This window comes from Leifsonia poae (assembly GCF_020009625.1).
Classification (GTDB): domain Bacteria; phylum Actinomycetota; class Actinomycetes; order Actinomycetales; family Microbacteriaceae; genus Leifsonia; species Leifsonia poae_A.
In genome coordinates, this window is sequence record NZ_JAIHLP010000002.1 from 171009 (window position 1) to 228013 (window position 57005).

50 protein-coding genes, 2 tRNA genes, 1 pseudogene and 1 riboswitch (1 of these 54 only partly in view) are annotated in these 57005 nt (G+C 67.8%); of the genes and pseudogenes, 34 read left to right on the forward strand and 19 right to left on the reverse strand.

The annotated features are described in order from the left end of the window. A protein-coding gene (locus K5L49_RS01510; RefSeq protein WP_223690276.1) for a hypothetical protein crosses the window boundary here: on the reverse strand, nt 1-2286 show its 5' portion. Its footprint begins 354 nt before the window's first position; only the first 2286 of its 2640 coding nucleotides appear in the window; its start codon is at nt 2284-2286; its stop codon lies beyond the left edge, outside the window. A gap of 195 nt (nt 2287-2481) precedes the next feature. On the opposite strand from K5L49_RS01510, the gene K5L49_RS01515 reads away from it, so the two are divergent. The 3 genes from K5L49_RS01515 (at nt 2482) to K5L49_RS01525 (ending at nt 6215) form a co-directional block, all read left to right on the forward strand. After that, nucleotides 2482-4386: a hypothetical protein gene (locus K5L49_RS01515; protein WP_223690277.1), complete on the forward strand. Its 1905-nt coding sequence runs from the start codon at nt 2482-2484 to the stop codon at nt 4384-4386. Further along, on the forward strand, nt 4383-5363 hold the full coding sequence (locus tag K5L49_RS01520) for a tetratricopeptide repeat protein (protein WP_223690278.1): 981 nt from the start codon (nt 4383-4385) through the stop codon (nt 5361-5363). Before K5L49_RS01515 ends, K5L49_RS01520 begins: the two co-directional genes overlap by 4 nt. 63 nt (nt 5364-5426) lie before the next feature. After that, nucleotides 5427-6215: an SDR family oxidoreductase gene (locus K5L49_RS01525; protein ID WP_223690279.1), complete on the forward strand. Its 789-nt coding sequence runs from the start codon at nt 5427-5429 to the stop codon at nt 6213-6215. On the opposite strand, the gene glgB is transcribed toward K5L49_RS01525, so the two are convergent. Both glgB and K5L49_RS01535 read right to left on the reverse strand, forming a co-directional pair. Next, nucleotides 6196-8406 carry a 1,4-alpha-glucan branching protein GlgB gene (glgB, locus tag K5L49_RS01530; protein WP_223690280.1) on the reverse strand — a complete coding sequence of 737 codons (2211 nt, stop codon included), beginning with the start codon at nt 8404-8406 and terminating at the stop codon, nt 6196-6198. The two genes, K5L49_RS01525 and glgB, sit on opposite strands and share 20 nt — an antisense overlap. Next, nucleotides 8407-10392, reverse strand: coding sequence for an alpha-1,4-glucan--maltose-1-phosphate maltosyltransferase (locus K5L49_RS01535; protein ID WP_223695214.1), 1986 nt, complete (start codon nt 10390-10392; stop codon nt 8407-8409). Nucleotides 10393-10538: 146 nt separating this feature from the next. Between K5L49_RS01535 and glgP the strand changes: the two genes are divergently transcribed. Both glgP and K5L49_RS01545 read left to right on the forward strand, forming a co-directional pair. After that, the gene (gene glgP, locus K5L49_RS01540) at nt 10539-13112 is read left to right on the forward strand and encodes an alpha-glucan family phosphorylase (protein ID WP_223690281.1); all 2574 of its coding nucleotides are present in this window, start codon (nt 10539-10541) and stop codon (nt 13110-13112) included. A 41-nt stretch (nt 13113-13153) separates the two neighbouring features. Further along, the gene (locus K5L49_RS01545) at nt 13154-14047 is read left to right on the forward strand and encodes a S66 family peptidase (protein WP_308116498.1); all 894 of its coding nucleotides are present in this window, start codon (nt 13154-13156) and stop codon (nt 14045-14047) included. 12 nt (nt 14048-14059) lie between these two features. Here K5L49_RS01545 and ybaK read toward each other — a convergent pair whose 3' ends face one another. Beyond that, entirely contained in the window at nt 14060-14554 is a 495-nt protein-coding gene (gene ybaK / locus K5L49_RS01550; RefSeq protein WP_223690283.1) for a Cys-tRNA(Pro) deacylase, read from the reverse strand. Nucleotides 14555-14565: 11 nt separating this feature from the next. Further along, nucleotides 14566-16674 carry a glycogen debranching protein GlgX gene (gene glgX / locus K5L49_RS01555; protein WP_223690284.1) on the reverse strand — a complete coding sequence of 703 codons (2109 nt, stop codon included), beginning with the start codon at nt 16672-16674 and terminating at the stop codon, nt 14566-14568. Nucleotides 16675-16723: 49 nt separating this feature from the next. On the opposite strand from glgX, the gene K5L49_RS01560 reads away from it, so the two are divergent. The 10 genes from K5L49_RS01560 to K5L49_RS01605 all read left to right on the forward strand — a co-directional run bounded on the left by K5L49_RS01560 (nt 16724) and on the right by K5L49_RS01605 (nt 30530). Beyond that, nucleotides 16724-17932, forward strand: a complete 1209-nt coding sequence (locus K5L49_RS01560) for a cysteine desulfurase family protein (RefSeq protein ID WP_223690285.1) — start codon at nt 16724-16726, stop codon at nt 17930-17932. A gap of 75 nt (nt 17933-18007) precedes the next feature. Next, nucleotides 18008-19126 (forward strand): tRNA 2-thiouridine(34) synthase MnmA, encoded by a 1119-nt coding sequence (gene mnmA, locus K5L49_RS01565; RefSeq protein WP_308116499.1) that lies wholly within the window; start codon nt 18008-18010, stop codon nt 19124-19126. 46 nt (nt 19127-19172) lie between these two features. Further along, nucleotides 19173-21422, forward strand: coding sequence for an NAD-dependent DNA ligase LigA (gene ligA / locus K5L49_RS01570; RefSeq protein ID WP_223690286.1), 2250 nt, complete (start codon nt 19173-19175; stop codon nt 21420-21422). A gap of 205 nt (nt 21423-21627) precedes the next feature. Continuing rightward, complete coding sequence (locus K5L49_RS01575; RefSeq protein ID WP_223690287.1) at nt 21628-22908, forward strand: alpha/beta hydrolase; 1281 nt, start codon at nt 21628-21630, stop codon at nt 22906-22908. A 32-nt stretch (nt 22909-22940) separates the two neighbouring features. Further along, nucleotides 22941-24698, forward strand: a complete 1758-nt coding sequence (locus K5L49_RS01580; protein ID WP_223690288.1) for an alkaline phosphatase family protein — start codon at nt 22941-22943, stop codon at nt 24696-24698. A 39-nt stretch (nt 24699-24737) separates the two neighbouring features. Further along, the gene (gene gatC, locus K5L49_RS01585; RefSeq protein WP_223690289.1) at nt 24738-25034 is read left to right on the forward strand and encodes an Asp-tRNA(Asn)/Glu-tRNA(Gln) amidotransferase subunit GatC; all 297 of its coding nucleotides are present in this window, start codon (nt 24738-24740) and stop codon (nt 25032-25034) included. A gap of 12 nt (nt 25035-25046) precedes the next feature. Further along, nucleotides 25047-26594, forward strand: a complete 1548-nt coding sequence (gene gatA / locus K5L49_RS01590) for an Asp-tRNA(Asn)/Glu-tRNA(Gln) amidotransferase subunit GatA (protein WP_223690290.1) — start codon at nt 25047-25049, stop codon at nt 26592-26594. Next, nucleotides 26594-28099, forward strand: a complete 1506-nt coding sequence (gene gatB / locus K5L49_RS01595; protein WP_223690291.1) for an Asp-tRNA(Asn)/Glu-tRNA(Gln) amidotransferase subunit GatB — start codon at nt 26594-26596, stop codon at nt 28097-28099. The genes gatA and gatB overlap by 1 nt, the downstream gene beginning before the upstream one ends. Nucleotides 28100-28290: 191 nt before the next feature. After that, nucleotides 28291-30042 carry an APC family permease gene (locus tag K5L49_RS01600; RefSeq protein WP_223690292.1) on the forward strand — a complete coding sequence of 584 codons (1752 nt, stop codon included), beginning with the start codon at nt 28291-28293 and terminating at the stop codon, nt 30040-30042. A 53-nt stretch (nt 30043-30095) separates the two neighbouring features. Beyond that, the gene (locus tag K5L49_RS01605) at nt 30096-30530 is read left to right on the forward strand and encodes a PaaI family thioesterase (protein WP_223695216.1); all 435 of its coding nucleotides are present in this window, start codon (nt 30096-30098) and stop codon (nt 30528-30530) included. On the opposite strand, the gene K5L49_RS01610 is transcribed toward K5L49_RS01605, so the two are convergent. Next, nucleotides 30527-32227, reverse strand: a complete 1701-nt coding sequence (locus tag K5L49_RS01610; RefSeq protein ID WP_223690293.1) for a long-chain-fatty-acid--CoA ligase — start codon at nt 32225-32227, stop codon at nt 30527-30529. The genes K5L49_RS01605 and K5L49_RS01610 overlap by 4 nt on opposite strands. 10 nt (nt 32228-32237) lie before the next feature. Beyond that, nucleotides 32238-32903 carry an SDR family oxidoreductase gene (locus K5L49_RS01615; RefSeq protein ID WP_223690294.1) on the reverse strand — a complete coding sequence of 222 codons (666 nt, stop codon included), beginning with the start codon at nt 32901-32903 and terminating at the stop codon, nt 32238-32240. An 85-nt stretch (nt 32904-32988) separates the two neighbouring features. On the opposite strand from K5L49_RS01615, the gene K5L49_RS01620 reads away from it, so the two are divergent. From K5L49_RS01620 to K5L49_RS01650, 7 genes are all read left to right on the forward strand, one after another. Beyond that, nucleotides 32989-33294: a DUF6412 domain-containing protein gene (locus tag K5L49_RS01620; RefSeq protein WP_223690295.1), complete on the forward strand. Its 306-nt coding sequence runs from the start codon at nt 32989-32991 to the stop codon at nt 33292-33294. A gap of 71 nt (nt 33295-33365) precedes the next feature. Next, the gene (locus K5L49_RS01625; protein ID WP_223690296.1) at nt 33366-34142 is read left to right on the forward strand and encodes a YidC/Oxa1 family membrane protein insertase; all 777 of its coding nucleotides are present in this window, start codon (nt 33366-33368) and stop codon (nt 34140-34142) included. 33 nt (nt 34143-34175) lie between these two features. Then, entirely contained in the window at nt 34176-34469 is a 294-nt protein-coding gene (locus K5L49_RS01630) for a hypothetical protein (protein WP_223690297.1), read from the forward strand. Beyond that, nucleotides 34462-35007, forward strand: a complete 546-nt coding sequence (locus K5L49_RS01635) for a DUF1697 domain-containing protein (protein WP_223690298.1) — start codon at nt 34462-34464, stop codon at nt 35005-35007. Before K5L49_RS01630 ends, K5L49_RS01635 begins: the two co-directional genes overlap by 8 nt. Nucleotides 35008-35080: 73 nt before the next feature. After that, nucleotides 35081-35710, forward strand: coding sequence for a TetR/AcrR family transcriptional regulator (locus K5L49_RS01640; RefSeq protein ID WP_223690299.1), 630 nt, complete (start codon nt 35081-35083; stop codon nt 35708-35710). Continuing rightward, nucleotides 35710-37434 carry an MDR family MFS transporter gene (locus K5L49_RS01645; protein WP_223690300.1) on the forward strand — a complete coding sequence of 575 codons (1725 nt, stop codon included), beginning with the start codon at nt 35710-35712 and terminating at the stop codon, nt 37432-37434. The genes K5L49_RS01640 and K5L49_RS01645 overlap by 1 nt, the downstream gene beginning before the upstream one ends. Before the next feature lie 105 nt (nt 37435-37539). Next, nucleotides 37540-38223: a hypothetical protein gene (locus K5L49_RS01650; RefSeq protein WP_223690301.1), complete on the forward strand. Its 684-nt coding sequence runs from the start codon at nt 37540-37542 to the stop codon at nt 38221-38223. Nucleotides 38224-38227: 4 nt separating this feature from the next. On the opposite strand, the pseudogene K5L49_RS01655 reads toward K5L49_RS01650, so the two are convergent. Beyond that, a pseudogene (locus K5L49_RS01655) lies at nt 38228-39231 on the reverse strand (aldo/keto reductase family protein). A gap of 69 nt (nt 39232-39300) precedes the next feature. Here K5L49_RS01655 and dinB point away from each other — a divergent pair. Next, the gene (gene dinB, locus K5L49_RS01660; RefSeq protein WP_223690302.1) at nt 39301-40569 is read left to right on the forward strand and encodes a DNA polymerase IV; all 1269 of its coding nucleotides are present in this window, start codon (nt 39301-39303) and stop codon (nt 40567-40569) included. Here the strand turns inward: dinB and K5L49_RS01665 are convergent. After that, complete coding sequence (locus tag K5L49_RS01665) at nt 40559-42220, reverse strand: 2-isopropylmalate synthase (protein ID WP_223690303.1); 1662 nt, start codon at nt 42218-42220, stop codon at nt 40559-40561. The genes dinB and K5L49_RS01665 overlap by 11 nt on opposite strands. Before the next feature lie 170 nt (nt 42221-42390). Between K5L49_RS01665 and K5L49_RS01670 the strand changes: the two genes are divergently transcribed. Next, nucleotides 42391-43104 (forward strand): FadR/GntR family transcriptional regulator, encoded by a 714-nt coding sequence (locus tag K5L49_RS01670; protein ID WP_223690304.1) that lies wholly within the window; start codon nt 42391-42393, stop codon nt 43102-43104. Nucleotides 43105-43149: 45 nt separating this feature from the next. Here K5L49_RS01670 and K5L49_RS01675 read toward each other — a convergent pair whose 3' ends face one another. After that, on the reverse strand, nt 43150-44067 hold the full coding sequence (locus tag K5L49_RS01675; protein ID WP_223690305.1) for an endonuclease/exonuclease/phosphatase family protein: 918 nt from the start codon (nt 44065-44067) through the stop codon (nt 43150-43152). 104 nt (nt 44068-44171) lie between these two features. On the opposite strand from K5L49_RS01675, the gene K5L49_RS01680 reads away from it, so the two are divergent. The 6 genes from K5L49_RS01680 (at nt 44172) to K5L49_RS01705 (ending at nt 48480) form a co-directional block, all read left to right on the forward strand. Continuing rightward, nucleotides 44172-44501 carry a spore germination protein GerW family protein gene (locus tag K5L49_RS01680; protein WP_223690306.1) on the forward strand — a complete coding sequence of 110 codons (330 nt, stop codon included), beginning with the start codon at nt 44172-44174 and terminating at the stop codon, nt 44499-44501. 15 nt (nt 44502-44516) lie between these two features. Next, nucleotides 44517-44626: riboswitch (TPP riboswitch) on the forward strand. A 33-nt stretch (nt 44627-44659) separates the two neighbouring features. Further along, entirely contained in the window at nt 44660-45280 is a 621-nt protein-coding gene (locus tag K5L49_RS01685) for an ECF transporter S component (protein ID WP_223690307.1), read from the forward strand. A 2-nt stretch (nt 45281-45282) separates the two neighbouring features. After that, nucleotides 45283-46833 (forward strand): ABC transporter ATP-binding protein, encoded by a 1551-nt coding sequence (locus tag K5L49_RS01690; protein WP_223695217.1) that lies wholly within the window; start codon nt 45283-45285, stop codon nt 46831-46833. Further along, nucleotides 46830-47612, forward strand: a complete 783-nt coding sequence (locus K5L49_RS01695; protein WP_223690308.1) for an energy-coupling factor transporter transmembrane component T family protein — start codon at nt 46830-46832, stop codon at nt 47610-47612. Before K5L49_RS01690 ends, K5L49_RS01695 begins: the two co-directional genes overlap by 4 nt. After that, nucleotides 47593-48204: an ATP-binding protein gene (locus K5L49_RS01700; protein ID WP_223690309.1), complete on the forward strand. Its 612-nt coding sequence runs from the start codon at nt 47593-47595 to the stop codon at nt 48202-48204. Before K5L49_RS01695 ends, K5L49_RS01700 begins: the two co-directional genes overlap by 20 nt. 9 nt (nt 48205-48213) lie before the next feature. Beyond that, on the forward strand, nt 48214-48480 hold the full coding sequence (locus K5L49_RS01705; protein ID WP_223690310.1) for a hypothetical protein: 267 nt from the start codon (nt 48214-48216) through the stop codon (nt 48478-48480). 27 nt (nt 48481-48507) lie between these two features. Here K5L49_RS01705 and K5L49_RS01710 read toward each other — a convergent pair whose 3' ends face one another. From K5L49_RS01710 to K5L49_RS01720, 3 genes are all read right to left on the reverse strand, one after another. Next, complete coding sequence (locus tag K5L49_RS01710; RefSeq protein ID WP_263298956.1) at nt 48508-48789, reverse strand: metallopeptidase family protein; 282 nt, start codon at nt 48787-48789, stop codon at nt 48508-48510. Nucleotides 48790-48863: 74 nt separating this feature from the next. Further along, the gene (locus K5L49_RS01715) at nt 48864-49922 is read right to left on the reverse strand and encodes a hypothetical protein (RefSeq protein WP_223690311.1); all 1059 of its coding nucleotides are present in this window, start codon (nt 49920-49922) and stop codon (nt 48864-48866) included. A 20-nt stretch (nt 49923-49942) separates the two neighbouring features. Beyond that, nucleotides 49943-50686 carry a hypothetical protein gene (locus K5L49_RS01720; protein WP_223690312.1) on the reverse strand — a complete coding sequence of 248 codons (744 nt, stop codon included), beginning with the start codon at nt 50684-50686 and terminating at the stop codon, nt 49943-49945. Between the two features lie 377 nt (nt 50687-51063). On the opposite strand from K5L49_RS01720, the gene K5L49_RS01725 reads away from it, so the two are divergent. Beyond that, the gene (locus K5L49_RS01725) at nt 51064-51627 is read left to right on the forward strand and encodes a DoxX family protein (RefSeq protein ID WP_223690313.1); all 564 of its coding nucleotides are present in this window, start codon (nt 51064-51066) and stop codon (nt 51625-51627) included. 22 nt (nt 51628-51649) lie between these two features. On the opposite strand, the gene K5L49_RS01730 is transcribed toward K5L49_RS01725, so the two are convergent. The 3 genes from K5L49_RS01730 to K5L49_RS01740 form a co-directional block, all read right to left on the reverse strand. Next, nucleotides 51650-51725, reverse strand: a tRNA-His gene (locus K5L49_RS01730). A gap of 49 nt (nt 51726-51774) precedes the next feature. Further along, nucleotides 51775-52395 carry an oligoribonuclease gene (gene orn, locus K5L49_RS01735; protein WP_223690314.1) on the reverse strand — a complete coding sequence of 207 codons (621 nt, stop codon included), beginning with the start codon at nt 52393-52395 and terminating at the stop codon, nt 51775-51777. A gap of 9 nt (nt 52396-52404) precedes the next feature. Next, on the reverse strand, nt 52405-53193 hold the full coding sequence (locus tag K5L49_RS01740; protein WP_223690315.1) for an SGNH/GDSL hydrolase family protein: 789 nt from the start codon (nt 53191-53193) through the stop codon (nt 52405-52407). A gap of 157 nt (nt 53194-53350) precedes the next feature. On the opposite strand from K5L49_RS01740, the gene K5L49_RS01745 reads away from it, so the two are divergent. The 3 genes from K5L49_RS01745 to K5L49_RS01755 all read left to right on the forward strand — a co-directional run bounded on the left by K5L49_RS01745 (nt 53351) and on the right by K5L49_RS01755 (nt 54906). Continuing rightward, nucleotides 53351-53611, forward strand: coding sequence for a thioredoxin domain-containing protein (locus K5L49_RS01745; protein WP_223690316.1), 261 nt, complete (start codon nt 53351-53353; stop codon nt 53609-53611). A gap of 98 nt (nt 53612-53709) precedes the next feature. Next, the gene (locus K5L49_RS01750; RefSeq protein ID WP_223690317.1) at nt 53710-53970 is read left to right on the forward strand and encodes a LapA family protein; all 261 of its coding nucleotides are present in this window, start codon (nt 53710-53712) and stop codon (nt 53968-53970) included. Nucleotides 53971-54039: 69 nt separating this feature from the next. Then, nucleotides 54040-54906, forward strand: coding sequence for a DMT family transporter (locus tag K5L49_RS01755; RefSeq protein WP_223690318.1), 867 nt, complete (start codon nt 54040-54042; stop codon nt 54904-54906). A 51-nt stretch (nt 54907-54957) separates the two neighbouring features. Here K5L49_RS01755 and K5L49_RS01760 read toward each other — a convergent pair. The 3 genes from K5L49_RS01760 to K5L49_RS01770 all read right to left on the reverse strand — a co-directional run bounded on the left by K5L49_RS01760 (nt 54958) and on the right by K5L49_RS01770 (nt 56877). After that, nucleotides 54958-55030, reverse strand: a tRNA-Arg gene (locus K5L49_RS01760). Between the two features lie 37 nt (nt 55031-55067). Then, nucleotides 55068-55553, reverse strand: a complete 486-nt coding sequence (locus tag K5L49_RS01765; protein ID WP_223690319.1) for a YdeI/OmpD-associated family protein — start codon at nt 55551-55553, stop codon at nt 55068-55070. Between the two features lie 19 nt (nt 55554-55572). Next, nucleotides 55573-56877, reverse strand: coding sequence for an MFS transporter (locus tag K5L49_RS01770; RefSeq protein WP_223695219.1), 1305 nt, complete (start codon nt 56875-56877; stop codon nt 55573-55575). Nucleotides 56878-57005: the final 128 nt, after the last annotated feature.

Consider the following 57005-nt stretch of genomic DNA (forward strand, 5'->3'; position numbering starts at 1 on the left):
AGCCTCCTGGTGGCGTCCGAGGTAGTCTTTCTCGGCCTCGTCCCGACGGGCTTTGAGTTCGACGTCGAGATCGATGCGGGCCTGTTCGATCTCGCGGGCCTTCGCATCGACGCTCTCGAGAACCTGCGTGCGGATTGCGACGAGTTCGGTGTCGAGCGCACTTCGTGCCTGCACGCTCTCCTGATCGAACCGGCTTCGGCGTTCGGCGAGTTCGGCCTCGACTGCCGTCCGCGCCTCAGCGACCTCGCGGGCGAGCTCGGCGCGGGCCTCGGCGGTCTCGTTCCGGAGGGCGACCCTGGCCTGTTCTGTCTCGTCGGCGAGAGTGATCCTCGTCTCCTCGGACTCCTTCTCCAGGGCGATCCGCTGCTGTTCGACGTCGTTCGCCAAGGTATTGGCGGTGGATTCCCGCGAGTCCGCCAGCTCGACGGCCGTGCGACGCACATCTTCGGCCAGCGTGCCGCGGGTGCGCTCCGTCTCTTCGGCGAGGGCGGACTTCGTCTGCTCCGATTCGGCGGTGAGGGCGGATTTGGTCTGTTCGACTTCGGCGGCGAGGGCGGATTTGGTCTGTTCGACTTCGGCGGCGAGGGCGGATTTGGTCTGTTCGACTTCGGCGGCGAGGGCGGATTTGGTCTGTTCGACTTCGGCGGCGAGGGCGGATTTGGTCTGTTCGACTTCGGCGGCGAGGGCGGATTTGGTCTGCTCCACCTCGGCGGTGAGGCCGGCGCGTGTGGTCGTGACCTCGGCCGCGAGTTCCGCCCGGGTGTTCTCGGCCTCCGCGGCGACCGCACTGCGCTCCCGCATCACCTCGTCAGTGAGGGCGCTCCTGGCCTTGTCGACCTCAGCGGCGAGTTCCGCCCGCAGCTCGGTCGCCTCGGCGTCGAGCTCGCGCCGACGACGGTCGGTCTCGGCGGCGAGTTCGGCGCGGGTCTGCTCGGCCTCGGCCGCGAGGCTGCTTGCGGACTGCTCCCGATCGGCGGCCAGCGTGGCGGCCGTGGTGCTGCGGTCCGCAGCGAGTTGCGCCCGTGTCCGGGTGACGTCTGCTTCAAGTGCTGTCTTCGTCGACACCACTTCGTCGGCGAGTTCGCTCTTCGTGCGCTCGACCTCCTCGGCGAGTTCGCTCGTTGTGCGGGTGACTTCGTCGGCGAGTTCGCTCTTCGTGCGCTCGACCTCGTCGGCGAGTTTACTCGTTGTGCGGGTGACTTCGTCGGTCAGCGCGCTTGTGGTGCGCGTGACCTCGTCGGCGAGAGCGCTCCGGGTCTGCTCGACGTCGGCCGCCAGAGCGGACTTCGTCTGCTCCACCTCCAGGGCGAGGGCCTTCCGGGTCTGCTCGACCACGGTCTGCAGTTCGAGGCGAGTCGTGGCGGACTCGTTGTCGAGGTCGGCGCGGGTCTGGGCGGCGTCGGAAACGAGCGCTGACCGCTGCTGCTCGACCTCGTTCGCCAACTCGGCACGAGCCTGGGCCGCCTCGGCCGCGAGTTCGTTCCTGGTCCTCGTCTGTTCGGCCTGCAGCGAATCGCTGGTCTCGGCGACCTGCTTGGCGAGATCGAGCCGGATCTGCTCCGACTCGCGCTCGAACGCGGCGCGGTCCTCCGCGAAGGCGTTGGTGAGTTCGGTGCGTCGGGTCTCGATCTCCCGATCGAGCTGGGCGGCCTCGGCGCGGGCGGCCTCGGCCTCCCGTGTGGCGACGGCCTTGAGCTCTGCCGCTTCGCGATCGGCCTCGGCACGCACGGCCGCGGACTCCCGCTTGCTCGTCGCACGAAGCTCGGCGGCCTCGGTGGCCACGGCGCCGCGGATGGCCGCGGCTTCGCGCAGCGCATCCGTGACGAGGGTCTCTTTGTCGGCGTTCGCCTTGGCGAGGGTCTCGGCCGATTCGATCTGTGCGTCCTCCAGCGCTGTGGTGGCCCGGGCGCGAGCATCGGCGAGGATGCGCTCGGCCTGCTGGGACGCACTGGTCTTGACCTTGTCGATCTCGGCCGCAACGCCGTTGCGGAGCTTTTCCGCGTCGATGTCGGCCTGGGCGATGAGGCGGGTCGACTGCTCCTCGGCCACCCGAAGCGTGTTCTCGAGCTTGGTGCCGAGCCCTGAGAACGTCGGGCTGCCGACCTCTTCGATCTCGGCGTTCAACTCGTCGACGCGCGCCTGGAGCCGTTTGATCTCTTTGGCGGAGTCGGCCGCCTGGGTGTTCGATTTGATGAGTTCGCGGCGGATGTCCTGGAGGGACTTGTCGACCTCGTCTTTGTCGTACCCGCGGAAGACCTGGGTGAAGTTCGAATCGTCGGTGGCCACTGTTGTCTCTCCTGAAAGTCTGAGGGGCGTGCAGGCTCGCTGACGCACCCGCACAATCCTACATTTCGCGGCTGCAAGCCGCATCGGGATGCGGTGCATCCGTTGAGCCAACGGTTAGGCGGCTCCCAGGGTGGTCCACTATCGTTGAATGACTGTGCCCGCCCGTCGCCCGGGGGCAACACAGAAGGAGCTTGTTTGCGTTTCGTACTCGCCATCGTCGCGTTCGTCGCGGCGGCCGTCATGATCGCTGTCGGCATCGCCCAGCGCACCGTGTTCGCACCCCCGTCGCAGGTAGCGGTGTCGACCACGGTCAAAGGCGACCCCCGATACATCGTCATCGACAGCACGGTTCTCAACTCGCATCCCGGTCAGCAGACTCTCGCGGTCTCAGGCGCCGCGGATGTGAAGACCCAGGTCGTCGCCTACGGCCGCACAGCGGACGTCACGTCCTGGCTGGGCGACGAGACCTACACCAGCATCGGCTACGACGATGCCACGAGCGTGCTGACGACGAAGACCGTCAAGCCCAAAGCGGCAGACTCCGACGGTGGGTCCAAGCCCACCGACTCGTCGACGACGTCGCCCACAGCGTCGCCAACGGCCACTCCCACCGCGACCCCGACGCCGAGCGCGAGCTCACCCGCGACCGCCGACGGCAAGACCGCCGAAAAGGCCGGTCCGAACCCGGCCGGCTCCGACCTCTGGCTCGAAGAGTTCGACGGGGCTGACGCGACCCTCACCAGGATGAACGTACCCGACGGCATCAGCGTGATCATCTCCTCCGACGGCGCCCACGCCGCACCGAACGAGGTGCGGCTGGTCTGGCCGCTCGACACGAGCACGCCATGGTCGACGCCCCTCATCTACGGCGGTCTCGGACTGCTCGTCGTCGGGCTCGCCCTCTATCTCTGGGGGCTCTACAAGCTGCGCAAGTCACGCGGCCCCCGTCGGAAGGGCGGACCAAAGATGCCCAAGCTGCCCAAGGCGCCGAAGTACAAACCGTCGAAGGCGGTCGAGACGACTCCGAAGGGGCGCCGGTCGACCCGTCGCGCGATGGTGGCCGTTCCGGTCGTGCTCGTCGGCGCCCTTGCGCTCTCCGGATGCACGACGAACCTGCTCGCCGACCCGAAGCCGACCCTCACCAAAACGGCGACCCCGATCGCCACCGATCTGCCGAAGGCCAAGGATGTGCTCCCGCCCGCGGTGACGGTGTCGCAGCTCGAGCTCATCATGAAAAGGATCTCTACCGTCGCCACCGCCGCCGACGCGAAGTCTGACTCAAAGCTCCTCGCCACCCGCTTCACCGGACCGGCCCTGCAGCTTCGCGAGGCCAACTACGCCATCCGCGCCAAGAAAAGCGATCAGGCCGCGCTTCCCGCCATCCTGGCCTCGCCGTTGAAGGTCGCGCTGCCTCAGGCGACCAGCACCTGGCCGCGCGTGGTGACGACGGTGGTCGTGCCGTCCGACACCAAGCTGGCGCCGATCGCTCTGGCGTTGGTGCAGGAGACCCCGCGCGACAACTACCTCGTGAACTACGCGGTGTCCTTGGAGCCGAAGGCCAAGGTGCCCGATCTCGCGCCCGCCAGCATCGGAGCGCCGATCGTGCGACCGGATTCGAAACTGCTGACGCTCCCGCCTCAAGACGTGGCCGCCGCATATGGGGACATCCTGATGAACGGCGATAAAAGCAAATATGCCGACCTCTTCGAGACCGACGGCGACACGCTGCGCACCCAGGTCGGTGCGGACTACAAAGCGAAGATGAAGGCGGCGATGCCGGCGACGGCCTCGCTCACCTACGCCAGTCAGGCCGGGCCCGCCGACCCGATCGCGATGGCGACGAACGACTCCGGCGCCCTCGTGTGGGCGAATCTGACGGAGACAGACACCACGAAAGTCGTCGAAGCCGGCGCCGAGGTCAACCTCACCGACGCCAACGGTCCCGCCGCTGCGCTGCTCGGTGCGGCGTCGAGCAAGACGGGCATCCAGACGACGTACGGCTACCAATTGGCGTTCTACGTGCCACCGGCCGGGTCGGATGCGAAGATCACCCTACTGGGCTTCGCCCAGGGCCTTGTCGCAGCGAAGGAAGTGCAATGACCGATCTGCCCCCGAACCCCACCAGCCTGCGCGGGGCCGTCGACCTCAGCTCGCTCGTGAACCGAGCAATGACGGCGGGCCAGACGCCTGCGGGGGGTGCGCTGGCGGGGGAGGCCGCGGGCGCCGTTCCGCTGCCGAGCCTCTACTTCGAAGGCACCGACGCTAACTTCAACGACTTCCTCGATCTGTCGATGACGGTCCCCGTCGTCGTCGATCTCCGAGCCGAGTGGAGCGAACCGAGCAAGCAGCTCTCCACCGTGCTCGACCGGGTGATCAAAGACTTCGACGGTCGCCTCGTCCTCGTGCGGGTGGACGTCGAGTCGAACCCCCAACTCGCACAGGCCTTCCAAGCGCAGTCGGTGCCGGCCATCGCAGCCGTGATCGGAGGGCGCCCCGTGCAGCTTTTCGCGGGTGCGATCCCGGAGCAGCAGGTGCGCGATGTGTTCGAGCAGCTGTTGGAACTCGCCGCGCAGAACGCTGTCACCGGGCGCGCCCTGGTCGAAAGCCAGGAGGGTGCGGAGGACGCCGCGGACGCCGAAGCCGCCGAGCCGGCCCCGGCCCCGTTGCCGCCACACCACGCCGAGGCATACGAGGCCATCGAACGCGGTGACTACGCGGCGGCGATCGCCGAATACAAGCTGGCCATCGCCCAGGACCCGCGCGACACGATGGCCGTCGCCGGCCTCGCCCAGGTGAGCCTGCTCGACCGGCTCGACGGCGAATCGATGGATGAGATCCGTTCGGGCGCGGCTGCCGCCCCGGACGACGTCGCTGCCCAGCTGCTGGTGGGCGACCTCGATGTCTCCGGCGGTCATGTCGATGACGCCTTCGACCGGTTGCTCACCCTGTTCCCGAAGCTGGACCCGGCGGGCAAGGAAGCGGTGCGAGGACGCATCCTCGACTATTTCGAAATCATCGGTGTGGACGACCCGCGCGTCGTCAAGGCGCGGGCTAGGCTGACGTCGCTGCTCTACTGAGCCGGATGACGGTCTACCGGGGCGCAGAGAACCCACAGAATCGACGAGCCGGGAGGCCCTGACATGCCGCGCATCCTCGTCGTCGGCGGCACCGGCCTGGCCGGTCGGGCGATCACGGCCGAGGCTGTCGCGCGCGGACACGATGTCGTCGTGGCCAGTCGCCGCGTTCCCGACGACGACTCGCCGGCTTTCGTTCCCGGCGCCGACTATCGCACGGTCGACATCGTCATCGGCGACGGGCTCGAAGAGGCGCTGGAGGGCGTCGATGTGCTCGTCGACGCCTCGAACGGCGTCGGGCGTGCGTCGAGCCATGTGTTCGCGTCCGGCTCACAGAATCTGTTGCACACGGCCGCCCGATTCGGCGTGCACCGGGCGGTGCTGCTATCCATCGTGAACGTCGACCTTTCGGCGTACCCGTACTATCGCGCCAAGGCCCTGCAGGAGCGGAGCTACCAGGAATCGCCGCTGGAGACGCGTATCGTGCGGACCACGCAGTTCCACGACTTCGTCGGCGGGCTGCTGCGGCGAGGATCCCGTCTCGGCTTCGTTCCGGCGCCGACCGGCATCAGCTTCCAACCGATCGCCGTGAGTGATGTCGCCGACGCACTCGTCGACGCCGCCGAGGGCAGCGGGACGGCCGACTCGACGCGCACGATCGGAGGACCCGAGGTGCTGACCGCTCGCGAGCTGGCCGAGCAGTGGAAGTCGGCGACGGGCGCCCGGCGCCCGATCATCGGCATCCGGATGCCCGGCCCGCTCGGCGCTGCGTGGCGTGCTGGTGAGAACCTGGTTCCAGAGGGTGCGATCGACGGGCTCGGTTTCGCCGATTGGCTCACACTCCCCGCGGTCTGAGCCAGAGCGCACCGAGCGGCGGCAGGTTCAGCGTCGCCGACGCGGGGCGTCCCGCCCATGGTTCGTCGACAGCCGTGACCACACCGAGGTTGCCCACTCCGGAACCGCCGTAGGTCTCGGCGTCCGTATTGACGACTTCCTCCCACTCCCCGGCGAACGGCAGCCCGATGCGGTAGTCGTGGTGCGGATTGCCGGAGAAGTTCAGCAGTACGGCCAACGCCTCCCCAGCGCGATCGCGGCGGAGGAAGGCGACCACGTTGCCTGCGGCATCGGAGCCGTCGAGCCATTCGAAGCCCGCCGCCTCGTTGTCGAGCTCCCACAGTGCCGGCTGCTCGCGGTAGACAGCGTTCAGCCGCGCAACGAGATCCCAGAGTCCACGGTGACTCGGCTGGTCGAGGATCCACCAGTCGAGCCCTCGCTCCTCGCTCCACTCCGAGGGCTGGCCGAACTCCTGCCCCATGAACAGCAGCTTCTTGCCCGGATGCGCCCACATGAACGCGAGGTAGGCTCGCATATTCGCCAGCTGCTGCCAATGATCGCCGGGCATCTTGCCCAGCAGAGAGCCTTTGCCGTGCACGACCTCGTCGTGGCTGATCGGCAGCAGGAAGTTCTCGCTGAACGCGTAGACGAACGAGAAGGTGATCCCGCTGTGGTGGTAGCTGCGGTACATCGGGTCTTCGGCGATGTACTGCAGGGAGTCGTGCATCCAGCCCATGTTCCATTTGAGCCCGAACCCGAGGCCGCCGCTGGAGGTGGGGGCGGTCACGCCGGGCCAGCTCGTCGACTCCTCGGCGATCATCACGGTGCCGGGATTGCGCTTGTATGCGGTGGCGGTGACCTCCTGCAGGAACGAGATCGCCTCAAGGTTCTCGCGCCCGCCGTGGATGTTCGGCAGCCATTCACCGTCGGCGCGGGAGTAGTCGAGGTAGAGGATCGAGGCGACGGCGTCCACTCGGAGGCCGTCGACGTGGAACTCCTCCAGCCAGTAGAGCGCGTTGGCCACCAGGAAGTTGCGCACCTGCGAGTTGCCGAAGTCGAAGACCAGAGTTCCCCAGTCTTTCTGCTCACCTCGCCGGGGGTCGCCGTGCTCGTAGAGCGGTTGGCCGTCGAACTGCGCCAGGGCCCACTCGTCTTTCGGGAAGTGCCCGGGAACCCAGTCCATGATCACCCCGATGCCGGCCTGGTGGAGCCGGTCGATCAGGTAGCGCAGGTCGTCCGGTGAGCCGAAGCGGCTCGTCGGGGCGAAGTATCCGGTCACCTGGTAGCCCCAGGATCCGCCGAACGGATGCTCGGCGAGCGGCAGGAACTCGATATGCGTGTAACCGAGCGCGCCGACATAGTCGATGAGCTGATCTGCCGCATCCCGGTAGCCGAGCCCCGGGCGCCAGCTGCCGAAGTGCAGTTCGTAGGTGCTCATAGGCCCGGTGTGCGGGTCGCGGGAACCGCGCTCCCGCATCCATTCGCCGTCCTGCCAGTGGTGAGCGCTCTCGGTCACCACGGAGGCCGTGGCGGGGGGAGTCTCGGCGGCTTGCGCCATCGGGTCGGCCTTGCGCACCCAGTCGTCGTTCTGTCCGAGCAGGTCGAACTTGTAGACGGTTCCCGCACCGAGGCCGGGGACGAAGATCTCCCAGACGCCGGCGGGGCCGAGGGAGCGCAGGGCGTGCCGGGTGCCGTCCCAATCGTTGAAGTCGCCGACCACGCGAACGGCCCGCGCGTGCGGGGCCCAGACCGAGAACGCGGTTCCGGGAACGCCGTCGATCTCTCGCAGGTGCGCGCCCAGCGCCATCCAGAGCTGTTCGTGACGACCTTCGCCGATCAGGTGCAGGTCGAGTTCGCCGACCGTTGGCGCGAAGCGGTAGGGGTCGTCGGCCGTCCAGGTTGTTCCGTCCGCATAGCGCGCCTCGACGGTGTACCGGTCGGCCCCGACGATGTCGACACCCTGCCAGATCCCGTGCGCGAGATGGGCGAGCTCGATGCGCGCGCCGGTCGAGAGCACTGCTGCCACCTCGGTGGCGAGCGGACGTAGCGCTCGGATGACCGTGATCGGGTCGGCGATTCCGGTCGCGCTGACGGCGTGCTGTCCGAGCACCGAATGCGGGTCGTGGTGGCGGCCGGTGGCGACGGCGAAGAGCTGCCCGTCGTCCAGCTCGGGGAGGTCGAGCGCCGCGGCGCCTTCGGGGATCGGGGACATTCAGCCGCCCACTTTCACGCTCAGGATGTGCACGGGTTCGGTGAAGGCGTCTAGACGCACATAGTCGTCTGCACCCCAGGTCCATTTCGCGCCGGTGACGATGTCTTTCACTTCGAACCGGGCGCCGGGCTGGATGCCGAACCGGGCAACATCCAAGTGCACGATCGTTTCGCGCACGGAGTGCGGGTCGACGTTCGCCACGACGATCACTGCGTCGGGCTTGCCGCTGCGGGTGAACTCGCCGGCGAGGTACTTGGAGTAGACGAGGATGGCCTCGTCATCGCTCTCGTGCACGTGGAGGTTGCGCAGCTGGCGCAGCGAGGCGTGCTCGTTGCGGGCGCGGTTGAGCATCGTGAGGTACGGCGCGAGCGAACGACCGGCCGTCTGCGCTTTCGCGTAGTCGCGAGGGCGGTATTCGTACTTCTCGTTGTCGATGTACTCCTCCGCACCCGCGCGAGCGACGTTCTCGAACAGCTCGAAACCGGAGTAGACACCCCAGACGGGCGAAGCGGTGGCGGCGAGCGCGGCGCGGATCTTGAACGCGGCCGGCCCGCCGAACTGCAGGTACTCAGTGAGGATGTCCGGCGTGTTCACGAACAGGTTCGGTCGCAGGAAGTCGGCGGTCTCGGTGGCGAGCCCGGTCAAGAACTCGGCGAGCTCCTCTTTCGTGTTGCGCCAAGTGAAGTAGGTGTACGACTGCTGGAACCCGACCTTGGCGAGGGTGTGCAGAATGGCAGGCCGGGTGAACGCTTCCGCGAGGAAGACGACGTCCGGGTCTTCGGCGGTCACGGTGTGGATCAGCCACTCCCAGAAGTCGAGCGGCTTGGTGTGCGGGTTGTCGACGCGGAAGATCCGCACGCCGAGCCCCATCCAATGCCGAACGATGCGCAGGATCTCGGTGCGCAGGCCGATCGGATCGTTGTCGAAATTGATCGGATAGATGTCTTGATACTTCTTCGGCGGGTTCTCGGCATAAGCGATCGTGCCGTCGGGCAGGGTCGTGAACCACTCGGGATGCTCGCTGACCCAGGGGTGGTCGGGCGATGCCTGCAGAGCGAGGTCGAGGGCGACCTCGAGGCCTGACTGCTTGGCCTTGCCGACGAAGTAGACGAAGTCCTTCTCGGTGCCGAGGTCGGGGTGGATGGCGTCGTGGCCGCCGTCGGGCGAGCCGATCGCCCACGGCGATCCCGGATCGTGGGGGCCGGCTTCGAGCGTATTGTTCGGGCCTTTGCGGTAGGAGCGGCCGATCGGGTGGATGGGCGGCAGGTAGACGACGTCGAAACCCATCGCCGCGATCTCGGGCAGGCGTTTCGCGGCCGAACGGAACGTGCCCGATTTCCAGGACCCGTCGGCGAGACGCTTCGCCCCCTCCGAACGGGGAAAGAATTCGTACCAGCTGCCGACACCGGCGCGGGTGCGCTCCGCCAGCACGCTCCGCGTTTCGGAGAGGGTGGGCAGGCTCACCACCGGTCGCGCCGTCAGGATGGAGACGATCCGGTCGTCGGTGGCCGCAGCGAGACGCTCCGCGGCGGGGCGCTCCGAGCTGGCGACGACCTTGGCGGTCTCGGAGAGGTGGCGACGCTCCGCGGTGCTGCGGCGTTTGTCGGCGGCGGCCCGTGCGAGCAGGTCGCGACCGATGACGAAGGTCAGATCGACGTCGACACCGGCCGGCACTTTCAGCTCGGCGTTGTGCCGCCAGGTGGCGTACTCGTCGGCGTACGCCTGCACCCGGTAGCGCCACAGACCCTCGGCCTCCAGCTGCACCTGCGCCTCCCAGCGGTCTGTGCCAGGGGCGATCGGGCGCATCCGATGCTCAGTCTGTTCTCCCGCCGGGTCGAGCAGCAGCAGATCGACGCCGATCAGGTCGTGGCCCTCGCGAAAGGCGGTGGCGCGGAACGGCACGACTTCGCCGTTGAACGCGGTGGCGGGCCAGCGGCCGTCGTCCACCTGCGGGGTGAGGTCGAGGATCGGGATGCGGCCGATCATCGGGGCGAATTCGGGCTCGGCCGCGTGCTGTTCGGCGGGTGTTTGGCTGCTCGTTGCGCTCTTTGACACACCCCGACCGTACACGCCCACCGACCGTTCAGGGGTGGTGCGCTTAGTGGACACACGGCTCCCGTAGGCTGATTCCCGTGAAGGCCATCCGTAGATTCACCGTCCGTGCCGTCCTCCCCGAGAATCTCGGAGCGCTGGAGGAACTCGCAGGCAATCTGCGCTGGTCGTGGCACGAGCCGACGCGGCAGCTTTTCGCCCGGATCTCATCGGAGCTCTGGCAGCAGGTCGGGCATGATCCGATCGCGCTCCTCGGCGCTGTTGACCCGGCCCGCCTGGCCGAGCTCGCCGCTGATCCCGGCTACGTCGACTGGGCGAATCACCTGCGCGACGATCTGCGTTCGTACCTGACCGAGCCTCGCTGGTATCAGTCGCTTGACGATTCCGCGCCGCGCTCGATCGCATACTTCTCGCCGGAGTTCGGGATCGCCGCCGCGCTTCCGCAGTACTCCGGCGGTCTCGGCATCCTGGCGGGCGACCATTTGAAGGCCGCGAGCGACCTCGGCGTGCCGCTTGTCGGCGTGGGCCTCTTCTACCGGTCCGGCTATTTCTCGCAGGCGATCACCCCGGACGGCTGGCAGCTGGAAAGCTACCCCGTGCTCGACCCGGACGGCCTGCCGCTCTCTGTCCTGCGCAACCCGGACGGGACGGCCGTCCAGATCACGCTCGCCCTCCCGAACGGAGTGCTCCACGCGCGGGTGTGGCAGGCGGCCGTCGGACGCGTTCGACTGCTGCTGCTCGACACCGATGTCCCCGAGAACGAGGAGCGCCTGCGCTCGGTGACAGACCGGCTGTACGGCGGCGGCGGTGAGCACCGGCTGCTGCAGGAGCTGCTGCTCGGGATCGGCGGCGTTCGCGCCATCAAAGCCTGGGCCGAGCTGAACGACGCCCCGGCGGCCGAAGTCTTCCACACCAATGAGGGGCATGCCGGGTTCCTCGGCCTGGAGCGGATCTCCGACCTCATCGGCGAGGGGCTCACCTTCGACGAGGCACTGCAGGTGGTGCGCGCCGGAACGGTGTTCACGACGCACACGCCGGTCCCGGCAGGGATCGACCGCTTCGATCGAGCGCTGGTGGAGCAGTACTTCTCGACCGATCTGCTGCCCGGGGTCGCCCCCCAGGATGTGCTCGCGCTCGGCGCCGAGGACTACCCGGGAGGCGCTCCCGAGATGTTCAACATGGCCGTGATGGGGCTGCGGCTCGGCCAGCACGCCAACGGTGTCTCGCGGCTGCACGGAGACGTGAGCCGGCACATGTTCAACGGCCTGTACCCGGGGTTCGACCCCGACGAGGTGCCGATCGATTCGGTGACGAACGGTGTGCACGCGCCCACCTGGACCGATCCGATGCTCCGCGCGCTGGCCGAAGAGCGGCTCGGTACCGATGACACGACGACCGCCGATTGGGCGAACGGGTCGGCGGTGAGCGACCTCGACCTGTGGTCCGTGCGCACCAGGATGCGCGAGCAGCTGGTCGGCGACGCCCGGCGACGTCTGCAGGCGGCTTGGGAGAATCAGAACCCGGGCGGCATCGCCCCGGCGTGGATGAACGACCTGCTCGACCCGGCCGTTCTGACGATCGGCTTCGCCCGTCGCGTCCCCACCTACAAGCGGCTCACGCTGATGCTGCACAACCCGGAGCGGCTCCGGGCAATCCTGACGAACCCTGAGCGACCGGTTCAGATCGTGATCGCCGGCAAATCGCATCCGGCCGACGACGAGGGCAAGCGGCTCATCCAGAAGCTCGTGCAGTTCGCTTCGGAGCCGGAGATCCGCACGCGCATGGTCTTCCTGCCTGACTACGACATCGGCATGGCCCAGCTGCTCTACCCGGGAACCGACATCTGGCTGAACAATCCGCTGCGCCCGCTCGAAGCCTGCGGAACCTCGGGCATGAAGGCGGCCCTGAACGGCGCCCTCAACCTTTCGATCCTCGACGGCTGGTGGAACGAGTTCTACGACGGCGAGAACGGCTGGGCGATCCCGTCGGCGGATGCGGCCGGCGATGGGGCGGAGCGGGATGCCCTGGAGGCCGAGGCGCTCTACGACCTGATCGAGAACCAGATCGCCCCGCGGTTCTACGAGCGCGACGGCGACGGTGTGCCCGGCGCCTGGGTGGGCCAGATCCGGCACACCCTCTCCACGCTGTCGCCACAGCTGAGCGCGGCCCGAATGGTGCGCGAATACGTGACGCGGCTCTATGTGCCCGCCTGCGGGTTCGAGCGCCGCCTCACTGTCGACGGTTTCGCCGCGGCCCGCGACCTCGCTGCCTGGAAGCGGCGGGTGCGGGCGGCCTGGCCCGGGGTCAACGTCGCTCATGTCGAATCAGGTGGGGTGGATGCTGTGCCCCAGGTGGGCGATGAGCTCCATGTGCGCGCGCTGGTCGACCTGAACGGGCTCGCCCCCGACGAGGTCGAGGTGCAGGTGGTCTATGGCCGCAGCCACGAAGGCGATGAGCTGACAGACGTTCGCCATTCGGCGCTGGACGCCGATCCGAATCGACCGGGCGGTCACGACGGCTCGACGACGGTCGAGTACCGGGGCACCGTAGAGCTGGCCTGGGCGGGGGCCTTCGGCTACACGGTGCGTGTGGTGCCGAAGAACGAGCTGCTGCTCGGTGTCGCGGAGCTTGGGCTGGTGGCGGTGGCCTCCTGATGCGCTACCCGCGACCCCTCGCGCCGGGCGACACGATTGCCGTGACCGCGACGTCGAGCGGTGTCCAGGAGGATGCGATGCCCCTGCTCGACGCGGCCGTGCGCCGGCTGCGCGATAGCGGATACGAGGTCGTGCTCGGCGACTGCCTGCTGGGCGGCACCCACATCAGCGCGCCGGCGGCCGACCGCGCGGCGGAGCTGATGGCGATGCTGCTCGATCCGGCCGTCAGCGCCGTCGTCCCGCCATGGGGCGGCGAGACCGGCATCGATCTACTGCCGCTGCTCGACTTCGATGCGTTGCGGGCGGCCGAACCGACGTGGTTCGCCGGATACTCAGACACATCGACCCTGCTGACTCCGATCACGCTGCTCACCGGCACTGCCACACTGCACAGCGGCAATCTCGTCGACGTCCCGAACCGCCTCCCCGGGTCGTTCTCGTCATGGCTCGATGTGGCGGGACTGGCGGCGGGGAGCGTTCTCCGCCAGGAGTCCTCTGCGCTCCGCTGGCGACGCCTGGACGGTGGGAACGGTGAGCTCGACCTCAGCGGCCGGCTCATCGGCGGCTGCATCGAGACGATCACACACATTACGGGAAGCCCGTTCGGCGGCACCTCCGCTCTCGGACCGACCATCGTCTACGTCGAGGCCTGCGAAGACGGGGCATTTTCGATCTGCCGCGCTCTGCACGGGATGCGCCTGGCCGGCTTCTTCGATTCGGCCGTCGCCGTGCTCATCGGCCGCAGCTCCGCGCCCGATGCGCCGTCCCTGACCCAGGACGACGCCGTGCGCGATGCCCTCGGCATGCTGGGGGTCCCGATCGTCGCCGATGTGGAGTTCGGTCATGTGCCGCCCCAGCTGACCATCGTCAACGGCGCCCTCGGTCGGCTGCGCTGGTCGCAGCACGAGAATGTGCTGGAGCAGACTCTCGCCTGAGTGCTTTCCGGCTCAGGCGTCCCTGGCGATGGCGGCGAAAACGCCCCCGGTGATGCGGAGCAGGTCGTCCGGGGCAAGCTCGACATCGAGGCCGCGCTTTCCGCCGGAGACGTAGACGGTGTCGAAGAGCTGCGCCGTCTCGTCGACGATGGTCGGGTGTGCCGTCTTCTGTCCGATCGGGCTGATCCCGCCGACCACATACCCGGTGCGGCGTTCGGCGAGGGCCGGATCGGCCATCGCGGCCCGTTTGGCGCCGGCCGCGGCAGCGAGTGCCTTGAGGTCGAGCATCCCGGTGACGGGAACGACACCGACGACGAGCCCCGCGTCGGTGTCGGTGAGAAGGGTCTTGAACACACGTTCGGGCTCGACGCCGAGGGCGGAGGCGGCCTCCAGCCCGAAGGAGGCGACGTTCGGGTCGTGCTCGTAGGCGTGCAGGTCGAACGCGATTCCCGACGCCGTGAGGGCGACGGTCGCGGGTGTGCCGGGGGCCGGTCTCTGTCGCGTCATGCGGGGCGTGGTCAGGCCACGGTCTCGACGCCGGAGGCGGCGTCTGCCGAGGTCGTCGGGAGCACTCGTGGCCCGTCGGCCCGGAAGAGCTGCATCGACGTGCCGCCGACGAGGCGGGATGTTCCGGGTGCGAACTCGGCATCGGTCTCGTCGATCGGCACCTCGGTCGCACTGTCCCACAGCAGTGAGTACGAGACGACGCCGGGGGCGATCGGGAGCGACACCTGCACATCGTCTTCGACGCCGTGCACGATGAGCAGCACCCGGTTGAACTCTTCGCGATCGGGGGTGCTCGCCGCAAGGTACTGCAGCGTGCGGTTCTCCGGCGAGTTCCAGTCCTCGTCGTCCATCAGCGCGCCCGTCGCGTCGAACCAGTCCATGTGGCTGGCGTTCGGCGTCGTCTGGCCGAGCACCGCATACCGGCTCGGACGGAGTGCCGGGTTCGTGCGCCGGAGGTCGAGCAGTCGTTTCGTGGTCTGAAGGAGTTCCCGCTGCTCGCGCGTGTGCAGCCAGCTCACCCAGGTGAGCTCGCTGTCCTGGCAGTACGCATTGTTGTTGCCGCGCTGGCTGCGGCCGAACTCGTCGCCGGCGGTGATCATGGGGATGCCGGAGGACAGGAGCAGCGTGCCCATCAGATTGCGGATCGTCTTGTGGCGCTCCAGGAGCACGGCCTCGTCGGTCGTCGCCCCCTCGACACCGTGATTGAACGAGCGGTTGTTATCGGTTCCGTCGCGATTGTTCTCGCCGTTGCCGAGGTTGTGTTTCACGTCGTAGGCGGTGAGGTCGGCCATCGTGAAGCCGTCGTGCGCCGTGACGAAGTTGACGGATGCGAGCGGGCCGCGCTCGGGCGAGAAGGTGTTCGACGAACCGGCGAGCCGCGTGGCGAAGCCGCCGATGCCGATGGGGGCCTCGCCGTGCGCACGAGCCTCTTTGATGTCGGCGAGCCAGAAGTTGCGCACCCGGTCGCGGTAGCGGTCGTTCCATTCGGAGAAGCCGTCGGGGAAGTTGCCGGTCTGCCACCCGCCCATCCCCACATCCCAAGGCTCGGCGATCATCTTGACCCCGGCGAGTCGAGGGTCGTGCAGGATCGCCTGCAGCAGGGGATGCTCGGGGGTGTACTCGACGGAGGCATCGCGCCCCAGGGTCGCGGCGAGGTCGAATCGGAATCCGTCGATCTGCACCTCGTTCGCCCAGTACCGCAGCGAGTCGAGCACCAGGCGAACCGGGACGTCCTTTCCGACGTCGACCGTGTTGCCGCATCCGGTGACGTCGATGTACGCGCCGTTCGCATCCTGGCGATAGTAGGTCGCGTTGTCGATGCCCCGGAAGCTCGTCCGTGGCCCGCCGATGCCCTCTTCGGCCGTGTGGTTGTAGACGACGTCGAGGATCACCTCGATGCCGGCCTGGTGCAGCAGCTTGACCATTCCCTTGAACTCGGCGAGCACCGTCTCGGGCCCGCCCGCTTGCGCGGAGCGGGAGGCGTACGGTGCGTGCGGGGAGAAGAAGTTGAGGGTGTTGTAGCCCCAGTAGTTGGTCAGGCCCTGCTGGATGAGCCGCTGCTCCGAGACGAAGGCGTGCACCGGCAGCAGCTCGACCGCGGTGACGCCGAGATCGGTGAGATAGCCGATCGTGGATTCGTGGGCGAGCCCGGCGTAGGTGCCGCGCAGATCTTCCGGAACAGCCGGATTGAGCTTGCTGATGCCTTTCACATGCGCTTCGTAGATCACCGTGTGGTCGAGCGGCGTGCCGGGTTTGGTGACGTCACCCCAGTCGAAACCGTCAGCGACGACACAGCCGCGCCACTCGTTCGGGCCGACCCGGACGAGACCGCGCGCGTAGGGGTCGAGCAGCAGAGTCTCCGGGTTGAAGACGTTGGTGGGGGATGCGGGCCCGGAGACGCGGATCGCGTAGCGAGTGCCGACGGTGAGCGTGCGCGAGCGACCCACCCACACATTGTTCGGGTCTTTCGCCATCGTCACGGTCTTGACGAGCCAGTTCGGGTCTTTGTCGTCGAAGATGCACAGTTCCATCGAGTCGGCGTTCTCCGAGTAGACCCGGAGCTCACCGCCGTTCGGTCCGAGACGAACGCCCAGATTGCGCAGAGGATCGGCGGAGGTCATGCGATCTAGAGTAGTGACTGCGCAGCGCGCCGAGCGTCGAGGAGGGAAAGTGCCGATCTATCTGGATCACGCGGCCACGACGCCGATGCGGCCGGAGGCCATCGCCGCCTACGCGGAGGCGATGGGGGTGGTGGGCAATCCCTCGTCGATCCACAGTCAGGGTCAGCAGGCCAAACGGATGCTCGAGGAGGCGCGCGAGGTCGTCGCGACGACGCTCGGCTGCGACCCGATCGAGGTCGTCTTCACGTCCGGTGGAACCGAGGCGGTGAACCTGGCCATCAAGGGGATCTTCTGGGCGCGCAACGGGGGAGGCCGGCCGCGGCCGCGCATCCTGGCGCCCGGTGGCGAGCACCATGCGACCATGGACACCCTCGAATGGCTCGCGGGCGCGGAGGGCGCGCAGCCGGAGTGGTTGCCCCTCGATCGTGACGGTGTTGTCCGGCTCGACGCGGCGGCGGCGGCTTTCGCGGTTGAACCCGCACGGATCGCCTTGACGACGGCCCTCTGGGTCAACAACGAGGTCGGGACCATCGAGCCGGTGGGGGAACTCGCCGCCCTCGCTTCGGCGGCCGAGGTTCCGGTGCATCTGGATGCGGTGGCCGCCTACGGGCATCTGCCGATCGACTTCGCCGCGCTCACCTCGCAGGGCGTCCGAGCGCTGAGCGTCTCGGCGCACAAGATCGGTGGACCGGTCGGTATCGGCGCACTGGTGCTGAGCCGAGCCGAGAGCGTGGTTCCGCTCGTCCACGGCGGTGGGCAGCAACGTCAGGTGCGCAGTGGCACGCAGGACGTGGCCGCAGCGGTCTCGTTCGCCACGGCCGCACGGCTGGCTTCCCGAGATCTCGAGGCGGAGGGCGCGCGCGTGACCGCGTTGCGCGACCGTCTCATCCGCGGTGTTCTGAGCGCGGTTCCTGAGGCCGTTCTGAGCGGACTTCCTGCGGGCGATCCGGGGCGCGTGGCGTCCAACGCCCACTTCACGTTCCCCGGTGCGCAGGGTGATTCACTGCTTTTCCTGCTCGACCTCGCCGGCATCTCGGTCTCCACCGGATCGGCCTGCCAGGCGGGCATCCCGGAGCCGTCGCATGTGCTCATCGCGATGGGCCGCGCCGAGACGGATGCCCGCAGCGCACTTCGGGTGAGCCTCGGTCGCACGACCACGGATGGCGATGTCGATGCGCTCATCGCCGCCCTGCCGTCCGCGTTCGCCCAAGCCACCCGGGCCGGCCTTGCGGAACGCGCAACCCGTCTCGGCCGGTGACTGCGGTGACCGCCGTCACGACCTGAACTCAGGTCTTGCCGCGCATGTTCGGGCGCGCCGACGTAGACTTTTCGGGTGAAGGTACTTGCAGCGATGAGTGGAGGGGTCGACTCCGCCGTGGCGGCGGCCCGGGCGGTCGACGCCGGACATGACGTGGTCGGTGTGCACCTGGCCCTCAGCCGGATGCCCGGAACCCTGCGCACGGGTAGCCGCGGCTGTTGCACGATCGAGGATTCGATGGATGCCCAGCGGGCCGCGAACATCATCGGCATCCCCTACTACGTGTGGGACTTCTCCGAACGGTTCAAGCTCGATGTGGTGGACGACTTCATCGCCGAGTACTCCGCTGGCCGAACCCCCAACCCGTGCATGCGCTGCAACGAGAAGATCAAGTTCGCGGCCCTGCTGGAGAAGGCGATCGATCTCGGCTTCGACGCAGTGTGCACCGGCCACTACGCGACGGTGCTCACCGATGCCGATGGCAACCGTGAACTGCACCGGGCGAGCGCCTGGGCGAAAGACCAGTCGTACGTGCTCGGCGTCCTGACGGCCGACCAGCTGGCGCACTCGATGTTCCCGCTCGGCGCGACGCCGTCTAAGGCCGAGGTGCGCGCCGAGGCCGCCGAACGCGGATTCAGCGTGGCGAACAAGCCCGACTCCCACGACATCTGCTTCATCCCGGACGGCGACACCCGCGGTTGGCTGGCCGAGCGGGTGGGTGCCGAGACCGGCGACATCCTCGATCGCGAGGGCAACCGTCTCGGCAGCCACGAGGGCGCGCACGCCTTCACCGTCGGGCAGCGCAAAGGCCTCAACATCGGATATCCCTCGGACGACGGCAGACCGCGGTTCGTGCTCGAGGTTCGACCGAAGGACAACACCGTCGTGGTCGGTCCCAAGGAGGCGCTCGACATCGCCGAGATCGCCGGCACCCGCTTCACCTGGGCGGGCCTCGCGCCCGAGCAGCCGCGCATCCCGTTCGACTGCGATGTGCAGATCCGCGCCCACGCCGATCCGGTGGCTGCGGTCGCCGTGGTGGCGCCGAACGTCGACGGAGTAGATGAGCTCGTGGTGACGCCGCGGGAGCCGCTGAACGGCGTCGCCCCCGGGCAGACCGCGGTCGTCTACGTGGGAACGCGCGTGCTCGGCCAGGCGACCATCGCGCGCACGGTCTCCGCCGTCCCCGTCGGCTAGCCGGGACCGGGCCTCCGACGTCGGTCGTGGCGGATATTCTGACATCGTGGCCATCGAGACGAGCACGAATGAACTCAGCAGCGCACGCGCCGAGGCGCAGGAGCTGACGACCCGCATCCTCGAACTCCGCGATGCGTACTACGAGCGCGACACCGTTCTCGTCAGCGACCAGGAGTATGACGGCATGCTGCACCGGCTCGAGGAGCTGGAGCGCCTGTACCCCGAATTGCAGAGCCAAGACAGCCCCACCCAGACCGTCGGCGGACGGGCGCAGACCACACTGTTCGATCCGGTGGAGCACGCCGAGCGGATGCTGAGCCTCGACAACGTCTTCTCGATCGACGAGTTCGAGGCCTGGGCGGCCAAGGTCGAACGTGACGCCGGCCGCACGGTCGACTACCTGTGCGAGCTGAAGATCGACGGTCTTGCCATCAACCTGCGCTATGAGAACGGTGTCCTGGTCTCGGCGGCGACCCGTGGCGACGGCGTCGTCGGCGAAGACGTGACCGGGAACATCCGGTTCATCCCGGTGATCCCGACCAGACTCGCGGGCGCCGGTCATCCACCGCTGGTCGAGGTGCGCGGGGAGGTCTTCTTCCCGGTCGCGGAGTTTCAGGCGCTCAACGCCGCCCAGCTGGAGCTCGGCGAGAAGGTGTTCGCGAACGCCAGGAACGCCGCGAGCGGCTCGCTGCGGCAGAAAGCTGAGAAGAAGTCCCCGGCGCAGCTGGAGCTGATGCGGGCCAGGCTGAATCGACTGCACATGCTGGTGCACGGCATCGGCGCCTGGGCGCATCCTCCGGTCGACAGCCAGTCGAAAACCTACGACCTGCTGAGGGAATGGGGGCTGCCGACATCGACGCACTACCGTGTCGTCGACACGGCGAAGAAGGCGGCAGAGTTCATCGAGTACTTCGGTGAGCATCGCGACAGCGTCGAGCACGAGATCGACGGCATCGTCATCAAGGTCGACGAGCTTGCGCTGCACGACGAGCTCGGTGCGACTAGCCGTGCCCCGCGCTGGGCGATCGCCTACAAGTATCCGCCCGAGCAGGTCAACACCAAACTGCTGGACATCGTCGTCAGCGTCGGCCGCACCGGACGGGCGACACCGTTCGCAGTGATGGAGAAGGTGCGCGTCGCCGGGTCCGAGGTGCGTCAGGCGACGCTCCACAACCAGGATGTCGTGAAGGCCAAGGGGGTGCTCATCGGTGACACCGTCGTGCTCCGCAAGGCCGGAGATGTGATTCCCGAGGTGCTCGGTCCGGTCGTCGAGCTGCGCGACGGCACCGAACGGGAGTTCGTCATGCCGGAGAACTGTCCGGAGTGCGGCACGAGGCTCGCACCCGCGAAAGAGGGCGACATCGACCTGCGTTGCCCGAACGCGGAGTTCTGTCCGGCGCAGGTGCGCGGCCGTGTCGAGCACATCGGCTCCCGGGGCGCGCTCGACATCGAGGCGCTCGGCGAAGTGGCGGCGGCGGCGCTCACGCAACCCCTGCATCCGTCGACGCCCCCGCTGCCCACAGAAGCCGGGATGTTCGGTCTGCGGATGGCCGACCTGTTCCCGATCGAGGTCGTCGTGCGCGATTCCGAGACCGGGCTGCCCAAGCTCACCGACGCCGGGGAAGAGAAGACCGACACTCCGTTCCGGCGGCGACGGCAGAAGAAAGACGGTCCGTTCGACCCGGGGACCACCGAGTTCGACGGAGACGCCGACGCCGTACCGTCGAAGAACGCCGTCGAACTGCTGGCCAATCTCGCCGCTGCCCGCGTCAAGCCGCTCTGGCGTCTCCTCGTCGCCCTCAACATCCGCCATGTCGGGCCGGTCGCGGCGCGCGCCCTCGCCACACATTTCGGATCCCTCGACGCGATTCGCGGCGCGACAAGAGAAGACCTCGCTGCGGTCGACGGCGTCGGCGGGATCATCGCCGACGCGGTGCTCGCCTGGTTCGAGGTCGACTGGCATCGGGAGATCGTGGAGCGTTGGACCGCCGACGGCGTGCAGTTCACGACTCCCGGGCATGCGGGGCCGGGCGCGGCAGAGGATGTCGGGGGTGCTCTGGCCGGCCTCACGGTCGTGGCGACGGGATCCCTGGAGGGCTTCACCCGTGAGGGTGCCCAGGAGGCGATCATCGCCGCGGGCGGGAAAGCGGCGTCGAGCGTCTCCAAGAAGACGGATTTCGTGGCGGCCGGTCCAGGTGCGGGGTCGAAGCTGGCCAAGGCGGAGGAACTCGGCCTTCGAATCCTGGATGCCGACGGATTCCGGCGGCTGCTGGAGGGTGGACCTGACGCTGTGTGACCACGGAAAGTCCGGCGGATGGCGTGTCTACTCCTGAACAGGGGGTAGAACGAACGGCCTTTCCCTCGTGTGATAGCGATAGCATCGGAGGGTGCGCTCGCCCGGGGCGCACTGCAAGGGCTTAGCTCGTCGCTCTCGGAGGGACCCGGACGGAGTGCTGGTCGGCTTTGCAGCTATCGTCACCATAACCTCGGTCGTCGCAGGGATGACCGGGGTCGCAGTGCTGCCCGCCGACGCCGCACCGGCCGCCCCTTATGCTGCCGTCGGTGACGCCCCCGCCGGAAGCGGCGCCTCGAACATCGTGTCGGGCTCTGTGCTCGGAACGCTCAACCGGGTGAGCGCCTCAGCGCTTCCCGCCTTCGTGGATGCGCACCGTGCCGACCTCGACCGGTTGCTGGTGAACCCGCCCCAGGCGAGCGATGTGAGCGGTCTCTGGAAGCTGCTCGACCCGGTGAAGCAGGCGGCTCTCCTGAATGCGTCACCGCATGTCGTCGGAAACCTGGAGGGGATCCCCTACACGGTGCGGGGCCGCGCGAACGCGCTCGACCTCAGCCGCACGATCGCCGACACGACGACGCAGCTGGCCACGGAGAACGGCAAGGCCGTGCGCATCGAGTTGCAGCGCAAATTGACGACGCTCGGAAACGTGAAGAAGGCGTTGACCGCCGAAGACGGGGTGAAGCGCACCCTGATCACCCTCGACACCTCCGACGACGCCAAGGCGTCGATCGTGATCGGCGACCTCTCGACAGCGCACTACGTGAACTTCCTGGTCCCCGGCATGTACATGTCGGTGGGGGAGCAGATCGTCGACTGGGCGAACACGGCGCAGAACCTCTATGACCAGCAGACCGACTGGCTTCGGCGCATCCTCGGGCCTCGCGGCGGACAGGGGACGCCCGGGGTGGCCACCGTGGCGTGGATCGGCTACCAGACGCCGGTGCTCATGAACATCGGAGGCATATCGCTCGCCGAACAAGGTGCGGACAGCCTGGAGCGCAGCCTGGAAGGGTTGCAGGCACTGCGGCAGGCGAACCCGCCCTATCTCAGCTTGTTCGCCCACTCCTACGGTTCCACCGCGGCCCTGCTCGCACTCGAAAGGCATACGGTGACGGTGGACGCGCTCGCCCTACTCGGCTCGCCCGGCAGTGACGCCCAGTCGGTCGCCGCTCTCAGCGTGCACAACGGAAACGTGTTCGTCGGTCAGGCCACCCTCGATCCGATCGTGCACAGCGCCTTCTTCGGCAGCGATCCGGGCTCGCCCTCGTACGGCGCGCAACCCATGGGGGTCGACGGCGGTGTCGACCCGGTCACGCATCGGAGTCTGAGCGGGTCGTCCGGACACAACGAGTATTTCGCGGCGGGGAGCGAGAGCATGCGCAACCTCGCGCTGATCGGCATCGACAAGGGCAGCATGGTCATGGGCGGCAGCGGCGGCGGCGACGACGGAGCTCCTCCGGTGGTGCAGACGGCCTCGGGGCACTGACTGAACGACTCCGCCCGCCATAATGGGAGGCGATGAGTGCGCACGATGACCCGACGCCGGCGGAACCCGAACGCCGTCCGGGTGCGTCCCGCCGTGAGTTCCTGAAACGAGCCGGTTTCGTGGCGGCCGGCGCAGCGGTCGGAGGCGTGGCAGGCGGTGCCATCGGTGCATCCATCGGGTCGCAGCAGGCCGAGCACGAGACCGGCGAAGAATACCCTCCATTGCCCCCACGGTCGTCTCCGGGTTTCGACCATCTCGTGGTTCTCATGTTCGAGAACCGGTCGTTCGACAATCTGCTCGGCTATCTGTACGACCAGGCGTCGCTGCCGAAGGGAAAGCGGTTCGACGGTCTCGCGTTCGGTGATCACAGCAACCCGGATCCGGCGGGTGGAACGATCCCCGCGCATCCCTACGAGGGAACGACGGACTTCGTGATGCGGCAGCCGTCGCCCGACCCGGGCGAGGTCTACCCGCATGTCAACACACAGCTCTTCAGCGTCATCGACCCTCCAAGCAATGCCGATGTGCGGTTGCGCGACCTTCAGCCGCCGTACAACGCGCCTCCGCCGGGGCGGAAGCCGGACCTTCAGGGGTTCGTGCGCGACTACCTGGGCGTCCTCCGACGCGACAACCCGGACCGCGAACCGGTGCTGGACGAGTACCGCCGCATCATGGGAGCCTTCACGCCCGAGATGCTGCCGGTGTTCTCCACCCTGGCGCGGTCGTTCGCCGTCTACGACCAATGGCATTGCGCCGTGCCCTCGCAGACGTTCTGCAATCGTTCCTTCTTCCATGCCTCCACCTCGCACGGGTACGTGGTGAATGGGGGAGCCGAGGGGCTTCGCAAGTGGTTCGATCCTCGCAACGACGCGCCGACGATCTTCAACCGCCTGGAGGAGGCGGGTCTGAGCTGGCGGATCTACTTCGACGACCGGCAGCTCATCTCGCTGACCGGGTTCATCCACGCTCCGGTGCTCGAACCGTATTGGCGCAGCAATCATTTCCGCACGATGACCCAGTTCTACGAGGATGTAGAGAAGGGAGAGCTGCCCGACTACGCCTTCGTCGAACCCCGGCTGCTCTACGACCACAACGATATGCATCCGCCGGGTGGCCCGGTGCGGGCGGCCGACATCGACGGTGAGGTGATCGTGGGCGGCGCCATCTCGGATGTGCGTGCGGGCGATCTGCTGCTGCACCAGATCTATTCGGCGATCCGATCGTCGCGCAGCGCGACCGGCTCGAACGCGATGAACACCATGTTCCTGGTCACTTTCGACGAGCACGGCGGAACGTACGACCATGTCGCGCCCGGCCCGGCGGTGCCACCGGGTGATGGGGCCCCTGGCGAGATGGGATTCGCCTTCGACCGGCTTGGCGTTCGCGTGCCCGCCATCGCGATTTCGGCGTACACCGCACGGAACACGATCATCCACGACCGGATGCACCACGGCTCGGTGATCAGCACGCTGACGCGGAAGCACGGCCTGCGTCACCTCACGGAGCGCGATCGCGACGCTCCGACAATCGACAACGCCGTGAACCGCTCGACGGCCCGGCAACCGGGCACCTGGCCGGACACGCATCCGCAGTACCTTCCGGCGAATCCCGAGGCTCAGGCGCCGGCGCCGGGGGAGGAGGACCGTCCGCTCAGCCCGCCAGGCGCCGGCCTGATGGGGCTTCTGGTCGCCCAATACGGTCGGCCGGGGGAGCCTGTGCCGCGAACCTACCGTGAGGCCTACGATCTGGTGCAGCGGGAAGGGGTCGGCCTGTTCGGTGCGCCCGAATAGAATTGATCCATCCACCCATCGACGCCACCACGGAGACGCATGTCCGAAATTAGCGCAGAACAGGTCGCTCACCTGGCGAGTCTCGCCAGGATCGACCTGAGCCACGAAGAGATCCAGAGTCTCGCGAACGAGCTGGGCCAGATCGTCGAGGCGGTCGCCAAAGTGACCGAGGTGGCCGGTCCGGATGTTCCGGCCACCAGCCACCCGCTGCCGCTGGCGAATGTCTTCCGCCCCGACGCCGTCGTGCCCTCCCTCACGGTGGAGCAGGCGCTCTCGGGGGCTCCCGACCGTGACGGCGACCGGTTCAAGGTCGCCCCCATCCTGAACGAAGAGTAGAGGTTCGCCGACGTGACTGATCTGACCAGGCTTTCGGCCGCCGCCCTCGCCGAGCGGCTCGCCGCCGGCGAGGTGTCGAGTGTGGAGCTGACGCGCGCCCACCTCGACCGCATCCAGGCCGTGGATGCCGATGTGCACGCCTTCCTGCATGTGGCCGGAGAGAAGGCGCTCGCCACCGCCGCTGCCATCGATACGCGACGCGTAGCCGGCGAGAAGCTCTCGCCGCTGGCGGGCGTTCCCATCGCCATCAAGGATGTTCTGGCCACCAACGACATGCCGTCGACGTCCGGGTCGAAGATTCTCGAAGGCTGGGTGCCGCCCTACGACGCGACCGTCGTGCGCAAGCTGCGCGAGGCCGACCTCGTTCCCCTCGGCAAGACGAACATGGACGAGTTCGCGATGGGATCCTCGACCGAGCACTCGGCCTACGGCCCCACGCGCAACCCGTGGGATCTGGAGCGCATCCCGGGTGGGTCCGGCGGCGGGTCGGCCGCAGCCGTGGCGGCCTTCGAGGCGCCGCTCGCGCTCGGCAGCGACACCGGCGGCTCGATCCGTCAGCCGGCCGCGGTCACCGGTTCGGTCGGCGTCAAGCCGACCTACGGCGGCGTCAGCCGGTACGGCGCGATCGCTTTGGCGAGCTCGCTCGACCAGGTCGGGCCGGTGTCGCGCTCAGTGCTCGATGCCGGTCTGCTGCACGATGTCATCGGCGGGCATGATCCGCTCGACTCCACTTCGCTCGCGGACAGCTGGCCGTCCATGGCCGCCGCCGCCCGGGCGGGACGGGCCGACGGTGCCCTCAAAGGTGTGCGGATCGGGGTGATCAAGGAGCTCGCCGGCGAAGGCTTCCAGGCGGGCGTCAAGCAGCGCTTCGACGAGGCGCTCGCCCTTCTGGAGAGCGCCGGCGCCGAGATCGTCGAGGTGAGCGCGCCCAGCTTCGAGTACGCAGTCGCCGCCTACTACCTCATCCTCCCGGCCGAAGCGTCGAGCAACCTCGCGCGTTTCGACTCGGTGCGGTTCGGCCTGAGGGTCGACCCCGCGAGCGGTCCGGTCACCGTCGAGAACGTGATGGCCGCCACCCGCGATGCCGGGTTCGGACCCGAGGTCAAGCGCCGCATCATCCTCGGCACCTATGCGCTCAGCGCAGGCTACTACGACGCCTACTACGGCAGTGCCCAGAAGGTGCGCACACTCATTCAGCGCGACTTCGCCGTCGCCTTCGAGAAGGTGGATGTGCTGGTCAGCCCGAGCGCGCCGACCACCGCGTTCAAATTCGGCGAGAAGCTGGCGGACCCGATGGCGATGTACCTCAACGACATCACCACCATCCCCGCCAACCTCGCGGGTGTTCCCGGTATGGGTCTGCCGATCGGGCTCGCCCCGGAAGACGGCCTTCCGGTCGGTCTGCAGCTGATGACCCCGGCCCGCGCCGATGCGCGGCTGTACACGATCGGTGCTGCGCTCGAACAGCTCCTGGAGCAGAAATGGGGTCGCACCCTGCTGAGTCAGGCGCCCGATCTGAGCGCCACCGAGATGTTCGCGAGCGAAGAGGGAGCCGTCTGATGGCCAAAGCAGAACTGATGGACTTCGACAAGGCCCTGGAACTGTTCGAGCCGGTGCTCGGCTTCGAGGTGCACGTCGAGCTCAACACGAAGACGAAGATGTTCTGCGGCTGCGCCAACGAGTTCGGCTCCGGTGCCAACACGAACACCTGTCCGACCTGCCTGGGGCTGCCCGGCGGTCTGCCGCAGGTCAACGAGAAGGCCATCGAGTCGAGTATCCGCCTGGGCCTCGCGCTCGGGTGCGAGATCGCCGAGACGAGCCGGTTCGCCCGCAAGAACTACTTCTACCCGGACACGGCGAAGAACTTCCAGACCTCGCAGTACGACGAGCCGATCGCCTTCGAGGGCACGGTGACGATCGAGCTGGAGAGCGGCCGAGAGGTCGTCGTCGACATCGAGCGCGCTCACATGGAAGAGGACGCGGGCAAGCTCACCCACATCGGTGGCGCGACCGGCCGCATCCAGGGCGCCGACTATTCGCTCGTCGACTACAACCGCGGCGGCGTTCCCCTCGTGGAGATCGTCACCAAGATGATCGAGGGTGCCGAGGCGGACGCTCCCGAAATCGGCCGCACCTATGTGCGTGCGATCCGCGACATCGTCAAGGCGCTCGGCGTCTCGAACGCCCGCATGGAAGAGGGGAATGTGCGCTGCGATGCGAACGTGTCGCTGCGCCCCCGCGGCTCCGGAACGCTCGGGACCCGCACTGAGACCAAGAACGTCAACTCGCTGCGCTCGGTCGAGCGCGCAGTGCGCTACGAGATCCAGCGTCAGGCGGCCGTGCTTGCGGCCGGCGGTGTGATCATCCAGGAGACGCGTCACTGGCATGAGGACACCGGCGTCACCAGCGCCGGACGGCCGAAGAGCGACGCCGATGACTACCGGTACTTCCCGGAGCCCGACCTCGTTCCGGTCGAGCCCGCGCGCGAGTGGGTGGACCAGCTGCGTGGCACTCTGCCCGAGCAGCCCGCGCTGCGCCGCAAGCGCCTGACGGCCGAGTGGGGGTTCACCGCCCTGGAGTTCCAGGATGTGGCGAACGCCGATCTGCTCGACGAGGTGGAGGCGACCATCGCCGCCGGCGCTTCGCCCGCCGCCGCACGCAAATGGTGGTCGGGTGAGATCGCGCGTCTCGCCAACGCTCGGGGTGTCGCCGCCGCGTCCCTCCTCTCGCCCGCCCAGGTGGCCGAGCTCGCGGTGCTCGTGGACAACGGCACTCTGACCGATCGTCTTGCGCGGCAGGTGCTCGAGGGTGTCATCGCCGGTGAGGGCACGCCGCAGCAGGTGGTCGATGCGCGCGGTCTCGCGGTCGTCTCCGACGATGGTGCGCTGATCGCCGCCATCGATGAGGCGCTGACCGCGCAGCCGGACGTTCTCGCGAAGATCCGCGACGGCAAGGTGCAGGCGGCCGGCGCCGTGATCGGCGCGGTGATGAAGGCGATGAAGGGCCAGGCGGATGCCGCCCGCGTGCGCGAGTTGGTGCTCGAGCGCGCCGGTAGCGTCGAATAGGCGCTGAACGCTCAGAGGCGGCGACCTCGATAGGCCTGAGACAGGCGTATCGGCGTCGCCGCTTCGTGCATTCGTCTGAAACGACTCACAGACGAAGGCGAGAACTGTCGATATCTTCCCGGCCCGAACAGGTCTAGCCTGAGTCGTGCGCCCGCTCAGTGGTGAGCGGACCTCAGTTTTGGGAGGTCCAGATGACCGCGACAATTCCTTCGAAACCGGAGGACGTCGAATCCAAGGGGCTGAAAGGCGGCGCCCTGGGGCTCACCTCCAGCGTCGTCGTCGGCGTCGCCTCCACAGCGCCGGCCTACAGTCTGGCCGCCAGCCTGGGCTTCATCGTCGTCGGTGGAACCGTCGTCGCCGGTGTCAAAGCGCCGGGGATCGTGCTGCTGGCGTTCATCCCGATGTACCTCATCGCCGTCGCCTACCAGGAGCTCAACAAGGCCGAACCCGATTGCGGGACGACCTTCACCTGGGCGACGCGCGCGTTCGGACCGATCACCGGTTGGATGGGCGGCTGGGGAATCATCATCGCCGACGTGATCGTCATGTCGAACCTGGCGCAGATAGCGGGCGCATATTCCTTCACCTTCGTCGGCAGCTTCGGCCTGCCCGGTGTCGCCGCGCTTGCGACGAACACCTTCGCGACGACGATCGCCGGACTGATCTGGATCGCCCTGATGACCTGGATCTGTTACCGCGGCATCGAGATCTCGGCGCGGGTGCAATACGTCCTGCTCTCATTCGAGGTCGTCATCCTGATCTTCTTCGCCGTGTTCGCGCTGGTGAAGGTGTACAGCGGCAACGCCGAGCCATACTCGCTGATCCCACAGTGGAGCTGGTTCAACCCGTTCACCCTCGATTTCGGTAAGACCATCGCTCCGGCCATGCTGACGGCCATCTTCATCTACTGGGGCTGGGACACCGCCGTGTCGGTGAACGAGGAGACGAAAGACCCGGGCAAGACCCCGGGACGCGCCGCTGTCATAAGCACCCTCCTGCTGCTGGGCACCTACGCGGTCGTCACCGTGGCGGCAGTCGCCTTCGCCGGTGTGGGAGACAAAGGCATCGGCCTCGCCAACCCGGCGAATTCCGGAGACGTCTTCTCGGCGATCGGGCCCACCCTGTTCGGCGGAGGAATCGTCGGAACGATCCTCATGGCGCTGCTCGGGTTCTCGATTCTGACCTCGGCGTCCGCCTCGACGCAGACGACGATCCTGCCGACAGCGCGCACATCTCTCTCGATGGCGGCGTACAAGGCGATCCCGGAACAGTTCGCTCGCATCCACCCGAAGTTCCTGACCCCGACGTGGTCGACGATCGGCATGGGAATCATCTCGGCGGTGTTCTACCTGATCTTCACCTTCATCAGCCCGTCGCTGCTGCTGGCCCTGATCGGCTCGATCGGGCTCATGATCGCGTTCTACTACGGGCTCACCGGGTTCGCCTGCGTCTGGTACTACCGCAAGACGCTGTTCCGCTCGTTCCGCAACGCGATCATGCGCGGTCTGTTCCCGCTCGCCGGCGGCCTCATGCTCACCTTCGTCTTCGTCTACGGATTGATCAACTTCTCGGCACCCGATTGGCTGGTGGACGCGAACGGGAAGAATGTGACGATCTTCGGTATCGGCGCCGAGGCGGTGGTCGGCGTCGGCGGTCTTCTCATCGGCGCCGTGCTCATGCTGATCTGGTGGTGGCGTCGCCCCGCGTATTTCCGCGGTCAGACGCTTCCGCGCCGATCGGACGACCTGGTCCTTGCCGTCGAGGGTGTCGTTCCGACCTTCGGCCTGCCAGACTCAGGGGTGATGCCGACGCTGATCGCACCGGACCTCTCGAACCTCCCGCCCGGGCAGACCGCCCTCAATGCCGAGACCCTCGAACCGGTCGAGCAGCCGTCGGACCTCCCCCCGGAGGACCCGAATCTGCCCAGAAGGGACGGCACGTGAGCGAACGCCGACGGATCGTCGAGTGGGAGGACCCAGCACCCGGTGTGGCGAGGATGCCGGAGATGACCGGCCTCGACTATCTGCAGGCGATGCTCGACGGTGTTCTGCCGCCGCCACCGATTGCGAGTCTCGTCAACATGACGCTCACGGCGGTCGGCCCGGGAACGGCCACGTTCGTCTGTGAGCCGGACGAATCCCACTACAACCCGATCGGCACGGTGCACGGCGGACTGGTCTGCACACTTCTCGACTCAGTGCTCGGCTGCGCAGTGCAGACGACGCTGCCGCAGGGGCAGGGATACACCTCCATCGAGATCAAGGTGAACTATTTGCGCCCGGTGCTCGCCGGCACAGGCCCGCTCACCTGCGTGGGAACGGTGACGAAGCCAGGGTCGAGGGTGGCGTTCGCCGATGGCGTCGTCACGGATGCGACGGGAAAAGCGGTGGCAACCGCGACCGGCTCGCTCCTGGTGTTCCCGATCGGCTAGGCGATGTCGGCCGTGGCGGCTAGAAGCTGGTCGCGGACTTTGCGGCGGATCACCTTGCCCACGATCGAGCGCGGGAGTTCGTCGACGGCGTAGACATGCTTCGGCACTTTGTAGGGCGTGAGACCGTCGCGGGCGAACGCCCGGATCGCGGCCTCATCGAAGGAGGCGCCCGGCTGCATGACCACGGCCGCCACCACATCCTCGCCGCCACGTGCGTGCGGGAGCCCGACCACCGCGACATCGGCGACGCCTTCGAACGCTCGCAGCGCATCCTCGACCTCGGTGGGCGCCACATTGAATCCGCCGGTGACGATCAGCTCTTTGATGCGGTCGACGATGCGCACGAAGCCGTCCTCATCCATCGTGACGATGTCACCCGTACGGAACCAACCGTCATCGGTGAAGACCTTCGCGGTCTCGTCTGTCTTGCGCCAGTAGCCCGAGAAGACCTGGGGGCCGCGGGCGAGCAGCTCGCCCTCTTCGCCGAAAGCACGATCGACGGAGGGGTCGTCCGGGTCGACGACCCGCAGCTCGGTGTTCGACAGGGGGAGGCCGACGGTGCCGTCTTTGCGGGTCGATCCGACCGGGTTCGCCATCAGGACGGGGGAGCACTCGGAGAGTCCGTACCCCTCCACGAGGTACCCGCCGGTCTTGCCCTCCCAGAGGCGCACGATGCTCTCGGGCAGGCTCATCGCGCCGGAGATCGCGATCTGGATGCCGGACAGCGACACCTTCCGCGTTTCGGCCGCCGTGACCAGCCGTTCGTAGATCGGCGGAACCGCAGGGAGGAATGTGGGCGGACGCTTCTTCACTACGTCGAGGACGAGGTCCGGGTCGAACTTGGGGAACAGCACGAGGCGGGCGCCCATACTCATCGCGAAAGTGAGGCAGAGGGTGAGTCCGTACGCGTGGAACAGGGGGAGGACCGCGTACACCACGGAGCTGCCCCGCGCGATCGCCGGCACCCAGGCGCGCGATTGGGCCGCGTTCACCGTGAGGTTGAGGTGGCTGAGCATTGCGCCCTTGGGCACGCCGGTCGTGCCGCTGGTGTACTGGATGAGCGCGAGATCGTCGCGTTCCGGGCGTGGCGACGACGCCTTGAGCCTGCGGGAGGAGAGCAGAGTCTCCCAGGCGATTGTGCCGGGAGCCTTCGCGGTGAGCTGGTCGCGCGCTCGCCTGGCGGCGGGAACAGGAAGGCGGAGAGCGACGCGTTTTGACCCGGGCATGGCGCGGGTGATGTCGATCGCGACGACCGTGGTCACACCGAGGTCTGCAGGAAGGTCCTGCACCGTCTTGGCGACCTTGTCCCAGACGATGGCGACCTGCGCGCCATGATCCTCGAACTGGTGGCGGAGCTCGCGAGGAGTGTAGAGCGGGTTGTGCTCGACCACCACCGCGCCCAGACGGAGCACTGCGTAGAAGGCGACCACGTGCTGCGGGCAGTTCGGGAGCACGAGTGCGACGCGGTCGCCCTTGCGCACGCCGCGCTTGCGGAGTCCCTCCGCAACGCGGGCGATCTGCTCGCCCAGCTCGGCGTAGGTGGTCGTGGCGCCGAAGAACTCGAGAGCGACATGCTTGCCGTAGACGGCGACGGACTCGTCGATGAGGTGGGAGAGCGAACCGGCGGGCAGATCGATGTCAGCCGGAACCCCCTCGGCATAGCTGGACAGCCAAGGGCGCTCTGCGTAGATGCTCACGAAAAGCAGCCTACGCGGAGGCGACCAGCGAACGCACCGCCTCCGCCACCGGGGTGTCGCCGCCGACGACTTCCCAGACGCGACCGATCGTGCCCGGTTCGTCGATGCACGCGGCGATGAGGGTGGCGACGTCTTCCCGGGCGATGGTACCGCGGGGCACGCTCTCGCCGAGGGTGATCCGGCCCGTGCCCTCATCGAAGGTGAGCCCGCCCGGCCGGAGGATCGTCCAGTCAAGGCCCGACTGCCGCAGCACGGCATCCGCATCCCGTTTGGCTTCGACATACGCGGCCCACACGGGCTCCGTGTCGGCGGGCAGCGGGGTGTCGACGCCCCAGGCGGACACCTGGATGAATCGGCGCACACCCGCGAGCACCGCGGCCTGCATCGACTTCACCGAACCGCCGTAATCGACCGTGCGTTTGCGCTCGACACCGGAGCCGGCTCCCGCGCCGGCGCTGAACACGACGACATCGCAGCCGGCGAACGTGGCGGCGAGCTGCTCGGGCGAGGCACTCTCGATGTCGACGAGGGCGCCTTCTCCGCCGAGACGGTAGACGTCGTCGCCATGATCCTCGCCGCGGACGATCCCGACGAAGTCGTCGCCCCGGTCGTAGAGTACGCGCATCAGTTGCTGTGCGATCTTTCCGTGGGCACCGACGATAGCAACACGAGTCATGACTCCATCATGGACCTTGGGCCGTCTATGCGCCGACGGCGAACACATCCAGACGGATCGGCCGAAATTTGTTAGCGTCGTCACCATGATCCCGTTCATCGAGCTTCTCGGACGCCTTTTCGCGTCGTCGCTCGAAACGGTGTGGAGCACATCCAACCCGGCGAGCGTCATCGCCCTCGTCGGCATGGTGGGCGCCATCGGGCTCGTGGGAGCGATGGCAGCAGCCGAGGTGAACTCGATCGTTGCGATCACCGCGTCGTTGCAGGTGCGTGCGCATCTCGAGCATCCTCTCGAGCCCGCCGATCGCGGTGAACTGCTCCGTCAATCGGATCCGGACGCCGCCGGGCGCCCGCGGCCCCGAGCCCCGGGTCTCTCCCTGCCGATCGCGTAGCGGGAGCAGTCGCTCTCTGTTGCACGCGGTCAGACGGACACCACCTTTCCGTTCGACAGCAGGGACTCTTCATGGACCTCTTTTCCTTCGGCCCGATTGCGGCCGTCCTCGACGGGGCGTACAACCTCGTCACCGGTATTTCGACGACGATCGCCCCGATCGCCGGAACGGCGAGCGGCCTGGCGGCCGTCGTCATGCTCACCATGCTCGTGCGTATCGTGCTCCTCCCTGTCGGGAGAAGCCAGGTGCGCGCCGAATACACCCGCCGGCGCCTCGCACCGAAACTCGCTGAGCTCCAGCGCAAACACGGCAAAGATCGGGAGACCCTCACCCGCACGTCGATGGAGCTCTACCAGGCAGAGAAGGCCTCACCGTTCGCGGGGATGCTGCCGCTGCTTCTGCAGATCCCGGTGATCTCCCTGGTGTACGCGGTCTTCACGCACACGACCATCGCCGGGCACACGAACTCACTGCTCACCGAGCATGCGTTCGGTGCACCCCTGGGTACGAGCTTCGTCGGGCTCAGCGGTGCCGGTGATGCCGTCTGGCCGGGGATGCTCGTCTTCCTGGTCGTTCTGGCTTTGATCGCAACGGTGACGACCGTCTCACGCAAGGTGCTCGCCCTCCCGCAGCCGGCCGGCCAGGCGGCGCCGGGCGGTCTCGTGCGGGTGCTGTCGTTCCTGCCGTACATCACCGTTGTGTTCGCGGCTTTCGTGCCGTTGGCCGCCGCGGTGTACATCCTCACCTCCACGACGTGGACCGTCGTGGAGCGATCGGTGCTTCGGCGCCTGCTCGATCCCGAGCGGAACGCTCCGGCCGGCCGGATCGAGCCGTCGCCGTCGCATTGAGCCGCGACGAGTGCAGAATGCGATGCTTGTGGCATGTGGAATCGCAGTGAGAAGCCCGCGTCGGCCCCCGGATTCGGCGTCGGCGTGCAGGTGTACGTGGCCGAGCCGGTCGTGCCCACCGGCGACGACTGGGTGGGGGAGCCGACAGGCGTCATCGTGTCCTCCGGCTCGGCGAGTCTCCGCAGCGTGAATCTGCCGGCCGGCCCGACGACGAACTGGCTCGTCTCCTTCTCGCACCCGCAGTACCGGCGTGATGGGCGCGGTCCGTTCGAGCAGGCGAGCATCGAGCAGGCGCTTCTCGTGGTCGCGGATCCGATCGATGACTGACTCCCACGGCGTCGGGCTGGTCCGCGGGATCAACGTCGGCGCCTCGACTAAGGTCTCCAAAACGGATCTCGTCGCCGCGTTCGAGGGGGCAGGGCTGGGAGCGGTCACGACGCTTCTGCAAAGCGGGAACGTGGTTTTCGACATCGCTCAGCCCCTTGATGCGCTTGTCGCCTCTCGGGTCGAGGCCGGCCTGGCGCGTCGGTCGGGAGTGAGTGCGCGCGTGCTGCTGCTCGAGGAGGGGGAGTTCCGTCGGATCGCGGCGGAGAATCCTTTGCTGGGGGTGGCCGACGACTTTTCGAAGCTGGTCGTCACTTTCGTCGGTGGTGAGATCTCAGACGAGCTGGCCGCGCCGTCGGCCGATGGGCTCGCGCCAGAGGTGGTGCAGCTCGGCCGCCGCGCCGTGTATCAGTGGTGCCCTCTCGGGGTGTCGAAGTCGCAACTGAAACCGGCCTTCTGGCGGGGGCTGGGAGGGGTCATGACGGGGCGGAACTGGCGAACCGTGCTTCGGATACTGGAGGAGCTCGATACCCGAGCCTGAAAGCTCACCGAGAATCATGCACTTGTGAATTGTTGCAGTTGCGCAAAGTTACAGACAGCGCAACAATGGAATCATGATTTCGGAGATCGTCGGACTGCGTGAGCGCAAGCGCCTAGAGACGCGCGCCCAGCTCGAGGCTGCGGCCGTCCGCCTCGCGCAGGAGGTCGGGCTCGAGAACGCCACGGTCGACGCCATCTGCGCGTCGATCCCCGTATCGCCGCGCACCTTCTTCAACTACTTCGACAGCAAGGAAGACGCCGTTCTCGGCGTCCGGGATGTTCCGCTCGACGACGAGATGGTCGCGGCGCATCTGGTCCGCTTCGGCGACCAACCCCTGCTGACGCAGGTGAGCGCTCTGCTCCTGCACGCCATGGGGCCGGCGATCGCCGACACCGAGTTGCACCAGGCGCGCATGCACCTCATCAAGCAGCACCCCAATCTGCTCGGGCGTCAATTCGCGCAGATGACGCGGATGGGGGAGCAGCTCACCGCCGCGGCCACCAGCCTCGTCTCCCACGATTCGGCCGCGTCCGGTCGTAGCGCCGACGAACGCCGCGCCATCGCCGAGATCCTTCTCACCCTCTGCGGGGGCGCTGTGCGCGTCGCCGTCAAAGACTGGGTGGCAGCAGGCGACGAGCGCACCTCGGAAGAACTCTGTAGACGGGCCGTCGAGCTCGCCAGAAAGGCAATCGAAATACTCTGATGACAACCACTGCACCGGCGGAGAAGGCGGGCTCCACGCCCACCGGGTCTCCGCAGAAGCGCACAGTCCTGCTCGTGTTCGCAGGACTCATGGTCACGATGCTCCTCGCGTCGCTGGACCAGACGATCTTCAGCACGGCTCTTCCGACGATCGTCGGTGAGCTGCACGGCGTCGACCACATGCTCTGGGTGACGACGGCCTACATCCTCGCCTCCACGATCATGCTCCCGGTGTACGGCAAGCTCGGCGACCTGATCGGCCGCAAGGGGCTGTTCATCGGCGCCATCACCGTCTTCATCCTCGGGTCGATCATCGGCGGTTTCGCCGGAGACATGACCTGGCTGATCATCGGCCGTGCCGTTCAGGGCCTCGGCGGCGGCGGCCTGATGATCCTGTCGCAGGCGATCATCGCCGACGTCGTCCCGGCGCGTGAGCGCGGTCGGTACATGGGCATCATGGGGGGAGTCTTCGCCCTCTCCTCCGTGGCCGGTCCGTTGCTCGGCGGTTGGTTCACCGATGTCATCGGCTGGCGCTGGGGTCTCTGGATGAACATCCCGCTCGGCATCCTCGCCATCATCTCGGCGGCCGCCTTCCTGCGCCTTCCGAAGAACACCGCCGGTCGGCCGCGCCTCGACTGGGCCGGAATGGGCCTGCTGGCGATCGCCTCCACCTGCCTCGTGCTCGTCACGACCTGGGGTGGCACAACCTACGACTGGGATTCTCCGGTCATCCTCTCGCTCATCGTCGGAACCGTCGTCACGGCGATCGCCTTCGTGCTGGTCGAGCGCCGGGCCGCGGAGCCGGTCATGCCGCTCGCGCTGTTCAAGGATCGCAACTTCAACCTGACGACCGTTGCGGGTCTCATCATCGGCGTCGCCATGTTCGGCGCCCTGGCCTACCTGCCGACCTACCTGCAGATGGTCACCGGGGTGAACGCCACGCAGGCCGGCCTGCTGATGATCCCGATGATGGCCGCACTGCTGGTGGTCTCGATCGTCACCGGTCAGCTGGTGAGCAGAACCGGGCGCTACAAGTGGCTCCCCATCGCGGGCACCGCGGTCGTCGCCGTCTCGCTGCTGCTGCTCTCCACGATGACGCCGTCTCTTCCGATCTGGCTGATGTGCACCTACCTCGCCATCATGGGCATCGGGCTGGGTGCGTCGATGCAGATCCTCGTTCTCATCGTGCAGAACTCGTTCCCGGTCTCGAAGGTCGGAACGGCGACCGCATCGAACAACTACTTCCGTCAGATCGGCGCCTCGATCGGCTCCGCGATCGTCGGCAGCCTGTTCGTCGCGAAGCTGACCGATCTGCTCGCGGCCCGCATGCCGGCCGGAGCCACCGCCTCCGCCGGCGGCTCGAATTCGTTCACCCCAGCACTGGTAAAAGGGCTCCCGGCCCCGGTGCGCGACATCATCGTCGGTGCGTACAACGACGCGCTGACCCCGGTGTTCCTCTACATGGTGCCGCTGGTGCTCGTCGCCGTCGTCGTGCTCTGCTTCGTCAAGGAGAAGCCGCTCGCCACGACCATCGAGCGGGATGCCGTTCCGACGAATCTGGAGTCCGACGGATCGCCGTCCAGGGCTCTGGCCGCGGCCGACGGCACCGACACCAACGACACCGACACCGACGACACCGACACCGACCTCGAGAGCACGACGCCCGACACGGCGGATGGCTCCGACGGGGGCGACGGTCGCGAGCGGGAGCTGTTGCCCCGCTGACGATCGCCGTCAGACGACCCGCCCATCCGAAGGCTTCCGGAGGGCGGGTCGTCTGCTTTCGTCGGCCCCCTGTTCACGGCGGGGGAACGCTCATACAATGACGGCATGTTCGTCGAGGGGACCCTTCGATGGCAGGTCACCGAGGACTGTCCCTGGGACCTGCTGATGGCGCTCGCCCTGCGGGACCTCGGTCGGCTGGGCGGGATAGGGTCACCGGTCATCCCGCCCCTGTCTCCGGCAGTCGTGCCCGTGTTCCACGGCGCTCCGGGTGGAGTGCCGGCGGCCGGGGCGCGCCCAGAGCCGAATCCGGCGCATCCAGAGCCGAATCCGGCGCACCCGGTGGGAACGGAGCCGCCCAGGAGCGCCCTCGCCGAACAGTGGCTCGCCTGGTTCGAGCTGGCTGTCGACCGCGAGCACCGGCCGATGGAGAGCCTGCTCCGGCCCCCGCATTTCGAGGCCTTCGATCGCGCGATCGAACTGCAGGACCTCGTGATGGCACACTACGACGCAGCGGCAGGCTGGGCGCGCGAACGGCACGCCGAATATGCGCGCACGAGTGTGGAACAGCATGCGCGCCGAGCAGCCGACATCGTCGATGTCGTGCGCGACCGGGAGCATGAGCTGCGCCGTCAAGCCGGCTACTTCCGGCTCGACCTCTATGTGCTGCCGCTCGTCGCATCAGGAGCGTGGATCGTCGCACCGCACACCGTCATCGTGAGCACCTCGCTGCGCGACGACCCGGGCGCGTTCCGCCGCTGGTTCACGCCCGTGGTCGCCGCTCTCGTCTGACCCGTCAGGCGGGGCGGCGGTCCGGCGACACCGTGTGAGCGGGGTCGGTCTCGGCCACATCGCCGACGGCCTCGTCGATGCGTGCCAGCGTCTCCGCCGTGAGGCGGATGCCGGCGGCCTCGGCATTCGATGCCACCTGCTCGGGGCGGGATGCGCCGACGATCGCGCCCGCGACGTTGGGGTTCTGAAGCACCCACGCCACGGCGAGCTGCGCCATGGTGATGCCGAGTTCGTCGGCGATCGGGCGCAGATTCTGTACGGCTGTGAGGACCTCGTCGCGCAAGAAGCCCTTGATGGCGCTCGCGCCGCCCTTGTCATCGGCCGCCCGGCTCCCAGCCGGTGCCGCTGCGCCCGGCTGGTACTTCCCGGTGAGCACACCCTGGGCCACCGGCGACCAGACGATCTGGGAGATGCCGAGCGAGGCTGAGGCGGGAACGACCTGCTTCTCGATCACGCGCCACAGCATCGAGTACTGCGGCTGGTTGGAGATGAGCTGAAAGCCCAGTTCTTCGGCGAGGGCGTGACCGGCGCGCAGCTGGTCGGCGTTCCACTCGGAGACACCGATGTAGAGCGCCTTGCCGGCACGGACGACATCGGCGAAGGCCTGCATGGTCTCCTCCAGGGGGGTCTCGACGTCGTAGCGGTGGGCCTGGTAGAGGTCGACGTAGTCGGTGCCGAGCCGTTCGAGCGAGCCGTCGATCGACTCGAGAATGTGCTTGCGCGAGAGCCCGACATCGTTGTGCTCCTTCGGCCCGGTGGGCCAATAGACCTTCGTGAAGATCTCGAGCGAGGCGCGGCGCTGGCCGCGCAGCGCATCCCGAGCACCCGCTCGGCCGCGGTGTTGGCATAGGCGTCGGCTGTGTCGAACGTGGTGATGCCCGCATCGAGGGCGGCGCGCACGCACTGGGCGGCGATGTCGTTCTCCACCTGCGACCCGTGGGTGAGCCAATTGCCGTAGATGATCTCCGAGATCTTGAGTCCGCTGTTTCCGAGGTATCTGAATTCCATGGTTTCACGGTATCCCTGCCGGAGCGGCCCCGCGAACCCGTTGTCGGGGGAGCGTGGCAAGCTGTGTGAGTGGGACGAACGGATGGCAGCGATCGGCGGGTGACGGCGGCGTCCGTCGACGACGCCACGGCCACCATCCTGCACGTCGACATGGACGCGTTCTTCGCTGCGGTTGAACTGCTCGACCATCCCGAGCTGCGCGGAAAGCCGGCGCTCGTCGGGCACCCGGGGCCACGTTCGGTCGTCACGAGCGCCACCTACGAAGCGCGTCGGTTCGGCGTGCGGTCGGCGATGCCCGTCTCTCAGGCTTTGCGGCTGTGCCCGCAGGTGATCATCCTTCCGCCGCATATGCACAAGTACCGCGAGTACTCGCAGAAGGTCATGCGCATCTTCTCCGAGGTGACGCCGCTCGTCGAACCGCTCAGCATCGACGAGGCGTTCCTCGATGTGGCGGGCGCGCGACGATTGCTCGGCTCGCCGCGTCGCATCGCCGACCTCATCCGCTCGCGTGTCTTCGACGAGACCGGCCTGACGTGCTCGGTGGGGGCCGCCTCCACCAAGTTCGTCGCCAAGCTCGCCTCCGGGCGGGCGAAGCCCGACGGTGTGCTGGTGATCCCGGAGGCCGAGGCTATCGGCTATCTGCGTCCGCTTCCGGTCGGAGCGCTCTGGGGTGTCGGGGCGAGCACCCAGGAATCCTTGCAGCGGCTCGGGCTGAGAACCGTCGGCGACCTGGCCGACACTCCGCTCGCGGTGTTGCAGAAGACGGTCGGCGTCGCCGCCGGACTCAAATTGCACGAGCTCGCCCACGGCCGGGATGCGCGCAGCGTCACCCCGGAGAGCCGGGAGAAGAGCATCGGCCACGAGATGACCTTCGACGTCGACGTGGCCGACCCCGACCGACTCCGACGCGAGCTGCTTCGCCTCGCGAACCAGGTGGGCGCGCGCCTGCGGGGCTCGGGCCTGGTGGGGCGCACGGTCGCGCTGAAACTCCGGTTCTCAGACTTCCGCACGGTCACCCGCTCCCGCACGCTCGCCGAGCCCACGAACGTCGGGCGACGCATCTTCGAAGAGGCCTGGCAGGTGTACGAGGGGCTCGAGCTGGGCCGCACGCCCATCCGGCTGATCGGAGTGCGTCTCGAACAACTCGTCGACGCGGGCGGCGGGAGTCTCTCCCTCTGGGATCCGGACGAGGAGTGGCGCGAAACCGAACGCACTCTCGATGCCGTGAGCGCCCGTTTCGGCCGGGGAATGATCGGCCCCGCGTCGTTGGTGAGACCGCAACGCGAGGCCGATGAGGCCGGTGCCGACGGCCGCAATCCTCGGTGGATCAGCGACTGAGCGCCACGGCGATGGCTCGACGGCGGGCGACGGCCGGGTCCGAGTCGATGCCGGCGCTCCAGCGATCACCGGTGCCCGTCCGGACGAGTGTGAACACGCAGATGCGTCCAGAGGAGGTGACGGAGCGCTCCTCGTCGACGACAGCGTCGGCCGCTGCGGCGATCACCCGGTCGGCTGTGCCGATGGCGGTCGGCTCGTCGCCGAGTGAGGAGGGGGTCGCGCCGGTCAGATAGGTCCGGTCGAACAGCTCCCACAGCTCGGCGCTCGTGATCTCGGCACCGTTCCGCTCGGTCGCCTCCTGCACCGTCGCGGCGAAGTCGATCCGGACCGCGCGGGGGAGCTCGATGCCGTGATCGGTCTGGAGCACATATGCGATCCCACCCTTGCCGGACTGCGAGTTCACCCGAACGACCGCCTCGTAGTCGCGCCCGACATCTTTCGGGTCGATGTGCAGATACGGCACGCGCCAGGGGTGGGTCAGAGAATCGGCCGTGACGAGTTCGCGGGTGCGCGCCGCGAACCCCTTCCCGATCGCATCCTGATGGGTGCCCGAGAAGGCCGTGTACGCGAGTTCGCCCACATAGGGGTGGCGCGGATGAACGGGGATGCGTGTGCAGAACTCCACGGTCTCCCGCACCGCGTCGATGTCGGAGAAGTCGATTCCGGGGTCGATGCCCTGGGAGTAGAGGTTGAGGGCGAGCGTCGCGATGTCGACATTGCCGGTTCGTTCGCCGTTGCCGAAGACGCATCCTTCCACCCGCTGTGCTCCGGCCAGCAGGGCGAGCTCCGCGGCCGCGACGCCGGTGCCGCGGTCGTTGTGCGGGTGGATCGACAGGATGACGCTGCCGCGTCGGTCGAGCAGACGGCTCGTGAACTCGATCTGGTCGGCGTAGAGGTTGGGCGTTCCGATCTCGAGTGTGGCAGGCAGGTTGTGTGTCACCGGCCTGTCGGGTGACGCATCCCAGAACGCGGTGAGGTCGTTGCAGAGCTCCAGCACGAACTCCGACTCCGTGAGGTTGAACACTTCGGGTGAGAACTGGAATCTCGTGTGTGTTCCGGTGAGCGTGTCTGCGCCGCGCAGCATGTCGGCTGCCGCGGCCCGAACGGTTCCGGCGAGCTCGGCGCGACCTCGCGAGAGCACGATGTCGCGCCAGAGCGGTGCCGTGGCGATGTAGACGTGGAGTACGACGTTGCGGAGGCCGCGCACCGACTCGACGGTTCTCGCGATGAGGTCGGCCCGGGCTGCCGTGAACACCACCACGGTGACATCGTCGGGTACGAGATCGCTGGTCGCCAGGCTCCGCACGAAATCGAAGTCGGTGGTGCTCGCCGACGGGTAGCCGACCTCGATCTCCTTGTAGCCCATCCGCACGTAGAGTTCGAAGAGGCGTCGCTTGCGGGCGCCGTCCATCGGGTCGGCCAACGCCTGGTTGCCGTCGCGCAGGTCGACCGGCACCCAGAGCGGCGCCTCGGTGAGCCGCGCGTTCGGCCAGCGCCGATCGACGAGCTCGGGCAGCTGCACCCGGTCGTGCGGGGCGGCGTACTTGCGGTACGGCATCCCGCTGGCGCGTTGTGGGTTCCAGCTGCGGGTCGCTGGATCGGCGCTGGTGAAGGGGGCGTCAGAGCTGAGGGTAGGAGTGTTGGTCGTCATGTCCAGTGTCTCTCGAGTCGAGTTCGGCGACCGTCGCGAAGCCTCCACGACGGCGCCCGGTCTCGGCTAACGCTCGTCGTGGCGACGAAGGAGAAGCAGCGGGAGACGGATCATGATGGATTCAGCATAGAATTAATCAGGTCATCAGACAAGTCGTGAAGGTGGGTACCGTGGCACAACGTGAACTGGAGCGGTCATCGCTGGTCGGAAAGCTCGCTCACGACCTGTCTGCCCGGTTGGCCGGGGCCGAATGGGCGCCGGGCGACCGTCTGCCGTCGGAGAACGTGCTCGCCGGCGAATACGGCGTGGGCCGTTCGACCGTGCGTGAGGCGGTGCGAACCCTCGCCACGCGCGGTCAGGTCGAAGCACGGCAGGGGAACGGCGTCTTCGTGCTCTCGGCGCACCCCGTTGCGGGAGTGGGCCGGATGCTCAGCCGCGCCGATATCGCTGAGGTCTTCGAAGCGCGGAGCGGGATCGAGTCAGAGGCGGCCCGACTCGCCGCGCTTCGCCGTACCGAGGAGCAGCTGGCCGGCCTGACCCGAATCGAACGGGTGCGCACCGAACGGGGCGCTGTCGGCGGGGTGGAGTTCGTGACAGCCGACCTCGACCTGCATCGGGCGATCGTGGCGGCCTCCGGCAATGCCGTGCTGCTCGACCTGTTCGACCATTTCGCACCGGTTCTCGACCGTGCGGCGCGCGAACTGGAGCGGTTCGACACCGGGCCGAGGAGCCCGATCGGCGCGGATATCGATGAGCACGCGGCGATTCTCACGGCGATCGCACGCCAGGATGCGCCGGCCGCCGCCGAAGCGAGCCGTCGCCTGTCGGATGGCACTGTTCGTGCACTCCGAGCGCTTGCCTTGGCCGAAGACCGCTCGGTCTGAACGGCGCGGCCTGCCCCGCATCGCGCAGCGCAGCCAGTCCGATCGCTAGCGCAGGCCCACGCTGATTCCGCGGTGATCGCTCCCGTTGCCCGGTAGCACGGTGCTCGACACGGTGGTGAGACCGCGCACCAGCGCGTGATCGAGGCGCGCCACGGGGAACTCGGCCGGCCAGGTGAACCCGAATCCGAGGTCGCTGTCGGGGGCTTCGGTCACCACCGACAGCAGCGGGGTGAACTCGCGGTCCGTCGAGGCGCTGTTGAAGTCGCCGACGACGACCACGCGCGAAGAGCTGTCGGCTTCGAGCGTCTTCGTCAGCTCGCCGAGCATGGTGTCGCGCTGTTCGTACTGGCCGGGGCGCACAGAGGCGAGGTGCACGGCGTAGAGGCGCGTGGGGAGGCCCGGGGTGTCCAGGTCGACCCAGAGGGCGCGGTCCCAGCCGAGACCGAGGTCGAGCCGCTTCTGGTCGGTGATCGCGATCGTGCTCCACACGCCGACGGTGCCGACGATCTCGCTGTGAGGATACGCGGCGTCGAGCACCTCCGACACCGCCTCACGCGAGGTGGCGTCGAGCTCCTGCAGGGCGATCACATCCGGCTCCCGCGAGGCGATGTCCTTCGCGATATCGGCCGCTGCGGCGTTGTCGGCGTGGATGTTCTCGCTGACGACGGTGAGGCTGGGGGAGCCGGCCCGCATGCCGGGCAGGAGCGAAGGAACGAACACGAACGCCCACGCCGCTGCGGCGGCGGCGACGCACAGTGCGCCGAACAGCGAGAGCCGGATGAGGGCTGCGAGTCCGAGCACCAGGATGACCACGCCGAGCCAGGGCAGGAACGTCTCGAAGAGCGACGCCGACCCGGCGATGTTCGGAAGCAGACCGTGCCAGAGGAGCAGCGCCCCCACGCCGAGCGCCAGAAGCCCGGTCACGATGCCGCGGGAGCGGCGGCGGGAACGGGAGGGGGACACTCGCACGATTATTCACGGCCCAGCGCTGAGAACTCGCCGCAAACGCTGTGCGTGGCCTGGGGGATGCCCTGGTGAGGCTGGGAGGGCGAGGGTACGGTTGCTGCATGACCAACATCTCGCTCAAGCTCGCGGAAACAATCAGCTCGAATGGCATCAAGTCCGTCTACGGCGAGCCGGTCGAGATCGACGGTACGACTATCGTGCCGGTCGCGGCCGTGCAATACGGTTTCGGCGCCGGTTCGGCCGCCGAAGGGGAGGACGCGCCCGGCGGCGCCGGTGGTGGTGGCGTCGCCATTCCGTTCGGCGCATATGTCAGCGACGAGCGTGGCGTGCGCTTCCGTCCGAACCTGATCACCCTGCTCGTTGTCGGCATCCCGTTCGTGTGGGTGGCCGGCCACGCCTGGGCTCGGGTGATCAAGGCGCTGAAGAAGTAGCGCAGCCGCTACACTGAATGCGAACACGGGAGTCCGGTGAGCCGGGCTGAGAGGAAACTTCTCAAGTTTCGACCGTTGAACCTGATCTGGATCATGCCAGCGCAGGGAGACCATCTCAATCCCGTGCCCTCTTTTCCTCTAGTGAAAGGGCACGAACAGTGCACGCAACCATCGCAACATCCACGGCGCGCCCGGCGCGCATCCTCCGCTGGCGAGTCGTCGACATCGTCGTCGCCAGCGTCATCGCCGTCGCGAGCGGGGTCATCTTCTGGGCGTGGGGCCAGCTGTACGGTCCCATCTCGGCGCCGGTGCAGGCGGTGCTCCCCGGATTCCAGGGCATCCTGAACGGTCCCTGGCTTTTCGCCGGCGTCCTCGGGGCACTCGTGATCCGCAAGCCCGGTGCGGCGATCTTCACCGAGCTCGTCGCGGCCGTCGTCTCGGCTCTCATCGGCACGCAGTGGGGGATCATGACCTTGGTCTCGGGTCTCGTCCAAGGGCTCGGCGTGGAGATCGTCTTCGCCCTCTTCCTCTACGCCAACTGGCGTCTCTTCGTCGCGCTGCTCGCTGGCGCCGGGGCCGGGATCGCCGAGTCGGTTCTCGATCTGCTCTATTCGTATCCGGGAGCGAAAGCCGGTTTCGCGATCACGTACGCGATCACGACGACCGTCTCCGGGATCGTGGTAGCGGGCCTGCTCTCCTGGCTTCTCGTGCGGGCCCTGGCCCGAACGGGGGCCCTCAGTCGTTTTGCGGCAGGCCGCGAGGCGACGGGCCGGGTGTAGTCATCGATGCCAGACTGAACCCGTCGGTCCCAGCCGCCGTTCGGGTCGGCGGCTGGGGCTGGCGTTATGCCGGACGCAAAGCGTGGGCGGTCAGCGACCTGACGCTGACGATCGAACCGGGCGAGCGAGTGTTACTGCTCGGAGCATCCGGGGCCGGCAAGAGCACGGTCCTGGCCGCGTTGGCCGGAGTGCTCGGCGGCGACGACGACGGAGAGTCCTCCGGGACCATCTCGGTTGGCGGCAGGGAGCCGCAGAGCGCCCGGGGGGCGAGCGGGCTTCTCCTGCAGGATCCGGACTCACAGGTCATCCTCGCGCGCGTCGGCGACGACGTGGCGTTCGCCTGCGAGAACCTCGGCATCCCGCGCGAGCACATCTGGCCTCGGGTTCGGCAGGCGCTGGAAGCGGTTCGGCTCTCGGTGCCGCTCGATCATCCGACGGCGGCGCTCTCCGGGGGGCAGAAGCAGAGGCTCGCGCTGGCTGGCCTCCTTGCCATGCGACCCGGCCTGCTCCTGCTGGATGAGCCGACCGCCAACCTCGATCCGGACGGAGTGGACGAGGTGCGTCGCGCTGTCGCCTCCGTCGTGGAGTCGACGGGTGCGACGCTGGTCGTGGTCGAGCATCGGGTGAGCGTGTGGCGCGACCTGGTCGACCGGGTGGTGGTGTTGGCGGCCGACGGAGGCGTTCTGGCAGACGGTCATCCGGATGCGGTGCTCGCCGACAACTCGGGCGAGCTGCGCCGCGCGGGTGTCTGGCTTCCGGACGAACCGATCCTGACGGCGGCTCCCGGCGTGCCCGGTTCGCCGCTGCTGACCGCCGAAGGGATGGTGATCGGTCGTGGTCCGGCCTCCCGGGGGCGTCGCCGGCGCCGGAAGAACGAGACGCAGCCGCTGGCGCACCGCATCGACCTGAGCATTGCAGAGGGGGCTGCCGTCGCGTTGACGGGCCCGAACGGCACAGGGAAGTCGACGCTCGCTCTGACCATCGGGGGGCTTCTTCCGCCGCTCGGCGGAGCGCTGCGAGCGGAGCCGACCCTCGCGGGCTCCGCCGCTCGGGAACCGTCGGCCTGGCGTTCCCGGGAGCTGCTCACCCGCATCGGCAGCGTGTTCCAGAATCCCGAACACCAGTTCGTGGCGTCGACGGTCCGCGACGAACTGGCCGTCGGCCCTCGGGCGCTGCACCGGTCGGCCCTCGAGGTCGAGCAGCGGGTCGATGAGCTGTTGCAGCGCCTTGACCTCGCCGAGTTGGCCGAGGCGAATCCGTTCACGCTGTCCGGCGGACAGAAGCGCCGGCTCTCGGTCGCGACGGCCCTCGCTACCCGGCCGCGCCTCCTCGTGCTGGACGAGCCGACGTTCGGGCAGGATGCGGTGACCTGGGCTGCACTGGTGGCGATGATCGGCGAGCTGCGATCCGAAGGACACGCGATCGTGACAGCCACCCACGACGCGGAGTTCGTCTCCGCCATCGGAGCGGTCGATCTCCGATTGGGCGACGGGCGCGACGCGGGCGGCGCGCAAACGGAGTCGGCGCAGTCGGGCAGGGGTGAGCGTCGATGAGCATCCTCGCACCGGTGCGGCAGGGCCCGCTCGCCCAGCTGAATCCGGTCGCCAAGCTGGGGGCCGCGCTGCTGATCAGCGTCGTACTGCTGATCTCCATCGACTGGGTTTCGGCGGCCATCGCTCTGGCAGCGGAGCTCGTGCTCCTGGCATTCGCCGGACTGCCGGGCCGGATCGTCCTGCTGCGCACAGCCCCGATCTGGATCGCGGCGCCATTGGCGGGCATGACGACGGTGCTCTACGGGCGCACCTCCGGAGCCGTCCATCTGCAATGGTGGTTCGTGGAAGTGAGCGACGGCTCGATCACCCTGGCCATCGCGACGACACTGCGCATCCTGGCGATCGGACTGCCGGCCGTGATCCTGTTCATCACGATCGACCCGACCGACCTGGCCGACGGGCTGGCCCAGGTTCTGCGGCTGCCGGCGCGTTTCGTGCTCGGTGGTCTCGCCGGTCTGCGCCTGGTCGGACTCTTCGTCGAAGACTGGCGCGCCCTCACGCTGGCCCGCCGGGCACGGGGTGTGGCCGAAGCAGGGGCGGTGCGGCGGATGCTCGGCCAGGCGTTCGCCCTGTTCGTGCTGTCGATCCGGCGGGGGACCAAGCTCGCCACCGCCATGGAAGCGCGCGGATTCGGTGCACCGATCGCACGCACCTGGGCACGTCCATCGGTCTTCCGAGGTCGCGACTGGGCAGCGGTGGGTGTCGCTCTTCTGATCGCCGTGCTCGCCGCCGGCGTATCGATGACGGTGGGGAGCTGGAATGTCATCGTCGGAGCATGACGATGAGCGGCGCCTCCGCGCCGCGGTCACGGCGGCCGTCGAATCGGGCCGTCATCGCAGCGCCATCGTTCTCATCGACGGGCCGAGCGGTGCCGGCAAGAGTTCGCTGGCCGACCTGCTCGTGGCCGACGGCCCCTTCCCGAATGAGCCGACCCTGGTTCGGATGGACGATCTCTATCCGGGGTGGGGTGGGCTCGACGCTGCCAGCGCTGCACTCGGCGTCGACCTGCTCGCACCGTTCCGGGCGGGGGAGCCCGGCCGCTGGCAGCGTTGGGACTGGGTGACGGGCTCGCCGGCGGACTGGTCGATCGTGAGCCCCGACCGTCCCCTGATCGTCGAAGGGTGTGGCACGCTGGCACGCGGCAACGCACATTCGGCCGATCTGCGCATCTGGCTGGATGCCGATGACGAGCTCCGCAAACGGCGTGCCCTCGCCCGGGACGGTCTCGCCTTTGAAACCCATTGGGACCAGTGGCAGCACGACTTCGAACGGTATCTGCACCGGGAGGACCCGCGTCGCAATGCCGACCTCGTGCTCGACGTCACCGCCTGGCCGCTGGCGCTGCGGCGTGCCGGGGCCCGGCAGGACTAACGTGGTGCCATGAGTGATGCGAAGCAGTCCGAGACCGAGTACATCGTCGAATACGTGGACGGGCCGCTGGCGGGAACGACCGAGCGGCGCATCCTGATCGATGGCAAGATCGACGAGCGCATCGGCGCCGTCGCCGCGGTCGAAGGGCTCGAATCCCTGTTCTGGTATGTGGCCGGCGAGGAGCGAACGGTCGGCGGCGAGAAGTACGTCAAGTTCCGGTTCGACGCGCCGGACAGCGACCCGGTCGAGGCTGATCACGAGGACGAGTCGCTCTGACGCCGCCCGGCATCCGGGAGACCGGGCTCAGGCCCAGCCGAGCTCGTGCAGCCGATCGTCGTCGATCCCGTAATAGTGCGCGATCTCGTGGACGAGCGTCACGTGGATCTCGTCGCGGAGCTCGGCCTCGTTCGCGCAGATGGCGAGCAACGGTTCGCGGTAGAGGATGATGCGGTCGGGCATCTCGCCGAAGCCGTAACTGTCCCGTTCGGTGAGGGCGACCCCGTCGTAGAGCCCGAGAAGGTCGAGAGAACCGTCCTCCGGGCGGTCTTCGACGACGAAGACGACGTTGTCGAGCCCGTCGACCATCTCGTCCGGGAGCGCGTCGAGTTCGTCGGTGACCAGAGCTTCGAACGCCTCGGCGTCGAGCAGCTGCACGCCCGTCACCAGGCTTCGGCGACGGCGGCGTGCAGGTCGAGAAGGGTCGGGGTCCTCTCGCTCGGTCCGCGGCCGAACCCGCACTCGGTACCGACACCGAACCGGGCGATGGCCACCCCGGCGGCCTCGGCACGGCGACGCGCGCCGTCGACGCCGTCCTGGTGGTGGAGCAGCCCGAGATAGATCTCGGTCTCGGCAGGGATCGCCAGCGTGCCCAGCGGAGCGAAGTAGGCCTCGTCGTCGCGTCCGATCGGCACAGGAAGGTGGAACCAGGTGATCGGCCGGGCCGAACCGGAGAGCGTTCCCGCGATCACAGCGGCGAGGTGGCCCGCGTCGGTCGGCTGAACGAAGTGGGCCTCCTCCACATCGCCGTAACAGAGGTGATACCCGACCTCGACGTCGTTCGGCACGACGGACGCCTGTCGGATCGACCGCTCCACCACCCCGCCGAGCACATCGTCGAACCAGGGGACGATCGCGTGGGTCGAGCGTATATTGGCCGACTCCAGCAGGGCGAACTCGACCGCGGTGTCCCACTGCACGGCGAGATCGCTGTGCGGGATCCCGTCGAGGATGCGCTGCAACTCGCCGAAGAGGGCCCGCTCGTACGCGGGCTCGAACGCTGCGCGATCGTCGGCGACGACGAACGCGCCTGTGATCGCGGCCGGGGTCGGCAGCGAGACCTGGAAACGGGTGCCGTGGGCGATCACGCCTTCGCGCCGCAGCTTCTCGAACGTCGCATACGACGCGAGCGCCGCATCCGCGTACCCGAGGTTCGGGAAGACGAGGTCGTCGGCGGTCGTCCCTTCGTCGATGACGAAAGGACGACCGTCGAAGATCCCCCGGATGTAGAACGGTTCGACCGGGATGCGGGTGAGCCCGGTCATGGTGTCGAACCGATTCGTCTGGAACTGGATCCAGTAGAACCGCTCGCCGACCTCACCATCGGGCAGGCGTCGAAGACGGTCGCCCAGGTGGGTGCTGACAGTGCGGAAGACGCTTTCGGCGTCGGGCAGGTTCACGCTGCCGACGAGGTGCGCGCCTTGGATCGTGGGAGTGGTCACGAGCCGAGTTTACCGGCGGATCAGTACCAGTTCACCGACTCCGAGTGCGACCAGGCGCTGCACGGCGTGCCGTAGGAGCGCGAGACATAGTCGAGTCCCCACTTGATCTGGGTCGTGGCGTTCGTCTGCCAATCCGAGCCGATCGAGGCCATTTTGCTGCCCGGCAGAGCTTGGGGGATGCCGGTGGCGCCGCTCCCGGCGTTGTAGGCCTGGTAGTTCCACCCCGACTCCTTCTGCCAAAGGCTGCTCAGGCACTGGAACTGGCTGTCGTCCCAGCCATACTGGCTGGCGGCGATGCTCCGCGCGGTGTTCTTCGCGCCGTCGGGGGTGTTCGCATTCGCGAGGGCCCGCGCGGCCGCGGCCGCCCGATCGGCGGCCGCGGCCGCGGTCGTCACTGCGGCGGCGGCAGCATCCGTTCGGTCGATGCTCGTGCGCAACTGGGAGTCGGCCATCACTTTGTACCGGTCGAGTGCCGCGATGGCGATTTTGGCCGTCGTCGTGTCGACCTTCGCAGCGTTCGCGGCCACGATGGTGGTGGCGCTCGACAGGGTGGTCTGCGCCGTCGCTTCGAGCCGGTCGCGCAGGATGTCCTCGCGGATCGCGAGCTGCTCGCGGTGCTTCGCGGCGGATTCCGAGCGTTGGGCGGCGGCGTTCGCGTCCTGTTGCTGGGCGACAGTGGGGCCGATCAGAGAGACGGCGAGGAGAGTGGCCGCCATGCCTTTGACGAGGTGGCCGAGGGGGATGGAGGTAAGGGTTTTGAGCATTCGCTTCCAGAGTTCTTTGCTTCCCCGTCTGCGAGCCGCACGGCTTTCGGCCGTGCGCGGGCACGGATCGGCTCCCTCGGGTGGGATGCGCGATCAGGCGGGCTGGAACCTCGGCCGACCGCAGGGGAGCGCCCGGCGACCGCAGGGGTCAGAACGCGCCCGGCGACGGCCGTGGCTGTGACGGGCGGCGACATCCGGGTTGTGGGAGATGCTCGGGGCTCGCGTCACGACGGCATTCGGTGCCGCCAACCGGACAACCGTAGACGCGATTTCTGGACAGATCGGGCACAACTCCTGGGAAGGTCGTGTGTGGGCGACCGGCGAAACAGAGTCGGCGCCCCTTCCGATCGGCGTCGGGGTGGGCGTACGTTCGGGGCATGACAGCAGGAGCAGGGAGTCTTCTTGTCCGTGTCGTGGTGGGCGGCGTGTTCGTCGGCCACGGCCTTCAGAAACTGCGCGGCGCATTCGGCGGGCCCGGGCTCGACGGCACTGAACGGATGATGTCGGCTCTCGATATGGAGCCGGCGCCGCTCCAGGCGCGTGCAGCAGCCCTGACCGAGACACTGGGCGGTGCGGCGCTGGCGATAGGTGCGGTGACTCCGGTGGCGGCCGCGGGTCTGATCGCGACCATGCTGACGGCGGTGAGGAAGGTGCACTGGAAGAACGGGTTCTGGAACTCCAAGGGTGGCTTCGAGTTCAACACGGTGCTGATCGCGGTCGTCACCGCAGTGACGGTCGACGGGCCCGGCCCGCTGTCGATCGATTCGGCCTTCGGCCGGCGCCGCTGGGGTGTTCGCGGTGGTCTTTTCGCCGTGGCCGCCGGTGCGGTGGGGTCCCTCGCCGCCGTGGAGCTGGGGCGACGGGCCTCCGCTGCGCTGCGCGCGCACGAGAACGCTCAGAAGGTCGTTGACCCAGACCGTGATGGCGATTCGGCCGGCTGATGCCTCGCGGCGATGACTTCCTTGGGGTGAGTAACGGGGCTTGAACCCGCGACCTCCTGGACCACAACCAGGCGCTCTACCAACTGAGCTATACCCACCATGTCCTCGTTCGAATTGTGCTTCGAGCAAGGCAACTCAACGAGTCTATTACATCTGCGGAGCCCATTTTGCCACGACGTCTGCAGAGACCGTCTGCACAGCCTCGGTGGTGGGCCCCGGCTCGCCGACGAATGCGGCGCGGCGGTAGTAGTCGAGCTCGCGGACGGATTCGAGGATGTCGGCCAGAGCGCGGTGTCCGCCGTGCTTCTCGGGCGCGTTGAAGTAGATGCGCGGATACCAGCGGCGGGAAAGCTCTTTGATGGACGAGACGTCGACACTGCGGTAGTGCAGGTGGTTGTCCAGTCGCGGCATATATTTCGCGATGAACATCCGATCGGTGCCGATGGTGTTTCCGGCCAGGGGCGCCGTGCGGGCGGTGGGAGCGAATTTGAGAACGTATTCGAGCACCTCGTACTCCGCTTCGGCGAGGCTCTTGCCGTGGGGGATCTCTTCGATGAGACCTGAGGTGGTGTGCATATCACGCACGAAATCGTTCATATTGTCGAGCGCCGAGGCGTCGGGTTTGATCACGATGCTGAGCCCGGGGTCGAGCACGTTCAGCTCGAAATCGGTGATCACCACCGCGATTTCGACGAGTTCGTCGACCTCGAGGTCGAGCCCGGTCATTTCGCAGTCGATCCAGACCAGTCGATCCGAGGAGGTAGCCATGCGAAAAGTCTAGTGCTGGGCTCCGACCGGGCAGGGCACCGGCTGTTTCGCGTCGAGCCCGTCGCCGGCCGAGATGTGTCGCAGTCTCCGTCCGACCCACGGGATCGCGTATACCCGGAACCAGGTTCGCAAGGGGAGGGGCGGGGCCGGCGCGGGTGGGGTCTCCGCGGTGTTGCGCGCCGCGATCTCGGCGTAGGGCACGCCCAGTGTGTGTGCCGCGCGGGCGGCCAGGAGGCGGTGGCCGCGACTGCTGAGGTGCACCCGATCGGTGGCCCACATCGCGCCGTCCTGGAACTGGCGGACCCCCCACACGTCGAGCACGATGGCTTCGTTGTCGCGCGCGATGCTCCAGATGTTGGCGTTGAAGACCGCAGCGCGACCCCGGAACGGTTTCAGGAAGAAGGCGAATTGAGGGTCGAAGAGGTTGGCGAGGAGCACGGTTGCTCCGCTGGCTCGCAGTGAGCGGATGCCGGTGTCGAGTCGGTGGGCGAGCGCATCCGGGTCGGCGGCCGGGCTCATCAGGTCGTTCCCGCCCACCATCACCGAGACGAGGTCTGGGCCGAGACGGAGGGCACGTGGTATCTGGTTGCCGACGACATCGCCGATGCGCCGGCCGCGCACCGCGAGGTTCGCGAATTCGAAGGGGTGCCCGCCGAGGCGCGCATCCCCGTCGAGGATGACGGCGAGGCGGTCCGCCCATCCCAGTAGGCCACCCGGATGCGTGGGCTCGGGGTCGCAAAGCCCTTCGGTGATCGAATCACCGAGGGCGACATAGCGGGTGAAGGCTGGTCGGCTCACAGGAGCGATTCTGCCGATCGGCGCGGCATCGTGGGTCTGCGCCACGATCTGTGCGCCCGATGGTCTCCCGCTGTTCTTCGAACGGTCACGCTGTGCGCCGTTTGGCCATCGGGGGTTGTCCGGCCCTTCATCGGATGAGTCGACGTAAGCTTGTCGTGTGAAGTTGACCCTCTACACGTCGGCGTTCTGTGAGCCGTGTATGCAGACGCGCGCTGTTCTCGCGGAAACCGCCCGGCTCGTCCCGACGGCGACGGTGACCGAGCTGGATGTGGCGCGCAACGCCGCCCGTGCTGAGGCCGACCGCATTCGGGTGACGCCCACCGTGATCGTGAGCACCGCCGCAGGCGAGGAAGTGTTTCGCGCCGAAGGGGTCCCGACACTGCAGCAGGTTCTGGTGGCGGCCGCGAAGGCGGTCTGATTCGTCTTCAGCGCGCCGTGATGGCGACAGGTGCCGTCGAGCGGCATGATGAGCCGTGTCGGCGATCGCCGACGGCAGCGTGCCGAGAGGATTTCGCGATGAGCACCGAACCGTTGACGTCGACCGAGAACGGCTTCGTCCGCTTCCTGAAACGGAAGTGGTTGGCGATCGTCCTCGTGATCCTCTTCGTCGTGATCGCGATCCAGAACGGTGTCGGGAGCGACAAGGCGACGATCTTCCTCCTCTGGGCGACGTTGAGCATGCCCACGTGGCTTCTGGTGCTGATCGTCTTTCTCGTCGGTGGGATCGTCGGGTGGATCTTCGCCCGCAACCGGGCGTCTCGCAAGGCGCGCAAGTAGCGTCAGCGCGACGGCGATCGGGCGGTGTCGAGGATGACGCGTAACCACTGATCCGTATACGCTGGTTATGTGGTACTCGCCGTCGTTCTCGCGCTCGGTTCGAGCCTCGTCTACGGGGTCTCGGACTTCTTCGGCGCGGTTGCCGCCCGGCGGTTACGCGTGCTCCCGTCGACGACACTGGTCTACGCCCTGGCGACCGTCGCCGTGGGCGCGATCCTGCTGGGGGCCGGCGGGAGCTGGACCGGCGCGACCGTGCTGAGCGGCTCACTCGCCGGAGTTTTCGCCCTGGTCGGAATGGTGTCGTTCTATGCCGCCCTCGCCGCGGGGCCGATGACTCTGCTCGCGCCGGTGATCGCCCTGCTCGAGGCCGTCGTCCCGATCAGTGCCGCGCTCGTACTGGGTGTGCGGCTGTCCGGGTGGGCATGGGTGGCGATCGGCATCGCCGTCATCGGAACCGCCCTCATCTCGATCGAACGCAGCGAAGGGCGGCACTCGATCAACGCGCGTGCGGCCGGCTTCGCCGTCGTCTCCGGGGTCGCGCTCGGTCTCTCCGTCGTCGCTCTCGACGCTGCGCCGACGGGCTCCGGGTTCGTGCCGGCCTTCCTCGAGACCGCGGTCGGGCTCCTCGTACTCCTCGTTGCGATCGGTATTGTCGGGCTTCGCCGCTCGGAGGGTGTTGTCCTCCGGGGCGGAACCGGTCGTCGTCGGGCCTGGATCGCCGCGGCCGGCGCCGGAGCCCTCCTCGGTGTCGCGAACGCTCTGCTGATCGCCGCCCTCCACACCGGCAATCTGGCAGCCGTCGGTGTGCTCGTGAGCCTCTACCCGCTGTCGACGATCGTGCTGGCGCGGATCCTGCTGAAGGAGCGCATCACCCCGGTGCAGTCGACCGGAATCGTCCTTGCGCTCTCGGCATCCGTGCTGCTCGGGATCGTCTAGCAGCCTGGCCCGGGACGGACACCGATGTCGACGCCGTGCTTGCTCTGACAGTGCCCTCGGCAGGAATCGAACCTGCGACCAAGAGATTAGAAGGCTCCTGCTCTATCCGCTGAGCTACGAGGGCGGGCGCTTCCACGATACCGTAGGGCGCTCGCCCGCTTTCACCGGAGGCGCTGGCCCGCGTTGACCTTCTCGATCGTCTTCGAGATGCGTCTGGCGCGGGTTTCGGGGCGTTTCACTTCTTCGATCCAGCGCTCGTACTCGCGCTGGTGGCTGTAGCTCATGGCACGGAACGCATCCAAGGCACCGCTCTCTTCGAGGGCAGTGCGGGCGTCGTCGGCGAGTTCTACCACTCGGGGTGTGGTGTCGAGGGAGATGGTCACCCGAACGGTGTCTCCCTCGTCTTTTCCGAGGCGTTCGCGGATGCTTTTGAGCACGAGGATGAGGTGATCTCCGCCGCCGTAGGTCACCAGTGACCCACGGTATTCTTCGTCGTCGAAGGTGGCGAGCACGGGGATGCGGCCGGCGGTTCCGAAGGTTTCGCGCACATCTTGGGGGAAGATCACGTAGGCCTGGGAGTTCTCCGCGTCGCCCCGCTGGAGGACCGCATCGAATTCGATCGGTCCGGGATTTCGATAGCTGGGCATGTTCGGAGCCTAGCCCAGCTCACAGCCGGGCGCCCGTCTTGCCCGCCCGGTTGACGATCGTCACGCTCGGTCGGCGGCCCCGCAGGCTCACGCGGAGCCGGAGGCTGGCGCTGCGAGCGATGAGCAGTGCGATCACGATGGCGGCGATCGTCGGGACGATTCCGGAGACCATCATCGCGATGTGCGGGCCGAACATTTCGACCACCCATCCCATGAGAGGGCCGCCGAGGGCTTGGCCGCCGAGCAGCACGAGGATGTACAGCGAGATGACCCGGCCGCGGATCTGCAGGTTGGACGACATCTGCACCAGGGAGTTGGCGGCGGTGACGAAGAGCAGGTTGGCGACGCCGATGCCGACGAGCAGGAGGCCGAAGACGAGCTCCGACGGCGCGAACCCGGCGAGGGCCTGGATGACGCCGAGAACGGCCGCCGTTCCGACCACCAGGCTGAGCCGGATGCTGGTGCGACGGGTGGAGGCGAGGGCGCCGACCAGGGCACCCGCCGCGACCAGGGCGTTGAACAGCCCGTAGCCTTGGGCTCCGACATCGAAGACATTGTTGGCGTACGCGGCCAGGAACACCGGCATGTTGAACGCGAAGACGGCGAGCACGGCCACCATGACCACTGTCCAGAAGATGACGGGCTTGCTGCGCACGTAGCGCATCCCTTCGATCAGCTGGCCTTTGCCGCGTGGGGCGGCGGGGGAGGCGTGGAGTTGTGATCGCTTGAGCGAGCAGAGCGCGCCCACGACGGCCAGGCAGGCGACCGCGTTGATGGCGAATGACCAACCGCCGCCGACAGCGGTGATCAGGATGCCGCCGACCGCGGGGCCGATGAGGCCGCCGAGCTGGAAGATGGACGAGTTGAGGCTGATCGCGTTACGCAGATACTTGGGCCCCACGAGCTCGTTCACGAAAACCTGTCGCGCCGGGTTGTCGATCACCGTGACGAGGCCGAGGCCGAAGGAGATCAGGTAGACGTGCCACACTTGGGTCGCACCGGTGAGGGTGAGCACCGCGAGGATGGCCGCGAGGACCGCGGCGGAGGACTGCGTGGCGATCAGCAGTTTCTGCTTCGAGTACCGATCGGCGATCACGCCGCCGTAGAGCCCGAACACGAGCATCGGCGTGAACTGCATGAAGACCGTGATGCCGACCGCGGCGACGCTGCCGGAGAGTTGCAGCACGAGCCAGTCCATCGCGATGCGCTGCATCCAGACGGCCGTGTTGGCGACGAGGTTGGAGGCCGCGAAGCGGCGGTAGTTCGGCACGCGGAGGGAGACGAACGTCTCCCGCCACGGCGGTCGGGTGCTGAGGACCGGCATCGGTCCGGTAGGGGGTGCTGCTGCTGTGGTTGCCACGTCTGATTCCTGCGAGTCTGGTTCCGTATGAAGGGTCTGTCCTTTCGACGTTACGCACGTCGCGGTATTCTTGCAGCCAATTGAAGCTATAA

Bases quoted from the DNA above. Each gene is read 5' to 3' on its own strand.
- K5L49_RS01520 (WP_223690278.1), top strand. From the start codon at position 4,383: ATGACCGATCTGCCCCCGAACCCCACCAGCCTGCGCGGGGCCGTCGAC.
- K5L49_RS01525 (WP_223690279.1), top strand. From the start codon at position 5,427: ATGCCGCGCATCCTCGTCGTCGGCGGCACCGGCCTGGCCGGTCGGGCG.
- glgB (WP_223690280.1), bottom strand. From the start codon at position 8,406: ATGTCCCCGATCCCCGAAGGCGCCGCGGCGCTCGACCTCCCCGAGCTG.
- K5L49_RS01535 (WP_223695214.1), bottom strand. From the start codon at position 10,392: ATGATCGGCCGCATCCCGATCCTCGACCTCACCCCGCAGGTGGACGAC.
- ybaK (WP_223690283.1), bottom strand. From the start codon at position 14,554: ATGACGCGACAGAGACCGGCCCCCGGCACACCCGCGACCGTCGCCCTC.
- glgX (WP_223690284.1), bottom strand. From the start codon at position 16,674: ATGACCTCCGCCGATCCTCTGCGCAATCTGGGCGTTCGTCTCGGACCG.
- K5L49_RS01575 (WP_223690287.1), top strand. From the start codon at position 21,628: ATGACCGGGGTCGCAGTGCTGCCCGCCGACGCCGCACCGGCCGCCCCT.
- K5L49_RS01580 (WP_223690288.1), top strand. From the start codon at position 22,941: ATGAGTGCGCACGATGACCCGACGCCGGCGGAACCCGAACGCCGTCCG.
- gatC (WP_223690289.1), top strand. From the start codon at position 24,738: ATGTCCGAAATTAGCGCAGAACAGGTCGCTCACCTGGCGAGTCTCGCC.
- gatB (WP_223690291.1), top strand. From the start codon at position 26,594: ATGGCCAAAGCAGAACTGATGGACTTCGACAAGGCCCTGGAACTGTTC.
- K5L49_RS01600 (WP_223690292.1), top strand. From the start codon at position 28,291: ATGACCGCGACAATTCCTTCGAAACCGGAGGACGTCGAATCCAAGGGG.
- K5L49_RS01605 (WP_223695216.1), top strand. From the start codon at position 30,096: ATGCCGGAGATGACCGGCCTCGACTATCTGCAGGCGATGCTCGACGGT.
- K5L49_RS01615 (WP_223690294.1), bottom strand. From the start codon at position 32,903: ATGACTCGTGTTGCTATCGTCGGTGCCCACGGAAAGATCGCACAGCAA.
- K5L49_RS01620 (WP_223690295.1), top strand. From the start codon at position 32,989: ATGATCCCGTTCATCGAGCTTCTCGGACGCCTTTTCGCGTCGTCGCTC.
- K5L49_RS01625 (WP_223690296.1), top strand. From the start codon at position 33,366: ATGGACCTCTTTTCCTTCGGCCCGATTGCGGCCGTCCTCGACGGGGCG.
- K5L49_RS01630 (WP_223690297.1), top strand. From the start codon at position 34,176: ATGTGGAATCGCAGTGAGAAGCCCGCGTCGGCCCCCGGATTCGGCGTC.
- K5L49_RS01635 (WP_223690298.1), top strand. From the start codon at position 34,462: ATGACTGACTCCCACGGCGTCGGGCTGGTCCGCGGGATCAACGTCGGC.
- K5L49_RS01640 (WP_223690299.1), top strand. From the start codon at position 35,081: ATGATTTCGGAGATCGTCGGACTGCGTGAGCGCAAGCGCCTAGAGACG.
- K5L49_RS01645 (WP_223690300.1), top strand. From the start codon at position 35,710: ATGACAACCACTGCACCGGCGGAGAAGGCGGGCTCCACGCCCACCGGG.
- K5L49_RS01650 (WP_223690301.1), top strand. From the start codon at position 37,540: ATGTTCGTCGAGGGGACCCTTCGATGGCAGGTCACCGAGGACTGTCCC.
- K5L49_RS01665 (WP_223690303.1), bottom strand. From the start codon at position 42,220: ATGACGACCAACACTCCTACCCTCAGCTCTGACGCCCCCTTCACCAGC.
- K5L49_RS01680 (WP_223690306.1), top strand. From the start codon at position 44,172: ATGACCAACATCTCGCTCAAGCTCGCGGAAACAATCAGCTCGAATGGC.
- K5L49_RS01695 (WP_223690308.1), top strand. From the start codon at position 46,830: ATGAGCATCCTCGCACCGGTGCGGCAGGGCCCGCTCGCCCAGCTGAAT.
- K5L49_RS01700 (WP_223690309.1), top strand. From the start codon at position 47,593: ATGTCATCGTCGGAGCATGACGATGAGCGGCGCCTCCGCGCCGCGGTC.
- K5L49_RS01705 (WP_223690310.1), top strand. From the start codon at position 48,214: ATGAGTGATGCGAAGCAGTCCGAGACCGAGTACATCGTCGAATACGTG.
- K5L49_RS01710 (WP_263298956.1), bottom strand. From the start codon at position 48,789: ATGGTCGACGGGCTCGACAACGTCGTCTTCGTCGTCGAAGACCGCCCG.
- K5L49_RS01720 (WP_223690312.1), bottom strand. From the start codon at position 50,686: ATGCTCAAAACCCTTACCTCCATCCCCCTCGGCCACCTCGTCAAAGGC.
- K5L49_RS01725 (WP_223690313.1), top strand. From the start codon at position 51,064: ATGACAGCAGGAGCAGGGAGTCTTCTTGTCCGTGTCGTGGTGGGCGGC.
- orn (WP_223690314.1), bottom strand. From the start codon at position 52,395: ATGGCTACCTCCTCGGATCGACTGGTCTGGATCGACTGCGAAATGACC.
- K5L49_RS01750 (WP_223690317.1), top strand. From the start codon at position 53,710: ATGAGCACCGAACCGTTGACGTCGACCGAGAACGGCTTCGTCCGCTTC.
- K5L49_RS01765 (WP_223690319.1), bottom strand. From the start codon at position 55,553: ATGCCCAGCTATCGAAATCCCGGACCGATCGAATTCGATGCGGTCCTC.
- K5L49_RS01770 (WP_223695219.1), bottom strand. From the start codon at position 56,877: ATGCCGGTCCTCAGCACCCGACCGCCGTGGCGGGAGACGTTCGTCTCC.